The organism is uncultured Selenomonas sp. (assembly GCA_905372355.1).
Lineage (GTDB): Bacteria > Bacillota > Negativicutes > Selenomonadales > Selenomonadaceae > Selenomonas.
In genome coordinates this window covers 1-47421 of the sequence record CAJPOT010000012.1, presented here as the reverse complement: position 1 = coordinate 47421, position 47421 = coordinate 1, and the positions used below count along the sequence as shown (strand labels likewise).

Genomic DNA, 47421 nt, shown 5'->3' with positions numbered 1-47421 from the left:
GAAGCCTAGCCGATCAGTCTGCGCCTTCGGCTTGACTTCTCGGGGCTTCATGGTATAATACGGCAAAAGTCTTTCCAGAGTGATCCATGGAGGCATCCGATGAGCGACTACAGACCACCATTTCATATGACGGATCGAATGACCTCTCTGATTGCCGAAATCAGCGAACACGTCGGTCGTATTACTGTCCTCCAAGAAGGCACGATCAGCCCGCATCTGAGGCGTAAAAATAGGATCCGAACGATACACTCTTCTCTTGCCATTGAAAATAACTCCCTTTCCTTGGAACAAGTGACGGCTATCCTGAACGGCAAACGTATTCTTGGCAATCCAAACGAGATACGCGAAGTGCAGAACGCTTATGATGCATACGAGATGCTGCTGCTTCTGGATCCGCTGTCCGTACACGACCTATTGAAAGCACATGCACAAATGATGAACGGTCTGGTGCCGGAAAGCGGCCGATTCCGCTCCGGAGGCGTCGGCATATTCAAAGGGATATCGCTGATACACATGGCTCCGCCGGCGGCATTTGTAGCCGAGCACATGCACAACCTCGTTGCATGGTATCGGCATTCGGAACTTCATCCATTGGTGAAAAGCGCGATCTTCCACTACGAGTTTGAATTCATCCACCCCTTTTCCGATGGAAACGGTCGTATGGGCAGAATGTGGCACACTCTCCTGCTCGCCCAATGGAAGGAACTATTTTTCTGGCTGCCCGTTGAAGAATTGATCCAAGCTCGACAACAAGAATACTACGATGCGCTTGGTGCGGCAGACGCACAGGCAGATAGTGCAGGATTCGTAGAACTGATGCTGGAAATCATTCGGGATGCCTTGGGCAAAGTAACCGTTGTCGGTCGCGACAGCGACCAAGATAGCGACCAAGATAGCGACCAAGATAAACCTGCGATTCAGCGTCTTCTCTCCGCACTCGGCAACGACACGCTCTCCGCTGCGGAACTGATGAAGCGACTCCATCTTTCCCACCGACCAACCTTCCGCAAAAATTATCTTCACCCTGCTTTGGAGCAAAATCGAATCGAGCGCACGCTTCCTGATAAACCGAACAGCAAAAATCAAAAATATCGAAAGCACAGATAAACTCTGCACTTTCGATAAAATTCGACAGCAAAAAACGGAGTGCCGACAGCGACACTCCATTTTTTTGCTGTTGAGATGCACGATTCGATACAACGTGCCCAGCAAGGGGCTTGCCCATCAATCGAACCGAATCTCTTTCTTCTTCAACTCTTCCTGCTTCCTGCCTTCCTCATCAAGCAGCGCTTTCGCCTTTTCAAGCTGCCACGCGACCTGGCTGTACGAAGTGCCGCCGAGGGAATTGCGGTTCTTTACGCAGGTTTCGGGACGGATGGCATCTTTTATGTCCGCTTCGAAGAGGTCGGACAGGGCGCGGAATTCTTCCATGGTCATGTCTTCGAGCCACTTGCCCTGCTCGATGCAAAGATGCACGGCGTGTCCTGCGACGGCATGCGCTTTTCTGAACGGCATGCCTTTCTTCACGAGGTAGTCGGCAAGGTCGGTGGCGTTGGAGAAGTCTTCCGTGACGGCGCGTTTCATGACGTCGCCTTTGACCGTCATGCCGCGCAGGAGTGCTGTGTAGACGGCGAGGCTGAATTTCACCGTGTCGATGGCGTCGAACACGCCTTCCTTGTCCTCCTGCAGATCCTTGTTATAGGCAAGCGGCAGACCCTTGACGATCGTGAGCATCGCCATGAGGTGTCCGATGACGCGTCCCGTCTTGCCGCGCACAAGCTCGGAGACGTCGGGATTCTTCTTCTGCGGCATCATGGAGGAGCCTGTGCAGTGGGCATCGTCCAACTCGATGAAGGAGAATTCGCGCGAGCACCAGAGGATGATTTCCTCGGAGAGCCGCGAGAGATGCACCATGAGGATAGAGGCGGCGGAGAGGAATTCCATGATATAGTCGCGGTCGCTGACGGCATCGAGGCTGTTCGTGTAAATGGCATCGAAGTGAAGCTCCTCCGCCACGAATTCGCGGTCGATGGGGAACGTCGTGCCTGCGAGAGCACCCGCGCCGAGCGGCATGATGTCCGCACGCTCGTAAACGCCCAGGAAGCGTGAGAAGTCGCGTGCGAGCATGGAGAAGTAGGCGAGCATGTGGTGCGAGAAGAGGATCGGCTGCGCACGCTGCAAGTGCGTGTAGCCCGGCATGATCACGTCGGGATAGCGCTCCGCCGTCTCGACGAGCGCACGCTGCAGATTGGCAATGCAGCTGAGCACGGCGAGCGTCTGCCCGCGCACATAGAGGTGCGTGTCGAGCGCGACCTGGTCATTGCGGCTGCGTGCCGTGTGCAGCCTGCCACCCGCTTCGCCGATCGCGTCGGTCAGGCGCTTCTCGATGTTCATGTGGATGTCTTCGAGCGCGACGGAAAAGTCGAAGTCGCCGTGCTCGATTTTTTGCAGAATATCACGCAGCCCGGAGATGATGGCATCTTTATCCGCTTCCGCGATGATGCCGCACTTGGCAAGCATCTTCGCGTGCGCGATGCTACCCGCGATGTCCTCGCGGTACATGCGCTTGTCGAAGGAAATAGAGGCCTGGAAATCGTTGATCATCTCGTCCGTGCTCTTGGAGAAACGACCGCCCCAAAGCTGTTCGCTCATTTCTTCCCCGCCTTTTCCTGCATGAGGGCACGCACCTTCAATGGCAGGCCGAAGAGGTTGATGAAGCCCGTCGCGTCGGACTGGTCGTAGACCTCGTCGCGCTCAAAGGTCACGAACTCCTGACTGTAGAGCGAGTACGGCGACTTCGAGCCGGCGCTGATGATATTGCCCTTGTAGAGTTTGAGGCGCACCGTGCCCGTGACGCTCTCCTGCGTGCTGTCGACGAACGCCTGCAGCGCTTCCCTGAGCTGGCAGAACCACATGCCGTCGTAGACGAGCTCGCCGAAGCGGATGGCGACGCCTTCCTTGTAGTGGTACGTCGCGCGGTCAAGGCACAGGTACTCAAGCTCGCGATGCGCATAGTAGAGGATCGCGCCGCCCGGATTCTCGTAGACGCCGCGCGACTTCATGCCGACGAGGCGGTTCTCGCATATATCCGTGATGCCGACGCCGTTTCTCGCGCCGATCTCGTTGAGCTTCGTCAAAAGTTCGACCGCGCCGAGCTTCTCGCCGTTGACGGCGACGGGAATGCCCTTCTCGAAGTCGATCGTGACGTACTCGGGCTTGTCGGGCGCGTCCTCGGGAGCTTTCGAGATCAGGAACATCTCGTTCTTCGGCTCGTTCCACGGATCTTCGAGGTCGGAGCCTTCATGCGACAGGTGCCAGATGTTGCGATCCATGCTGTACGTCTTGTTTTCCTCGGCGACGGGAATGCCATGCTTCTTCGCGTACTCGATTTCCTCCGTGCGCGCGCCAAGTTCCCATTCGCGCCACGGAGCAATGATCGTGAGATTCGGCGCGAGAGCCTTGATCGTCAGCTCGAAGCGCACCTGGTCGTTGCCCTTGCCCGTCGCGCCGTGCGCGATGGCATCCGCGCCCTCCGCTTTCGCGATCTCGACGAGACGCTTGGCAATCAGAGGACGCGCGAACGACGTGCCCAAGAGGTACTTGCCTTCGTATACTGCCTGCGCCTTGAGCGTCGGCCAGACGTAGTCTTCGAGAAATTCCTGCGTGAGGTCTTCGACGTATGCCTTCGACGCGCCGGACTTCAGCGCCTTGTCATGCACGGGAGCGACCTCGTCGCCCTGCCCGATGTCGACGCACGCCGCGATGACCTCGCAGCCGTCATAGTTCTCCTTGAGCCACGGAATGATGACGGAGGTGTCCAGACCGCCCGAATATGCGAGTACGACTTTCTTCACTTTTGCCTTTGTCATGAAAAACAGCTCCTTAAAATATTTTATATCAAGGAAGCACTGATAAATTCAGCGTCTCCTTAAGAATACGCGCTTTCATAAATTTTTCCTGCCAGAGATTGCAGATAAGATGAAGTCAGTCCGCCATCAAAAGCGCCATGATTGCCTTCTGCGTATGCAGGCGGTTCTCCGCCTCGTCGAAGATGACGTTGGAGAATCTCTCTAAAACATCTTCCGTGATCTCCTCGCCGCGATAGGCGGGCAGGCAGTGCATGACGATGGCGCGTTTGTCGGCGACGGCGAGCAGGTCGCCGTTGATCTGGTACGGCGCGAAAATCTTCTTGCGCTCCTCGTGCTCCGCCTCCTGCCCCATGCTCGCCCATGTGTCCGTCACGAGGATGTCGGCGTCCTTCGCCGCTGCAAACGGGTCGGTCACGAGCGCGATGCTCGCGCCAGTCTCCTTCGCATCTTCCTGCGCCCTCTGCGTCACCCCTTCATCGGGCGCGTAGTCCGCAGGCGTTGCGGCAACAAAGTTCATGCCCGTCTTTGCCGCCGCATACATCAGAGAATGCGTCATGTTGTTGCCATCGCCGACGTACGCCATCTTCAGCCCTTTGAGATTCTTGCCCTTGTGCTCGCGAATCGTCAAGAGGTCGGTCAGCGCCTGGCACGGATGGAGGAGATCGGTCAAGGCATTGATGATAGGAATGTCGGCATACTTGGCGAACTCCTCCACCTTCTCATGCTCAAAGGTGCGGATCATCACGCCGTCGAGATAGCGCGAGAGGACGCGAGCCGTATCCTTGATCGGCTCGCCGCGCCCGATCTGCAGGTCGCGGTTCGAGAGGAAGAGCGCCTGTCCGCCGAGCTGAAACATGCCCGTCTCAAAGGAGACGCGCGTCCTCGTCGAGGATTTCTCGAAGATCATGCCGAGCGTCTTGCCCGCGAGAACGCGGTGCTCGATGCCCGCCTTCTGCATCGCCTTGAGTTCTTCGGCAAGCGCGAGAATCGCCTCGACCTCCTCAGAGGACAAATCGTGGATGGAAAGTAAATCCCTGCCTTTTAACATACGTTTTCCTCCCCTTCAACCCTTGGCGTACTTCGCCAGAATCGGCTCCAAGATCGCACAGAGTTCGTCGATATGCGCTTCCTTGACGATCAACGGCGGCACGAAGCGCAGGACATTTCCTGCCGTGCAGTTGATGATCGCGCCGTGCTCCAAACATTCGTTGACAATGCCGCGCCCCTCTATGGAAAGTTCCATGCCGAGAAGAAGCCCCATGCCGCGCACTTCCTTGATGAGTGCCGGATACTTCTTTTGAAAGCCTTCGAGCTTTTCACGGAAATACGCGCCAACCTTGTCGACGTGACCCAAGATGCCCTCTTTCTGCACCGTGTCGAGCACGACGTTCGCCGCCGCACACGCGAGAGGATTGCCGCCGAAGGTCGTGCCGTGATCGCCCGCATGGAGAGCAGCAGCCGCCGCGTCCGTCACGATGAACGCGCCGATGGGCACACCGCCCGCAAGACCCTTGGCAAGCGTCACGATGTCGGGCTGCACGTCGAAATGCTCGTAAGCGAACATCTTGCCCGTGCGCCCCATGCCGCATTGGATCTCATCGAAGATCAAGAGTGCGCCGTGCTCGTCGCAAAGCTCGCGCACGCGCTTCAAGTATTCTGCCGTCGGCACATGGACGCCGCCCTCGCCTTGAATCGTTTCGAGCATGACGGCGCACGTCTTCGCGCTCATCATCTTTTCCAGCTCTTCAATATTGCCGTAATGCACATAGTCGAATCCCGCAGGCAGCGGGCCAAAGCCTTCGTGATACTTCGGCTGCCCCGTCGCCGTCAATGTCGCGAGCGTGCGTCCGTGAAAACTATGCCACGCCGTGATGATCTGCGACTTTTCAGGATCTTTCGCGTGCGCATACTTGTGCGCGATCTTGATTGCGCCCTCGTTCGCTTCCGCGCCCGAGTTGGCGAAGAACGCCTTGCCCAACCCCGAAAGGCGCACGAGCCTTTCCGCTGCATCCGCCTGCGCCTGCGTGTAATAGAGATTCGAGCAGTGGATCATGCGCCCCGCCTGTTCGGCGATCGTCTTGACGAGCGGCGCATAGGCGTGACCAAGCACGTTGACCGCAATGCCCGCGAGGAAGTCGATGTACTTCCTGCCGTTGTTGTCGAAGACGTAGACGCCCTCGCCGTGGTCGAGCACAATCTTGTAGCGGTTGAACACGGGCAGATAGCCCGCCGCGTCCTTCGCGTAGATTGCTTCATCCGTTTCTTTCATAATTTCCCCCGCTTTTCCATGCGCCGTCACTTCACGACCTGCGTACCGATGCCCGCCGAGGTGAAGATTTCCAAGATGATGGAGTGGCCAAGCCTGCCGTCGATGATATGCGTCTTTGCCGCACCCGCATCGAGCGCCCTCAGGCACGCTTCTACCTTCGGGATCATGCCGCCCGTCAAGGTGCCGTCCTCGATATAGCGACGCGCCTCGGCTGCCGTGAGCGTCGAGATGAAGGATGATTTGTCCTCATAGTCCTTGTAGACGCCCTCGACGTCCGTCAAGAGCAGGAGCTTCTCCGCCCCAAGCGCACCCGCGATCTCCGCCGCCACGTAGTCGGCGTTGATGTTGTAGCTCTCGCCATCCGCACCGACGCCGATCGGCGCGATGACGGGGATGTAGTCGTGCGCGATGAGGTCTTGCAGGAGGCGCGTGTCGATTTTTTCGACCTGACCGACATAGCCGATGTCCACCTTCCTGCTCTCTTCCCCTTCGTAGACCGTCGCGAGCTTCTTTTGTGCGCGGATGAGGTTCGCATCCTTGCCCGACAGCCCGACAGCACTGACGCCGCGGCGATTGAGGAGCGTCACGATGTCGGAGTTGATCTTGCCATCGAGCACCATCTCGGCGATCTCGACCGTTTCTTCATCCGTCACGCGCAGGCCGCTGATGAACTCCGTCTCCTTGCCGACCTTGCCGAGAAATCCCGTGATCTCGGGGCCGCCGCCATGCACGATGACGGGCTGTATGCCGACGTACTTCATCAGCGCCACGTCCTGCATGACCTTTTCCTTGAGCTCTTCATTGATCATGGCGTTGCCGCCGTACTTGATGACGACGGTCTTGCCATAAAATTCCTGTATATAAGGCAGCGCCTCGACGAGGATCGCCGCCTTGTCGTTTGCCGCAAACATCGCTTCACCGCCTCAGGTATGGTACTCGCCGTTGATCTTCACATACTCATAGGAAAAGTCGCACGTCCAGACCGTTGCTTCGGCACTGCCCAAGCCCATCTCGACATCGATGACGATGTCATGCTGCCCCATGACCTTGCGCAAGGCGTCTGCATCGCAGGAAGCGCCCGTGCCGTTCGCATAGACGGGAATGCCGCCGAACTTCACGACGGTCTTTTCCGGCGTCATGGGCACGCCCGCATAGCCGACGGCGCAGATGACGCGCCCCCAGTTCGGATCTTCACCGAAGAACGCCGTCTTGACGAGCGGCGACTTCGCGACGCTCATCGCGACCTGCTTCGCCGCATCGAAGGACTCCGCGCCCGTCACATGCACGGTCAGGAACTTCGTCGCGCCCTCGCCGTCCGCCGCAATGCGCTCGGAAAGCCCCGTGCAGATCTCCTTGAGCGTCCGATAGAAAATTTCGTAGTCAGCGTTCTTCTCCGTGATCTTCGCATTTCCCGCCGCACCGTTCGCAAGCACCGTCACCATATCGTTCGTGCTCATGTCGCCGTCGACCGAGATCATATTGAACGTGACCTCGGTGATCTCGGAAAGCGCCTGCTGCAGGAGCTTGCTGTCGATTGCCGCGTCCGTCGTGATGAAAGAAAGCATCGTCGCCATATTCGGCTGGATCATGCCCGAGCCTTTGGCAATCGCGCCGAAACGCACCTTCCTGCCGCCGATCTCGACCTCCGTCGAACACGCCTTGGAATATGTGTCCGTCGTGATGATGGCATTGCCAGCATCGACGCTGCCTTCCGTGGAAAGGCTTGCCACAGCATCCTTGACGCCCTGCTCAAGCTTGTCCATCGGCAGATTCACGCCGATGACACCCGTCGAGGCGACGAGGACGTCATCCGCCGCACAGCCGAGCGCCTTCGCTGCAATCTCTGCCGTACGCTTTGCATCCTTCATGCCCTGCTCGCCCGTGCAGGCATTCGCACAGCCCGCATTGGCCACGATGGCGCGCGCCTTGCCGTCCTCGACCGCCGCTTTGGAAACGTAGACGGGTGCCGCCGCCACGGCGTTCTGCGTGAAGACGCCCGCGACGGACGCTTCCGTCTCCGAATAGATCACGGCGACGTCAAGGTTGCCGCTCTTCTTAATGCCGGCCTTGACGCCCGCCGCCTTGAATCCCTTGGGAAATGTCACGCCTTTTTTTGCTGCTGTATCAGAAAACATGTTGTATACCCTCCTGTATTACGGATAAACTGCGATATGATCAAGCCCGAGCTTCTCATCGAAACCGCAGGCGATGTTGAAGTTCTGCACGGCCTGTCCCGCCGCCCCCTTGACGAGGTTGTCGATGGCGGAAAGGACGACGACGCGATGCGTCCTTTCGTCGATGTGCCAGCCGATGTCGCAGAAGTTCGAGCCGCGCACCGCCTTCGTCGCCGGATAGCCGCCGCGTCCGAGAAGCCGCACGAAGTATTCCTCACCGTACATCGTTTCATACACTGCATCGACCATATTGGGTTCGACGCCTTCTTTCAGCCGCGCGTAGCATGTCGCGAGGATGCCGCGCGCCATGGGCACGAGGTGCGGCGTAAAAGACAGGATGCACGGCTCGCCCGAAAGCTCCGTCATCGCCTGCTCGATTTCAGGCGTATGGCGATGCGTGGCGACGCCGTACGCCTTGAAGCTGTCGTAAAGCTCGGGCAGAAGATTCGCCTGCTTCGCCGAGCGTCCCGCGCCCGATACGCCGGACTTCGCGTCGACGACGATGCTCGCCATGTCGACGAGGTGATTCTTGGCGAGAGGTGCGAGCGCGAGGATGCTCGCCGTCGTGTAGCAGCCCGCGTTGCCAATGATCTTCGCACCGCGAATCGCCTCGCGATTGAGTTCCGCCAGACCGTAGACGCGCTCGGCATCCTTGTGTGTATGCTTGACTTTGTACCACGCTTCATAGACCGCTGTGTCAGCGAAGCGATAGTCTGCGCCAAGGTCGATGATGCGCGTATTCTCGCCTTCGAGCGCCTTGCCTGCCGCCATCGCATGACCGTGCGGCAGGCCGATGAAAACGAAGTCGCTGTCCCTGCCGATGCGCTCGATGTCTTTCATGCTCTCAAGCTCTTCATCGTAAATGCCGCGAAGATGCGGATAGATGCTCGAAATTTTTTCCCCCGTATGGCTCTCCGACGTGATATGCACGACATCCGCCTGCGGGTGTTCGTAAAGAAGCCGCAGAAGCTCCGCCCCCGCGTAGCCCGTAGCTCCGATAATGCTCACTCTCATGTGCTCGACCGCCCCTTCCCGAATTCCTTTGTCGAACGATGTTTATAATTATACATTTTATTGCATAATTATGCAATAGGTTTGGGGGATTTATCTTCTAAAACAAATTGTATAATTGCTGTTTTTGCGAAATGTATTCCAAAAAAGGACGGTATAACTTATAATAAGATCTGCATACTATTACAAATCAAAGGAGGACGCTTCCGCCATCATGAAAAAAATCAAGCGGCTCTTGCGCTTTTCCCTCTTTCTCCTCACCGTTTTCTGTCTCGCCTTCCTCGTCACGGGCAGTGCGGCAATCTTTCGTCCCGCGTTCTTCGACTCCATGCCGAAGATGCAGGAAGCTCGCCGCCTCATCTTCCTTCGTGATGCGGTCGCTGAGCGCGTGCACCAACGCGAGCACTATGTGACGATCGACGAGATGCCCGACTCGCTCCTCGACGCCGTCGTTGCCGTCGAAGACAGCCGCTTCTACTCGCATCACGGCTTCGATCTCGAAGCGATCGCACGCGCGACGCTCGTCAATCTGCAATACGGACGCATCGAGGAAGGCGCGAGCACGATCACACAGCAGCTCGCCAAAAACCTCTTCCTGTCCGACGAGCAGTCCCTCGACCGCAAGTTGGAAGAAGCGCTGCTTTCACTCGATCTTGAGATGCACTACTCCAAGGATGAGATTCTGGAGCTGTATCTCAACACGATCTACTTTGGCTCAGGCTTTTACGGTATACACGAAGCTTCTGTCGGCTACTTCGGCAGAGAGCCGCACGAACTCGACCTGCCCGAGACGTCAATGCTCGCAGGAATCCCCAACGCGCCTTCCGTCTATTCGCCCTACGTTGACTTCATGCTTGCAAAGAAGCGGCAGATCGTCGTGCTCGACGCCATGGTACGGACGGGCTGCATCACGGAATCCGTCGCAGAATCCGCCAAGATCAAGCCGCTCTACTTCGCACACTGACCGACAGGAGGCTTCTCACACTTCCTCGTCTTGACGAAAAAGAGCATTGCGGCGCACTGAAGAAGCCATGCGCCACCAAGCATCATCAATCCCATGTGATTGTCCAAAAGGAAGTAGCCGCTGACGCTCATGACGCCCGTCACGAGCGCCATGGTTTTGAGCTTCGCCTGCCACGTCATGCCATTGCCGTCGTTGAACGGGACGACGTATTTCTGATACAATTTGGTGCCGGCAAACCAACGATGGAGACGCTCCGAACTCTTGGCAAAGCAGAACGCCGCCAGAAGATAGAACGGCACCGTCGGCAACAGCGGCAAAACGATGCCCGCCGTGCCCAAGGCGAGGGCGATCATGCCGACGCCGAGCCAAAGATAGCGCATCAAACGATTCGCTGAAATCATCCGATCATCCTTTCTACCAATATTGTCCATACAGGTTTTCCGCTGCATCCCACCGCATAAAGAAGGGGCTGCCGCACAAGTCCGATCGACTTATGCGCAGCCCCCTTTCCTTTTATTTCTTTGCCTGTTCGTTGGCGGAGCGCTCGAAGTTCTTGTAGAACTGCTCCGACAGAGCCTTGTACGTTTCCGTATTCGCCTTCTGGCTTCTGTTCGCTACAATCTGATAGGTGTAGAGAAGCTCGTTCGTGCCCGAGCGGTAGACATCGAAGAAAAAGACGATGCGACTGTTGTTCGCGACTGTCAAGACGACATAAGCATCGGCATCGGCGGCCACGTTTTCCTTGTAGACCTTTGCGGCCTGGCGGCGGTCGAGAGACTTGATGTCAACGCCTGTATTCTTCTGAATGTCGGCGGCAACCATATCATAGGAAAGCACATAGCTGCGCGCCACATTGCTTGCCTCATACATTGAAGCGAGCAATTCTTCTTTCGTCGGAGCGTCCTTCGTCGGCGTGTAGAGCGGCGCTGCGAGAGCAAGACGCTTGACGCTGACAATGTCGGCGCCCTCCGGGATCGTAACCTTGTCGGAGTTGGCGAAAGCGACCTGCATGCCGAACACGGTCAGGCAGACGAAAAGCATGACTTGGACAATCTTCTTCATTGAATCTTCCTCCTTGACTCTTTCTCAATCGGCATGAGGTCACTGCAAAAGGCTGTGACTCTTCAGCGCCTTTTTCAACGGTTCCAGATGCTCAGGCTCCAGCTCGGAAAGCGGCATGCGCAAGTGCCCCGTCTTGTAGCCCATGAGGCGCATCGCCGTCTTGACGGGAATCGGATTGACCTCGGAGAAGAGCGCTTCGATCAGATCCATGTAGTCAATCTGAATCTTCGCTGCTTCCTCAACCTTTCCCTCGAAGTACAGACGACACATATCGTGAGTCGCCTTCGGCGCGACGTTGGAAAGAACGGAGATGACGCCCTTGCCGCCGACGGAGAGGATCGGCACGATCTCATCGTCGTTGCCCGAATAGACGTTGAGCGAATCGCCGCAAGCCTTACGGATGCGCGCCACTGCCGCGAGGTTGCCGCTCGCTTCCTTCGTCGCGTTGATGCGCGGATGCTCGGCGAGACGGGCATACGTCGCGGGCAGAATGTTGACGCCCGTGCGCGACGGCACATTGTAGACGATGCTCGGGATATTGACATTGTCGGCAATCTTCGAGAAATGCTTGACAAGACCTCCCTGCGTACACTTGTTATAGTACGGTGTCACGAGCAGCAGCCCGTTCGCCCCCGCCTTCTCCGCATACTGCGAAAGTTGGATCGCGTAGTTCGTATCGTTCGATCCTGTGCCCGCGATGACGGGGATGCGTCCGCCGACTGTCTCAACGACAAACTTGATGGCTTCCTTGTGCTCGGCATCGCTCATGGCTGCCGCCTCGCCCGTCGTTCCTGTGACGACGATGGCGTCCGTGCCGCCCGCGATCTGATCTTCGATGATGCGGCCGAACTCCTCGAAGTTCACGCCATCTTCCGTAAAGGGAGTGATGATGGCGACGCCCGCACCAGTAAAGATTGGTTCTTTCATTCCGAAGTCCCCCTTGATATTATCTCATTTGGAGAGAAACGCCGACGTGTGCAGCGTTTCTCTTCATTATGGCATGACAAGGGAAGAAAGTCAATCAGCCGCACTGCCCAGAGCGTGCAGAAGCCCGCCGAAAAGGCCTGCATTTTCCTTCAGTTTTTCTTCATTGCCGAAGACGCACAGGACATTTTCCTGCATGCAGGCGTCGACGACATCCGCCAGCGCGCGAATGTCCGCCTGCCGCGTCGCAAGAATCTCATCGCGCGACTTCTGACGATCGGCTTCCGTCACATGACGCAGAAAGCCGTCCTGCGCGGCAAGTCCCTTGAGTTGCGGCGTCAGCGGCGCGTCGACCGTGCTGATCGTGCCGATGATGAACTTCACCATCTCGCGGTCGGACACGTCGAAGCCGCGTAAATAGTACGCCGTCTTGTCGAAGACGTCGAGCGTTTCCCTGAGGTTCGGATCGCGGTATGAGCCGAAGAACAGGAAGCCGACGCGGCTGAACTGCGTAAATGCGCCATAGGCGCCGCCCTGCACGCGGATTTTAGTCCAGAAGTAGTCGTAGCGCAGGATCGTCTCCAGAACGCTCATGCTGCCCGTGTAGGAAAAGCCGAGGCGCAGGAAGTTCGCCGCCTTGCCCACATACTGCACGCGGCTCGACGACAGAAGCCCCTCGTTCTTCGCACACACATCGAAATGGTACACCTGAGGCTCTGCCTTCGCCTGCGGCAGACGGCGGCAGAACTTTGCGGCCTCCTCGGCGAATGTGGCATATTCGGCTTCGGCGAGCGTCACACCGATGGTCAAATTGCCCTTTGTGAACACAAGCGGCAGGAGGCTTGCGAGTATCTGAGAAAGTCCCTCGAAGCGTTCCTCGAAGTGATCGGTGAGATCGGCGATGAAGCTATAGAAGGACAGCATCGCCTGCTCGTTGTAAGCGCCCGCTGGCGACAGATAAGACGCGATGCGTGCCGCCATACTGCGCTGCGAGGCGCTCATGACGCGAGCCTCCATGACGGCGCGGCACTGTCCGCAAAGCTCCTCGATGCGCTTCTTGTCCGTGAACTTGCTCTCGGTCAGAACCTCCGCGAGAAACGAGAACAGCTCGGGCAATTTGCGTACGAAGGCGCGTGCACGCACGCGGAACATCGGCATGCAGGAATCCGGCTCGCCGTTTCGGACGGCGGCGGAATTTTCGTACGATATGCCGCCCGTATGGAGGTTCGAGAGATTCGACAGCTCGGCGTACGTATGGCTCTCTGTGTCAACCGCATCAAGAAGCTCGGTCAGCAAAAAGAGATACGGGATGTGCTCCTGTGGTACGCCCTGCGCATCGAAATAGAGGTTAACGTAGGCGATCTTGTTCGTGAAAATATCGCTGTGGAGCACCTTGCAGCCCTCGATCTCGCGCTCGGTGAGCGGCAGTTTCTCCACTTCCCTGCGAATATCGGAGAGTTCAAGAAGAGGGATCGTCGCCAGGGCCTCCGCTGTCTCGGAGCTTTCCTGCCGTTCCTTCAGTCGTTTGTTCATCTCGATGATGCGCTCAATCTCCTCGTGCGTGAGCGCCTGCTTCTTCTTTTCCAGCGCTTCGGCAAGCGCCGCCTCGCGCTCAGAGGAAAGCGTCTTGCTAGGCTTGAGTACGACGAGAGAACGATGCGCATTCTTCACGAGGTACTTTTCCAAGACCTCTTCAAAGTAACGCCCTTTGAGTCCTTCGCGCATCTTCTGAAAAAGCTCCTCATAATAGAGGTAGAGCGCAGGGTCGGCATCGTAGAGCCAGCTGTTCATAATCTTGATGTTGTAGACAAGCCCCTTGGGGAACGTGCCGAAGTCCGCCTCACGCGCCTTGAATTCGAGGCGGTTGATCGACGCTTCGAGCAGCGTCTTGTCGATGCCGTTCTCGATGAGGCCGCGCATCGCCTCCTCCGTCAGGCGGCAAAACTCCTCGGCGCGCTCGGCCTCCGAACTCGTGACGATGATGCTCAGGTAAGGCTGGCGCAGCGCATCCTCGAAGGAAGCGCTGACGTCCTTGCCGATCTTCGCGTCCATCAGCGCTTTTTTGAGGGGCGCGGCTTCCGTCTGCAGGAGAGCATGCTGCAGGATTTCAAGAGCGAGCATCGCTTCGGCATTGTCCGCCTCTCCCACGAGCCAATTCAGCGCCAAGAAGGTTTTCTCCGACTCCTTCTCCCCCTCGCTAATGGAGTAAAAGTCCTCCTTGCGAGCCATATCACGGAAGGGCTGCTGCAAAGCGATCTCGGAATGCGGCTCAATTCGGTCGAACGCAGCGAGATATTCGCGGTCGAGATAGGCGAGCTTTTCTTCGATGTCCATCGCGCCGTAGAGGTAGATGTAGCTGTTCGACGGATGGTAGTAGCGGCTGTGAAAGGCGCAGAAATCCTCATACGTCAGCGTCGGAATCGCATCGGGATCGCCGCCCGACTCGAAGCCGTACGTCGTATCGGGATAAAGGGAGAGCATGATCTTGTTCTCAAGCACGTCATCGGGCGAGGACAAAGCGCCCTTCATCTCGTTGTAGACGACGCCGCTGTAGCGAAGCGGCTCTTCGGCATTGTCGATCTCGTAGTGCCAGCCCTCCTGCTGGAAGATTTCAGGCGTCTCCTTCATCGAAGGATAAAAGACCGCGTCGAGATAGACGTCCATGAGGTTCTGGAAGTCCTTGTCATTGCGGCTCGCCACAGGGTACATCGTCTTATCGGGAAAGGTCATGGCGTTGAGGAAGGTGTTCAAAGAGCCTTTGACAAGCTCGACGAACGGCTCCTTGAGCGGGTACTTCCTGGAGCCGCAGAGCACCGAATGCTCGACGATGTGCGCCACGCCCGTATCATCCGCCGGCGTCGTACGGAAGCTGATGGAAAAGACCTTGTTGTCGTCGTCGTTTTCCAAAAAGAAAAGGCGGGCGCCGCTCTTTTCATGCACGAACGCATAGGCCTTCGCATCGATCTCCGGCACCGTCTGCTGCTTGAGCAGACGGAAACCGTGGAGAATCTCATTTTCCTTGAGGTTCAACTTCATAGAGGTTCATTTCATCCTTTCCAATGCACGGTACGCGATGTCCTTACGGCAGAAGGCGTCCTTGAAATGTACGCACCCGACGCCGCGATATGCCTTCTCAACCGCCGCGCGGATGTCCGCTGCCTCAGCGACGATGTTCAGCACGCGGCCGCCCGCCGTGACGATCTTGCCGTCCTTCTCTGCCGTTCCCGCATGAAAGACGAGGCATCCTTCCGCCTCAGCATCGGCGAGACCCGTGATTTCCGCGCCCTTCTCGTAGGTCTTCGGATAGCCGCCCGCCGCGAGGACGACGGTCACCGCCGCGCCCGTGCTCCAAGGAATCTCGACATCAGCGAGATTGCCGTCGACGCACGACAGCATGATTTCGACGAGGTCGCCTTTGAGGAGCGGCAGCACAACCTCCGTCTCCGGATCGCCGAAGCGGCAGTTGAACTCAACGACCTTCGCGCCTTCCTCTGTGACCATGAGTCCTGCGTAGAGGCAGCCTTTGTAGAGCCGCCCTTCCTGCTCCATCGCGCGGATCGTCGGCTCCAGAATCGTCCGCTGCACCTCGGCGACGAGTGCGGGAGGCGCGACGGGAGCGGGCGCATAAGCGCCCATGCCGCCGGTGTTCGGCCCTTTGTCGCCGTCGTAGGCGCGCTTATGATCCTGCGACGGAATCATCGCGCGAATCGTCTTGCCGTCGGTGAACGCGAGGATGGAAACCTCCTCGCCCGCCATGAATTCCTCAATGACGACGCGGCTGCCCGCTGCGCCGAATGCTTCGCCCTCCATGATCTCGTCGACGGCGGCAAGCGCTTCCTCCTCGGTCATGGCGACGACGACGCCCTTGCCCGCCGCGAGTCCATCCGCCTTGATGACGATGGGCGCACCCTCGGCTTTGACGTAGGCGCGTGCGGCGGCGGCATCGGAAAACACTTCGTACTTCGCCGTCGGGATGCCGTACTTCTTCATGAGGTCTTTGGAAAATGCCTTCGAACCCTCAATCTCCGCCGCGAGCTTCGCGGGGCCGAATGCCTTGATTCCCTCCGCCGCCAGTGCGTCGACGAGGCCGCCCGCAAGCGGCGCCTCAGGGCCGACGACGACGAGATCGATGCCGTTCTCCTTGGTAAAAGCGACGACTGCCGCATTGTCCGTCGGAGAGATCTGCGGTACGCATTCGGCGATTGCCGCCATGCCCGGATTGCCCGGAATCGCATAAAGCTTCTCCGTCTGCGGACTATCCTTGAGCTTCCAGGCAAGTGCATGCTCGCGCCCGCCGCTGCCGATGACCAAAATCTTCATCTCGTTGCTCCTATTTCTCAATCTGCTCCGAAAGATATGCGGCGATGTGCTCATCGTAAACCGATGTATGACGGAAGGCCTCACGAGCGAGTTCCATGCGCTTCATGCCGCGCACGCAGCCGTCCTTTTGGATCATTTCCGCAACCTCATCGTAGTGCGAGGGATTCGTCACGACGGCAACGAACTTGAAGTTCTTCGCGGCGGCGCGGATCATCGCAGGGCCGCCGATGTCGATGTTCTCGATCGCCTCGGCGAGCGTCACGTTTGGTTTCGCCACGGTTGCATCGAACGGATAGAGGTTGACGACGACGAGATCGATCGGCGTGATCTTGTGCTCCTTCATCTGCTGTACATGCTTGGGATCGTCGCGCACGGCGAGAATGCCGCCGTGGATGTAGGGATTGAGCGTCTTGACCCTGCCGTCCATGATCTCAGGGAAGCCCGTGACATCACTGACGTAGAGCACGGGGATGCCCGCATCGCGGATCGCCTTCATCGTGCCGCCCGTCGAGACGATCTCAACACCGGCATCATGCAGCTTGCGTGCGAACTCGACGACGCCCGTCTTGTCCGATACACTGATGAGAGCACGCTTGATTTTCATGGTCAACCTCCACCTTTCGTCTACAACAAACAAATAGCTTATTCCAAAATCGTCACATGGCGGCCTTCCACCTTGAGCCGCCCATCCACATAGAGCGCGATAGCGCGCGGATAGAGGATATGTTCCTGCTCCAACACCCGCGCGGCGAGCGTATCTTCCGTATCGTCATCCATGACAGGCACAGCCGCCTGCAGGATGATCGGCCCTGAGTCCATACCCTCGTCGACGAAATGAATCGTGCAGCCTGAGACCTTGACGCCGTAGGCGAGCACATCGCGATGGGCGTGCGCCCCGCCAAACGACGGCAGGAGCGACGGATGAATGTTCAATATGCGCCCGCAGAACTTGCGCACGAAGTACGGACTCAAGATGCGCATGAAACCTGCGAGCACAACGAGCGTCACACCTGCCTCTTCAAGCGCCGCAACGAGCTTTTCCTCGAACTCCTCGCGCGTCGCACACGCTTTGCGATCGACGCAATGATGCGCTATACCCGCCTGTGCCGCGCGTTCCAAGGCCTTCGCTTCGGGTTTGTCCGTCAGCACGACGGCGATCTCAGCGCGAATCTCTCCCTGCTTCTGCGCCTTGATGATGGATTCGAGATTCGTGCCGCGCCCCGAGCACAGGATGCCGAGAACTTCCTTACGCATCGAGAACCCCGCCTTTGATCGTCACATCGTGCGCACCCTTCTTGACGCAGCCGATCTCGTAGACCTCCTCGCCCGCCGCCTCAAGATGTGCGCGAATCTTCGCGGCCTCCTCGGGCGCGGCGATGATGACCATGCCGACGCCCATGTTGAACGTGCGGTACATCTCATGCCCATCGACATTACCCCACTCTTGCAGCAGGCGGAAGATCGGCGGCGTCTGCCAGGCGGAAGCATCGACTTCTGCGGCAAGATGCTCGGGCAGGGCGCGCGGGATATTTTCATAGAAGCCGCCACCCGTGATGTGCACCATGCCATGAATGTCGAACTTTTCGATGAGCGGCAGACACACGCGCGGATAGAGCCGCGTCGGTGTCAGAAGCTCCTCGCCGAGCGTCTTTTGAAGCTCAGGGAAGGTTTCAACTCCCGTGAAGCCCTTGTGCTCGAAGCAAATCTTGCGCACGAGCGAGAAGCCGTTCGAGTGAACGCCTGAGGACGGCAGCGCGAGCAGCACGTCGCCCTCCTGGACACGCTCGCTCGTGATGATCTTCGACTTCTCGACGACGCCGACAGCAAAGCCTGCGATGTCGTACTCGCCATCAGCATAGAAGCCCGCCATCTCCGCCGTCTCGCCGCCGATGAGCGCACATCCCGACTCCTTGCAGGCGGCGGCAACGCCCTTGACGACGGCGGCCACCTGCTCGGGGACGAGCTTGCCGACGGCGAGGTAGTCGAGAAAGAAAAGCGGCTCTGCACCCTGCACGAGGATGTCGTTGACGCACATGGCGACGGCATCCTGCCCCACGGTATCGTGCTTGCCGAGCATGAAGGCAAGCCGCAGCTTCGTGCCCACGCCGTCCGTGCCTGAGACGAGCACCGGCTCCTTGTACTTCGCCGCCTGCAGCGCGAAGAGCCCGCCGAAACCGCCGAGGTCGCCGAGCACTTCGGGGCGGTACGTCGCACGCACGCTGTCCTTGATGAGCTTGACGGATTCATTGCCCGCGTCGATATCGACGCCCGCATCGCGATAGGTAAGTTTCTTTTCCATTCTGCCTCCTCCAACACAATCGAAAACGAAAAAATGTAAAGAAATACACAAACCCACCGCCATCCAACAGAATGGCGGCGGGCTGCGGGCTATTATCTCTCCTCGCCTGTCAGGCGGCGCAGAATCTCCTTGTAGGCGTCCTCCACGTTGCCGAGGTCACGGCGAAATCTGTCCTTATCGAGCTTCTCGTTCGTATCGCTGTCCCAGAAGCGGCAGTTGTCCGGCGAGATCTCGTCGGCAAGAATGATCGTACCGTTCTTGTCCCTGCCAAATTCCAGCTTGAAATCGACGAGCGTGATCTTTTTCGTCTTCAAATAATCGCGCATGATCTCGTTGACCTTCAAGGCCTGGCGCTCAATCTCACGGATCTCCTCATCCGTCGCCATTGCCATCGCCTTGACATGGTAGTGGTTGATCATCGGATCGCCGAGTTCATCGCTCTTGTAGTAAAGTTCCACGATGGGAATCGCCATCTTCGTGCCTTCTTCAAGGCCGAGGCGCTCGGCAAGGCTGCCCGCCGCAATATTGCGCACGACGACCTCAAGCGGAATGATCTCAAGCTTCTTGACGATCATCTCACGGTCGCTCGGCATGCTAATGCAGTGATGGTCGATGCCGTTCTTCTTCAGGAGGTCAAAGAAAAAAGCCGTGATCTTGTTGTTCATGACGCCCTTGTCGACGATCGTGCCCTTCTTCGCGCCGTTGCCTGCCGTCGCATCGTCCTTGTAATAGACGAGCAGTTCGTCGAGATTTTCCGTCTCATACATGATCTTTGCTTTGCCTTCGTACAGAACCTTCTTGCTCATGATTTCCTGTCCTCCGTTAAACTTCTACTGATTGACCTGGGACGCTACACGCGCCGCCTTCTTCGCCACGCCTTCCCTGAGCTTCTCGCGATACCCTTCGAGCTGCTTTGCGACGGCAGCGTCTCTCGCACCGAAGATCTCAAGGGCAAATACCGCCGCATTCTTCGCGCCGTTGACCGCCATCGTCGCGACGGGGATGCCCGACGGCATCTGCACCGTGCTCAAGAGCGCGTCGAGGCCGTTCAAAGGCGTCGCGTTGATCGGCACGCCGATGACGGGAAGCGTCGTGTAGCTCGCGATGACGCCCGCCAGGTGCGCTGCCGCGCCCGCCGCTGCAATGATGACGCCAACGCCGTTTTCACGCGCATTTTCGGCATACTCATGCACCTTCGCGGGCGTGCGGTGCGCCGAGGCCACGATGACATCGACCTCGACGCCGAACTCCTTGAGAAGCTCCACCGCCGGCTTCATGATCGGCCAGTCCGAATCACTTCCCATAAAAAGAGCTGCTTTCATGAAAGTTCCATCTCCTTTTCTTTCTAGCACATTTTATGATAGCAGATGAAAGGAAACGCTGTCAACCATTTCGCCCGTCGAGCGTGCTTTCGAGCGCTTTCTTAAGCCTGCTTTCCAGCTCGACAAGCTCGGCTTCCGCCGCGCGCCTTTTCGCCCTGCCATCCTGCTGGATCTTCAGCGTCTCCTCGATCGTCGTCACGAGATCGTCGTTCACCTTGCGCACCGTCTCGATGTCCACGATGCTACGCTCGTTCTCCTTCGCCGTCTCGATCGTGCCGATCTTGAGCATTTCCGCATTCTTCTTTAGAAGATCGTTCGTCATCTCATTGACCGAGTGCTGCATCTCAAGAACCTTCTTCTGGTTCGCGAGGCCGAGCGCTATGACCATCTGATTCTTCCACAGCGGAATCGAGTTGTAGATCGCGCTCTGCACACGGTCGATGAGGACCTTGTCGTTGTTCTGTATGAGGCGGATCTGCGGCGCCGTCTGGATAGAAATCGTCTTGCTGATCTTGAGGTCATGCACCTTCTTCTCGAAGCGCTCGACGGAACTCTCAAAATCGCTGACGACCTGCGCCGCCATCGGGTCGCTCGACGCAGCAGCCTGCGCACGCAGCTTGGGCAGCGTGACTTCACGCATCTCCTGCATCTTCTCCTCGCCCGCGCGAATGTAAAGTTCCAGCGTCTTGAAGTACTCAAGATTCTTCGCAAAGAGAGTGTCGAGCATCGTGACGTCCTTCATCATGAGCATGCGCGCCTTCTGCAGCGACGTCTTAACCTTCTCGACCTGCACGGAAACCTTCTCGTAGCCCTGCATCATCGTCTCCGCCTTGCCGACGAGGGAGCTGACGAGCGGCAGCTTCTTCAAAAAGCCGCCGTCCGACGACTTCGGCTCGAAACTCTTGACATTCGTCAGAAGCTCGCCCAGAAGCTCGCCAACGTAGCCGCTGTCCTTCGCACGCACGTTGCAAAGAATGCTGTCCGAAAAGTCGGCGATGTTCTTCTGCGCCGCCGTGCCGAAGTCGATGATCGCCGCCGAGTCCGTGAGGTCAAGCCCCTCCTTGATCTTCTCCACCTCGGCACGCTCCGCAGGCGTCAGTTCCTCGACCGCCTGCGCGATGCGCTCAAGCTCCTTTTCAGGCGCAAGTTCCAGCGCCTTTTCCTGCGGCTGCTGCGCACGCTTGCTCAAGAGATCGTCCAGATTGATTTCCGCCATTTCTCCCTCTCCTTTATCTGCTCTGCCTAATCCTCATCACAGTAATCGAAGTAAAAATCATCGACGGGCATGAAGAGCCAACGCACGCCCTCGATGAAGCCGACGAAGATCGGCAGTCCCGTCCAGAGGAACAGGATGTAGCCAACGCCCTGAAAATTCTTGCCCAGAAAAAACTTGTGCGCACCGAAGCCGCCGAGGAATATGCCGAGCAGCGACGCCTTGATCTTGCGCCGCACGACTTGCCAGTAAAGCTCCTGCGGTATGGCGCTCGTGCCTCGCGCGAGACTCGAAACCTTCTGCAGGAAAACCGGCATCGCGTTCGCCGCCTTCATCGGATGCTGCGCACCTCGCCTTACGAAGGGCTGCTCCGTCGCTTCGGGCACAGTGCACGCTTCCCCCATCGCCTGCCCCTTCATCGAGTGCTGCAGCACCTCGATCTCAGCGTTGAGATCCATGAGCTGATAGTTTATGACGCGCTTGAACTCCTCCTCATACGTCGTGCGCAGGGAAGAAAGCATCTCCTTGACACGCCGCTTCGCCTGCACCACCTCTTCGGAAGCGAGCTGCGTTTCCTCAAGCTCGACATACTGGCGCAGCATGACGGCCGCCTTCTCTTGATATATCTCGATGAAATCCTCCGCTGCCACGATGCGTTCGGGATTGCGCTCCAGATAGCGCAGCATATTGCCCGCAACATGCTGCAGGGCAACAAGTTCCTGCGACATCTCACGATCTTTTACCTTTTGCCGCAAATCCTGCAGAACATCGTAGTCGCCCACCGCCTTGGCAAAACTCGCTTCCAGAAGCTCCGCTCGCGCATCGGGCAGCCTCTGCAGTTGCGCCCTCTTGAGCTTCAGCCTCTGCTTTCCGCCACGCAGTCCTCTCACCTGAAAAATTGTAAAGCCGCCGAGAAAAACCATCACGCTGGCCTTCCACCATTCCCCCTCATAACCGAGCCAAGCGCCGCCGCCCAAGGCAGCGATTGCGAAAATCAGCCACAGATAGCGCATACGCTCGCTCCCTCCTATGACAACTGTCGATTGCGAAAAAGAACTTCTTATGTGCTCCATTATATCATTGAAGCAAACTCATATCCATAGCATATTTCTCAAGAAATCATGGATAACATGATGCCCATTCTGTCTGTACCTTTGGCTTGACCTCATTTTATCAGCGCTTCCTTAAAACTCGTAATGCGTCCACATGCTGATGATCTTAACGGTCTTCTCTTCCCCCAAAACTTCGTATACCAAACGATGCTGAATATTCAGCCGCCTGGAATATGCACCTTGCAGACTGCCTCGCAGCTTCTCATAAGACGGTGGGTTCTGAAATGGATTCTCCCCCAGAATCTTGATAAGCGCCTGCGCTTTTTCCGCCAAATGCGCTGCTTTGAGTTTCGGCACATCCGCCGCCGCTGCCTTCGTATAGACGATTCGCCAGCTCACCACGTCACCTTATCCGCAGGCAGGCATTCTTCCATCGATGTATTCAGCCCATCGACGATTTTCTTCTGCATACCGGGAACGGCACAAAGCTCGATCGTCGCCATCAAATCGTTGTAATCCGCGGCACTCATGAGCACCGCTGCCCCTTCCTTTCCTGTGATATGGACAGGCTCATTATAGCGTACAGTCTGCTCAAGCGTTTGAAACAAATTCTGTCGAAATGTCGTCGCATTCATCACCTGCATGATAGCCATCCTCCTTTACGTACATTATAACGTACACTATTGTGAAGCGCAATCTTTTCCATGCCAAAATGAACCTCATTGCACCTATATCAGCGAAACGTCTCTACCCGCAGCGTCTTCCCATCCGTCCTGCATACGACCGCACCATCCTCATCGGTGCGGTAGATTTTCATGCCGTTTTTCTGTAGCCGCTCGATGACCTCCGGGGCGGGATGTCCGAAGTTGTTGTCCCTGCCGACGCTGATGACGGCGAGGCGCGGCTGTGCGGCAGCGAGGAACTCCTCCGTCGTCGAGGTTTTCGAGCCGTGGTGTGCGACCTTCAGGACGGTGCATCGAGGATTTCTCCCCTCTGCGAGCATGGCCTTTTCCTGCTCCGCGACAAGATCGCCCGTGAAGAGGAACGAAGCCGCGCCGTATCGCACGCGGATGACGTTCGAATACTCGTTGCCCGTCGCGCCCTCTGCTGCACCGCCCTCCACCTGCGGCGCGTAGAGGATGTCGACCGCCACTCCGTCGAGGTCGATGTGCTCGCCCGCCTCCGCAGGGGCTAGGTGCTGCATCTCAGGCGCATCGAGGGAGCAGCCAAGCACGCGTGCATACTCGGTACGCGGCTCGTGCGCCGTCAAGATCATACCGACGGGCATGTGCCGCACGATGCCACCCGCGCCGCCCGCATGATCCTCGTGCACATGCGTGAGGATGATGTAGTCGATCCTTCGCACGCCGTAATGCGAAAGGTACGGCACATCGACGCGCGAGCCGATGTCGTAGCCGCCGTCGCGCGTGCCGCCTGTATCGATCATCAAGGCTCTGCCGTGCGGCGTCACGACGAGAGCCGCATCTCCCTGCCCCACGTCGATGAAGTGCACCGCCATCTCCTGCGGACGTGAAATCTGCCATAAGGCGACGGCGGCAGTGACGAGTAAAAGTGCGGCAAAGAGCGCCTTGCGACGCTCTCTGCACCAAGAAAAGACAGCCTCTCGCCGCTCCTCGGGCTGCGCGAAAACGACGAGCACGGCGAAATAGACGAGCGTAAGCGGCACGGAAAGCGTCGGCAGATATACCTCACCGCCCGGCATATTCGCCAGAAGGCGCGTGCACTCATAAACAACCCCCAAGAGCAGACTGTCCGCAAGAAAGACGGCCTTCGCCAAGAACGGCAGCACGAAGGATGCAAGCCCCGCGAAAAGCCCCGCGACGATGACGAGTTCCACGACGGGCACGACAAGGATATTGGCGATGAGAGACGAAAACGACAACCGGTGGAAGTACCATGCGAGGAGCGGCAAGGTCGCGAGCTGCGCCCCGAGCGTGACGGCAAGGCTCAGCACGATGAAGCGCGGCAGAAAACGCAAGGTCGAAAGGCGATCGGCAAAAGGCGGTGCAAGATAGAGAAGTCCCGCCGTCGCCGCGAACGACAGTTGGAAGCTGACATCAAACGCCAAAAGCGGCTCGAAGAAGAGCAGCGCCATGCCGACGAGAGCCAGAAGCCGCCGCGCGTCGTTCTCGCGCTCCAATGCGAGCGCAAAAAACGCGAGCAATCCCATTGCGCCCGCACGAACGGCCGGCGGCACGCAGCCCGCAAGCACGCAGTAGATGGCAACGACGACCGTGACGAAAGCAGCCGTCACGACGGAACGCAGGCGCAGGAGCGCACCGAGCCAAGCCATGACTGCCGCCAACAGCGTGATATGTGAGCCGGACACCGAAAGGATGTGCACAATGCCCGTCGCCGTGAACGCTTCGACAAGCTCGGGCTTTATGCCCTCGTAGCCGCCGAAGAGCATGGCGAAGATCGCCGCCGCATCTTCCTTGGGCATCACACTCTCCATCGAAGCGCGGTATGCCGAGCGCACCCGCTCGCTCCAACGCAGCACGGGATGCGACTCTCCCGCTTCCCATGCCACGCCCGGCTTCTTCGCCGATAGACGCGCGCGCACGCCCTTGACCGCCGCCGCGCGCTCCACATCAATGCGCCCGGGATTGCCGTAGCCATAGATGCCCTTGAACTTTCCAAACGCCGTGATTTCTGCGCCGATCTCAGGCAAATCGCTGACATCTTCGCGCATCTCCGAGACGTAGAGTGCTCCCGACGCCGCCTGCTCCTCACCGGAGATGCGCACATGCTTCGCCTCCACTGTATAGCGCACGAACGTCCCCTGCGCCGTCCGCCGCACATACGGCGCCTCGACGAGCACACCCTTGACCGCCGCCTCATGGCCAATTAAATGCGAAACATCATCGGCAGGCAGAGCCTCGCCCCAAGCGAAGCGCCACGCGCCGAAAAAAAGAAAGAGCAGCAAGAACGCCAGCCACGTCCTGCTGCTCTCGCGCACGAGCAGAAAAAGCGACAAAAAGAAGAACCCCGCCATGCCAAGGGCAAGAGTGCCAAGCGAGACATGCAGCAAATCCTCGCCGTAGATGCCGAGCAAAAGCACGAGGAAAAGACCGTTGAGAAAAACAAGCTGCTGCTGTCCATACCGCATGGCTACGCCTCGCCTCTCAGCTTCCTTGTTGTCGTCCCATTACTCTGCAACTCTCCCGCTAATGTACGAGACCGTACCATTTTTCATCGCAAAGCGCAATAGACAGTTTCTTCCATTCGCAGAGATGAATTTATATTCATAGAGAAGATAGCCATCATACTCCATAATCATATCCGCCTTACCATAGGCCGCCAATACGTCTTGAACACTATTTCCCTCGCCAATCCCGCGTCCCGTTTTGACCATTGCATTTTTAGAAACAAATGCCGTGACAATATTTCCAGACATGACCACTTCCATATTCGGATATTGGTAACGAGGATCGCTATAGCTGCCTTCATAAGAAATCCTTGATTCTCTTCCCAACATAGAATAAACCCTGTTTTTTGTATCGCCAATAGCGATTCCGCCCAGAGACATTTCTACAGATGAACTTTGTGGGCTATTTTTCTTGTTTGGCATAGTATCCATTGTTGCATTATACGAGTTCTGATTAGAATAATCCCAAATCACATAATTCGTCATATCGGCCATGATATTATGAGGGTCATCTCTTCGAACCGATGAATCAGAGTCGGTACTGATATCTTTGGCGACGGCAAAGAATATTACCCCTTTCCCTCCCGTTCCTTGAAGTTTATAGGAAATATTGTTTCGAGAAGTCGTTTTGTTTACCGTTCTATAGTCTGTATGTTTTCCATCAAATATCCCTAGTTTGGGCAACAGTTCTCTCACTCCACCATCAGGCAAATCCGGATTTAGCGTTGCCGTAACATGTACAATAGCAGAAATGAACCGAACTAACTCAGGATCAGTTGCAGGAGTTCCCGATATAAAGATGCCTCGTACGAAGCCTGTCTTTGGCTCATAAGATATCGCTATTGAGGACACAGTATCGAGCGGCGTTTGATAGACATTCGCATAAGTTCCCTCATAGACATATTTTTTCGTTAACCGTAAATCAAATTCGTATTCATCTGCAATTTTATTAAATCTTTGGCGAAACTCCTCTTCAGTGATCCCGATATTATAAATATTCTCAACTTTCTTTTCCGTTTTTTCTTCATGCGTTTTGACTTTAGCGGGTTCTTCACGGACATCAGACGACATCGCATCTCTTCCCACATGCGATGCAAAATAAGCCACTCCCGCCCCTATAAGAACACCAATAAAAACAGCAAGCAGTATCGCATATTTCGTCTGTTTATTCATATCTGCCTCGCCCCATCTTGAATGTCCGCCCTCTCATAAGCGCTGCTTCTCCCCTCACAATGCAATCTTGTCCTTCATCTTCTCATACTTCGCATCGCCGATACCCTTGACACGTTTGATTTCCTCAGGGGCTTGGAACGCGCCGTTCTCCGTGCGGTACTCGACGATACGCTTCGCCATGGCAGGGCCAACACCCGGCAGTTTGTCAAGCTCCTTCTCGTCCGCCGTGTTGATGTTCACCATGCCTTCGGGCAGGGGCTTCGCCGTCCCTGCCTGCGCTCCTGCCGCCGCGCCTTGCACCGCCGTGCCTTGCGGAGACTTCTCTGGCACGGTGACCTGCATGCCGTCCTTGAGCTTCTGCGCGAGGTTCACGCCGTTCGTGTCCGCCGTCGGCAAAAAGCCGCCGCAGGCGTCGACAGCGTCCTTCGCGCGTGCGCCCTCAGCGAGCTGCACGACGCCCGGATGATTGACCGCGCCCGCAACATAAACAACGATCTCTTTCGCCTGTGCTTCTTGCACGGGCGCCGTGCCCGCGTCCAGCTCGACAACTTCCTCCTGCCCATGAATCCCTGCATAGAACGCGCCGCCCGCCGCAAGGGCAACGACAGCCAAAAGAACAAGCATCGACTTCTTGAACATCGGCATGGTTTCAGCCTCCTAAGCAGAACTGCACCTCTAGCAAGACGATTTCGCATTCATTCTTCCATATATGGAATATTCTATGAATTTCATATTTCTCCTGCTATTTCAACAAATATAGGATTATGATTCCCAATGTTTGACAGCATCCAACCACCATGCTAGAATAAGAACCGTCAAATGTACAATGCGGACGTGGCGGAACTGGCAGACGCGCTGGACTTAGGATCCAGTGCCGCAAGGCATGGAGGTTCGAACCCTCTCGTCCGCACCAACGATGATGAACAAAAGCCCGGAAAATCCGGGCTTTTTCTATTGATACGACGCACTTGAAGTCTGCCGTCCTCAAACAAAGGCGAAATTCCCCTCGCGGAACACAGGGACGCGCGTGCCGTCCGCCTCGATTCCGTCGATGGTGAGATCTCTTGAGCCTACCATGAAGTCCTCATGCACGAGCGAATCGTTGACGCCGCGCTGCAGAAGCTCGACGCTGGTCATCGCCTCGCCGCCCTCGATGCACGTTGGGTAGGCTTTGCCGAAGGCAAGGTGGCACGCGGCATTCTCGTCGAAAAGTGTATTGAAGAAGAGCACGCCGCTCTTCGAGATCGGCGAATCGTAGGGTACGAGCGCGACTTCACCGAGATAGCTCGCACCTTCGTCGGTCGAGAAAAGCTCCTTGAGAATTTCTGCACCGCGCTCCGCCTTGTAGTCGACGACCTTGCCATCTTTGAAGGTCAGCGAAAATCCCTCGACGAGATTGCCGTTGACGTTCAGGGGGCGTGTCGCTTTGACCGTGCCGTTTACGCCGTCACGCTTGGGCAGCGTATAGATTTCCTCCGTCGGCATATTGGCAACGAAGGTCACGCCGTCCTGTGTCTTTTCCGCACCGCCCATCCATATATGCCCCTCGGGCAGTTCGATGGAGAGGTTCGTGCCGAGACCGTTCTTGTACTCCAAGCGCGAAAAAGCATGGTCGTTCATGAAATTCGCCGCACGCGCCAAAAACTCGATGTGCTTCTGCCAGCGCACAGCCGCATCCTCGCCGGGCGCAAGGCGCACGGCAGCGAAAATCGCCTGCCAGAGATTTTCAACGGCAGCGTCAGGCGCATCCTCGGGAAAGACCTTGCTCGCCCAGCTTTCCGTCGGAATCGAGACGACGCACCAGGCATTCTTGTTGCTCATCAGGCGCTGGCGATACTCAAGGAGCGCCGCACCTGCCGCCTGCTGCGCGAGCGTCAGGCGCTCTGGCTCGACGCCGCTGAAGATCTCTGGGTCGGAAGCATGAATCGTGACGAAGGCTGCCCCCTCTGCCGCACTGTCCTCGTAGAGACGGCGGCGCCACTCGGGAAACTCCGAAAAAACGCTCTTCTTCGCCTTGTCGTAGCGCAGACGCGCGAGCCGTTCGTCGTTCCACGCGACCGTCACATCGTGCGCACCCGCATCGTACGCCGCGCCCGCGACGCGGCGCGCGAAATCAGCGCACGCGAGCGGCGCGTTGATGACGAGCGGCTGATCCGCTTGCAGATTGACGCCCATGCGCACGATCAGCCGCGCATATTCTTCGAGAAGTTCCTCTCGGCTCTTTTCGTCCATACCTTGCTCCTTTTCCCAAAACCATAGATTTTCCGCTATCCCCGCGCGACGCTGCGCAGGGGCGTTCTTCAACATCAGCGTCAACGATAGCGCAGACGGTACGTCTTTCCTTCGGGCAGGGCGACACTGCCGTCGCCCGACGCGCCAACCGCCTTCAAGGCTTCCTTGTACTCCATCGGCACGGAAAGCGCCTCCGTCTTGAAGGTTGCCGTGCCATCGCCGTCCAAGTCGAGCGTGAAGCCTGAGCGCATCCTTTGACCGCTGCGCTCAAGGTAGTCGAAGTCGCCCTCGCCATCGTCGTCGATCTCGCCGCGAATCTTCAGCGTCATGCCGATGAAAGCGATGTCCGAAAGCCTCGTCGCCGCACTTTCGGGCATCAGGGAGATATTTCCCTCCTTGACCTCGAGCGAATTGCGTGTCGCCACGGCCGAGAGAATCTGCACCTCGACATGACCATCGTCGCTTCTAAGACTCCTCGACGTGCGCATGAGTTCGCTCCAGCGCGGCACCGTGACTTTGTAGGAGTCGATGACGGCGACATAGCCCGCCCTGTCGTCTTCCGCCACCTTGCCATAGAGCCGCACATAGTCGCCGCGCGACGGGCGCGGCTCGGCGGCGCTGACGCCCTTGCCCTCGACGAGGAGGCGCGGTCCGCCCTCGTGCATCTCCGCCTGCATCGCCGCGCCGTCGATATCAACGACACGCGCGACGAACTGCACTTCCTTGCCCTTGAATTTCGCAGGATTCTCCGAGAACTTCGCGCCCTCAACGAACTCGGGATGGTGCGGCGGCTCGCGGTAGACGGCGCTCCTTCCGCCGCAGCCAGCAGAGAGCGCGAGCAGGAAGAACAGCGCAAAGAGGAAGACGAAGCGCATCCTGCGCCCTTTCCCTGGCCTCAAAGTTCCAACGCTCCTATCAAATCCCGCACATGTTCAATGCCCTGGCGCTCCAAATACGCATCGAGTCCTTCGGCCGCCTCAACGACGGCACGCGGATTCGCGAAATTCTCCGCGCCGATCTCGACGGCGCTCGCACCGACCAGAAGGAACGCTGCCACATCCTCGCCCGTCTGTATGCCGCCCATGCCGATGACGGGAATCGAAACCGCCTGCGCCGCCTGATAGACCATGCGCAGGGCGATGGGCTTGACGGCAGGGCCGGAAAGGCCGCCCGTGATATTGCCGAGGAGCGGCTGGCGCTTTTCGACATCGATCGCCATGCCCGTCAACGTGTTGATGAGCGATACGGCGTCCGCGCCTGCTTCCTCGACGGCGCGCGCCATCTGCGGGATGTCAGTGACGTTCGGCGAAAGTTTTACGATCACGGGCTTCTTCGTATGCTTTTTGACCTCCTGTGTCACACGCGCCGCCTGCCTGGGGTCAGTGCCGAAGACGATCCCGCCTTCCTTGACGTTCGGGCATGAGATATTGACCTCGATGCCATCGACGCCCTCGACGTCGAGCATTTGCGCCATCTCACCGTATTCCTCCGCCGTGCCCGCGCTGATGTTGACGATGAACGAAGTCGGCAGTTTTGCCGCCTCGGGCAGGATGTCATGGCAGAACGCCTCGATGCCGGGATTCTCCAAACCGATGGAATTGAGCATGCCGGCGGGCGTCTCGGCGATGCGCACGCCGCCGTTTCCCGCACGCGGCTTCGGCGTGATGCCCTTCGAGACGACAGCACCGACGTCCGCGAGGTCGAGGAAATCTTCATACTCCATGCCGAAGCCGAACGTACCCGACGCGCCCATGATCGGCGTCGCCATGCGGATGCCCGCAACCTCGACGGCAAGCCTTTCTCTGTTCATTCAAAAACCTCCTCCGCCGCAAAGACCGGCCCTTCCGTGCAAACTTTGCGCCTCCTGCCCGTCGCCTTCCCCTCGAAGGTGCAGCCCAGACAGACGCCGAAGCCGCACGCCATGCGCTTTTCCAACGATACCTCGCAGGAAATCCCTGCGCTCCGCGCCAGACGCGCGATGCCGTCCATCATCGGGTCAGGGCCGCAGACTTTAACGGAATGCACTTCATTCTCGCAGAGGACGAGCGGCATCAAGTGAAGCGGATAGCCATGGAAGCCACTTGAGCCATCGTCTGTCGCGATGTAGACCGCCTTCGCATGCGGCGTGAAAAACCGCGTCCAGAACGTTTCCGCCTCCGTGCGGGCGGCGACGATGACGACGGGCTTTTCGCGCAGGCGACGCGCGAGCAAAAGAAGCGGCGCCAGTCCCAAGCCGCCGCCGACGAGAAGCGCAGGCTCGTCTGTGAGCGTAAAGCCCGTACCGAGTGCGCCCTCGACGCTCAGAGTTTCGCCTGGTCGCAGCGTGGAAAGCTCCGCTGTCCCCTCGCCCAAGATGCGATAAAAGAGCGTGATCGTCCCCTTCTCGTCGTCGATGTCCGCCACGCCGAACGGGCGGCGCAGAAGATGCGCGCTCTTCGGCTTCTTCACCATGACGAACTGCCCCGGCTCTGCCCCCGCCGCAATCTTCGGCGAGAGAAGCTCCATCTGCCAGATGTCGGGCAATATAGCGCGGTTCAAAACGACAACGGCATCCTCCAAAGTTTTTTTCAAGGAATCGTCCTCCTGTCTTGATTCTTATGTCTTTCTGTATTATAGCACACTATTGGATGAAATCCCCTTCTTCGCCATAAAAATACCCCGCCTGCAGATCAATATATACACTTTTGCAACCATAGGCGCATATAACAGAAAAGCGGTTTTACTCCATACGAAATATGGAGCAAAACCGCATAAATCAGCGTGATTCTACGACATTGGCTTATTTTCTTGTCCGCTTAGCAGAGAGCAATCCAAGTTGGGCGGGGATTCTCTCACTCCGTATCAAAAAACAGCGTCACAGGCCCGTCATTGACCGATGCGACCTGCATATCTGCGCCGAAACTGCCGTGCTCAACGCGAAAGCCCAGAGCGCGGCAATGTGCCATGAAACTCTCGTAGAGCGGCTCGGCAATCGCGGGCTTCGCGGCCTTGGAAAAGCCCGGGCGGCGGCTCGAAAGGTCGGCGTAGAGCGTGAACTGCGAGACGACGAGGAGCGCGCCGCCGACATCTTCGAGCGCGAGATTCATCTTTCCCGCTACGTCGGAAAAGACGCGCGTACGGCAGATTTTCTCTGCGAGGCGCTTCGCCTCTTCTTCCCTGTCTGTCGGCCCCACGCCCAGAAGGACGAGAAAGCCCTGTCCGATCTCGCCCGTCACTGCGCCGTCAATGGAGACGGCGGCCTCCTTCACCCTCGTCACGACTGCCCGCATAAACTCATTCCTTCCTACAGCAAAAACCGCGCCAACAGCAAAACACCCGCAAAGCCGAAAGTCTAAGCAGCGTCCGCCGCCCAAGTCTCAGTTCGTCCAGCGATCAGCAAAGGCGAAGACGTGGCGGTAGTAATTCTCCGGATCCTTCGCCTTCGCCGCCGCGTGCCACGCGCCCTCGACCGTCAGCAATTCCTTCTGCGGCGCACTCGACGCCGCCGCCAATTCCTGCATCATACCGTAGGGCACGAGCAGGTCGGACGTGCCATGGATGAAGAGCGTTGGTGTCTTCGTGCGGCGCACGGCATCGAGCGCCGAAGCGTCGGAGAGCGCGACGCCCGTCTTCTCACGGCTCATGTAGTCCACGCCGCGCATGATGACGGAGGCCGGCAGATTGAAGCCCTCCATCTTGCGCACGAACATATCCTCTGCGCTCGTATAGCCCGAGTCCTCGACGACAGCAGCAAGGTTCAGCGGCACATCGTCCCGCCCTGCCGCGAGAAGCGCCGTCGCCCCTCCCATGGAAACGCCGTGCAGCACAACACGCGCTGCAGGGTCAACCTCGGCGATGCGCGAAACCCATGCGACAACATCACGGCTTTCAAACGTTCCCATCGTCACATATTTGCCCTCGCTCTTGCCCGAAGCGCGCAAATCCGGCGTCAGGACATGATAGCCGTGCTCGATGTACGCTTCGGCATAATCCCACGCATCTGCCTGACTGCGCCCGTAGCCGTGCAGCAGCACGACCCAGCGATGACTCGGTGCAGCGGGCGAAAAGTGTGTCGCCGCAAGATGCAGTCCGTCAAAGGAGCGAAGCGTCCAATCCTCACTCTTCGCCTCAGGCTTTTCTGGCAGATGGACATTGGGGTCGGAAAGACTCGCGGCGATGACGGGCGGCGCCAGCGGATCGCCGCCACTGCCGCGCTCCAAGGCGAGGTCGACGAAGTAACCGTCGACAACATAGATAAAAGCACCTGCAGAGAGCGCCGCGAGCAAAAGCGTCGTCACGATACTCGTGAGGACGATGGTCACCAGCGTCCTCATTTGCCCGCTTTCATGCGGTTGATGGCGCTGACGAGCGCCATTGCCGATGCCGTGATGATGTCCGTATCCATTCCTGCCCCCCATGTGACCTTGCCATTCTCCGCCGTAATGCCGATGTATGCCATAGCGCGCGAAGTTGAGCCGATTTCAAGCGCGTGCTCGTTGTACGTCAGATTTTTATAGGAGATGCCGAGATTCTCCTGCAAAGCGTTGCTGATGGCATCGAGGCGGCCGTTGCCGCGCGCCTGGTACGTCACGGGCTTGCCCTCGATTTCCATGTGCACCTCGCCCGCGCGTACGCCGTCCGGCGCCTTGCGCAGTAGGAAATCGACGAGCCGCACAGGCGCATCGACATTGACGTACTCCTTCTGGAAAAGCTCATGCACCTCTTCGGGCAGAAGCTCCTTATGTCCACGATCGGAAACGCCCTTGACGAAGTAGCTGAGATCTTCGCGCATCTTCTTCGGCAAATCAAGCCCGAATTTCTGCTCCAAGAGATAGCCGACGCCGCCCTTGCCCGACTGGCTGTTGATGCGGATGACGTCGCCGTCGTACTCGCGCCCGACATCTTTCGGATCGATATAAAGGTACGGCACATTCCAGAACTTCGGATGCTTCTCCTCGCGCCACTTCATGCCCTTGGCGATCGCGTCCTGATGCGAGCCAGAGAACGCGGCGAAGACCAGCTCGCCCGCATACGGCTGACGCGCGTGGACACTCATGCGCGTCACGCGCTCGTAAAGCTCGACAAGCTCGGGCATATTGGAAAAGTCCAGCTCGGGATCGACGCCGAGCGCGAAGAGGTTCATGGCAAGCGTCACGATGTCCGCATTGCCCGTGCGCTCACCGTTACCGAAGAGCGTGCCCTCGATGCGCTCCGCGCCCGCCAAGATGCCGAGCTCCGAATCTGCCACGCCGCAGCCGCGGTCGTTGTGCGGATGCAGGGACAGTCGGACGGCATCGCGGTACTTGAGATTCTGCGAAATATAGGCGACCTGCATGCCATAGACATGCGGCATCGAAAGCTGCACGGTCACAGGGATGTTGATGATTGCAGGACGCTCCGGCTTCGGCTGCCAGACGTCGAGCACGGCGTTGCAGACTTCCAGAGCATACTCCGGCTCCGTGCCCGTGAAGCTCTCGGGCGAATACTCGAAGCGATAGTCGGCGCCCGCCTTCGCCGTAAGCTCGGCGAGGAGGTTCGCTCCCTCGACGGCAATCTTTTTGATCTCTTCTTTTGACTTGTGGAACACCTGCTCGCGCTGCGGCACCGACGTCGAATTGTAGACGTGGACGATGGCGTTCTTCACACCGTCAAGCGCCTCGAACGTCTTCTTGATGATATGCTCACGCGCCTGCGTCAAGACCTGCACCGTCACGTCGTCGGGGATCAGATCGTCCTCTACGAGGCGGCGCAGGAACGCGAACTCCGTATCGGATGCGGCAGGAAATCCCACCTCGATCTCCTTGAAGCCGATCTTCACGAGCATCTTGTAAAATTCCAGCTTCTCCTCCAAACTCATCGGGATGATCAGCGCCTGATTGCCGTCGCGCAGATCGACGCTGCACCACGTTGGCGCCTTCGTCGGATGCTCCTTCTTGAGCCAGCTCAAATCTATCTCAGGCGGCAGAAAATACTGCTTCTCGTACTTTGTGAAATTCTTCATAAATAACGCCTCCTACATGCCTCTTCATAAAAAAAGCCTTTCATCCCCAAAGAGACGAAAGGCAATGCTTACGTGTTACCACTCAATTTCGCGCCGAAGCGCGCACTTTAACGGATACCATCATATCCTCCTGCTCTAACGGTCAGGCACCGGCTCCGCCTACTCCATGTCGGTTTCAGCGAGCTGCTTCAAGGCGAGTTCGACGGCGCTTCCTCTCCGCTTTCCACCAGCCAGCGGCTCTCTATCCATTCCACGACGCCTACTATTCCTCTGCAACGCATTTGCAATTTGAAGTTATGCTCTATAGGATAGCATATATGTTGTCACTGTGCAAGAAGAAATTTCCTAAAACAAAAGCCGCCCATTTCTGAGCGGCAACCGAGCCAAGAAAACATCCGGCAGGCGTGCCATGCCCCTGCATCTCTCGGGTTTCCCCTGTCATGCCATCGGCGTGTGGTCGACACGAAATTTACCACCTCAGATGTTCTCTTCTCTACTTTCATCTTATATGATACTCGCCTTTCTGTAAAGGATTTTTTTATTTCGCAAATATTTCTCCCATTTCTTGCCACTTAATACATGATAAGTAATAATTGAGTTCTTCCTCTTCGAATTATCGCTCACCACGGCTAATCGCAAAATGAGATTCAAACGTTTTCCATCGCTATGAAATTCCTTCAAAATCATTGCCGTATGTGGAAAAGCAGATGCCAATATATAGTCTGGATTCATAATCGCTTCTGCCAAGCGCTCCTTGAATAGGAAAAAATCATTCCCATGCTGAATCCGAACATGTGCCATCCGCTCTTCAGTAAATACCACTTCATCTGACTGTATATTCGCCTCAACGAGAGAAAACAGAGATTTATCCAGATTGCAAACGTGATGGATCATCAAGCAGCCCCTACGCCTCGCTCGTAAACCGCTTTACCTGCTCAGCGATCAATTCCTCGTCTTGGAAATAATTGATCTTCATCGCCGCCTTCATCGCTTCGAGCGTTGCGGCGGCTTTTTTGCGCGCTTTTTCGCTGCCTTCGGCGAGCACAGCATAGACAGCGCGGATGTCTTTTTCAAGCTCCTTGCGGCGTGCGCGGATCGGTGCCAGCTCATCCTCCAATACCGCGATGAGGAACTTCTTGACCTTGACGTCGCCGAGGCCGCCGCGGCTGTAGTGCGCCTTCAAGGCATCGAGATTCTCGTACTCGGGCAGGAACTTCTCGAAATGCTCGGGACGCGAGAAGACATCGAGATAGGTGAAGACCGTATTGCCCTCGATCTTGCCGGGATCTTCGACGCGGATATGGTCGGGGTCGGTGTACATCGACATGACCTTCTTCTTCACCTCCGCCGCCGAATCGGAGATGTAGATACCGTTGCCAAGGGACTTTGACATCTTCGCCTTGCCGTCTGTGCCGGGAAGACGCATCGCCGCCTTCTGCGAGGCGAGCAGGCTCTGCGGCTCGACGAGGGTTTCGCCATAGACCTCGTTGAACTTGCGCACGATTTCGCGCGTTTGCTCCAACATCGGCTCCTGATCCTCGCCCACAGGGACGGTCGTCGCCTGAAACGCCGTGATGTCTGCCGCCTGGCTGATCGGATAGGTGAAGAATCCCACGGGGATGCTCGTCTCAAAGTTGCGCATCTGAATCTCCGCCTTGACCGTCGGATTGCGCTGCAGACGCGAAACCGTCACGAGATTCATATAGTAAGCCGTCATCTCGAAGAGCTGCGGCACCTCAGACTGCACGAACATCACGGTCTTTGCCGGATCAAGCCCGCATGCCATGTAGTCGAGCGCGACTTCGATGATATTCTGACGGATCTTCTCAGGATTGTCCATATTGTCGGTCAATGCCTGCGCATCGGCTATCATGATGTATATTTCATCGTACTCTCCCGAATTCTGCAGTTCCACGCGCCGCTTGAGCGAGCCGACGTAATGTCCGAGATGAAGCCGCCCCGTAGGACGGTCACCTGTCAATATGATTTTCTTCACGATAAAGCCTCTTTTCCTTTGATTTGCAAGGAAGTGTCGAATGTATACACACTTCCAAACCTACTCCTTATTCTACACGATGAACGTCATTTCCTCAACCGATGAAAATTCGACCATAAGCGCACATAAAAAATTCGAGCAGACGCGCACCGTATCAACGCGACTGCCCGAATCATTTTCAAACTTTCAGGCCTTATTCTCTGCTGCCGAAACTGTAATTGCGCTTGACAATCAGATAGACAAAGACCGGCGCACCAATCAGAGCAATAATCAACCCGACGGGGATTTCCGTACGCGGAATCAGACTGCGTGCAAGTGCGTCAGCACCGACCATGAGGATGGAGCCAGTGACGCTCGCCAAAGGCAAGAGAGCACGATGTCCTGCCCCTGTAAAGAAGCGCACGGCATGCGGCACAATGAGGCCAACGAAGCCAATCATGCCTGCCGCATAGACGAGAAATCCTATGACGAGCGAACTGAGCACAAGATAAACTTCGCGGTATCGCTTGAGATTCCTGCCGAGCGTCACCGCTTCGGCATCCCCAAGAAGCATGAGGTCGAGAACCGAGCTCTGCGTCCAAAAGAACACCACGCCGAGCAACGTAACGAGCATGATTGCCGCCATCATCTCCCAGCGTGCACCCGCAAAACTGCCCATGAGCCAAAAAATCACAGACTGAACACCGCTCTTATCGTTGGCAAAGTAGATGATGAAGCTCGAAATCGCCGAGCACGCCGTAGAAAGCGCCATGCCCGCGAGCAAGAGTCGCACGGGGTCAGCTGTACCGCGGATATTCGCCACAATAAGCACAAGCAGCGAGACACCGAAAGCACCGAAAAAGGCCGCGACACCGACGAAATTCGTGCCAAGCCACGTGCCTAGTCCCAGAAGGATTGCCGCCGCAGCGCCAAGGGACGCACCCGACGATACGCCTAGGATATACGGATCGGCCAGCGGATTTTTGACAATCGCCTGCATGACGACGCCGCACGCCGCAAGTCCTGCCCCCGTGCATGCCGCAAGTAGGAGACGCGGCATGCGCAGCATCCATATGATGTCATGCACAGGGCCCTGCTTGGGCGCCGTCACGGGAAGAGGCCCGAATATTCCCTCCTTGACAGCTGCATAAATCGCATCATAGCTTAGATGCACCGAACCGATGCCCAGACAAAGGAAAAGCTCCGCGACGAGCACCGTGAGCAACAGAAAAAACAAGGTTCGTCCTTTCCATTCCTTATTCACTTCCCCACCTCCTCGTAAAGCTCCGGATGTAGCCCGTGCGCCATGGCATGAATACCATCATACGTGCGCGTCGCGCTCGCATAGACCATATAAAGCGGCAAGACATAGACTCTGTTGTTCTGCACGGCTTGAATATCTTGGAAAGCAGGATCGTCCATGAACTCCGCCTTGATTGTCTCCGCTTCCCTGTAGCGATCCTCACTCACGATGAGGAAAATCACCTCGGGATTCGCATCGACGACCTGTTCAAAGCCGATGTAGCGCTCATAAGACAGAGGATCGCCATTCACATGCCGCAGAATGTCAGCAGCCAGCGTATCCTTGCCATAACTCATGAACTGGTTGCCCATGCGCTCTATAATGAGCGTGCGCGGTCGTTCTTTCCCTCGCGTATTTTCCTGCACATAGCGAATCTCCTCCTGCATCTGACAAACGAGTTCTTCCGCGCGTTCCTCGCGGTCAAAGATGCGCCCGAGGTCGCGGATGTATTCACATTCGCCCTCGACGGTATTGCCGCTCGGCCTCCCCATGGAAGATGCCGGCATGTAGGTATGGATGCCACGCTCGTGCCAAAATGCAGTTGATTTCGTCACGCGATCAGAAAACGTAGAATACCATCCTATGATAAGATCAGGCTTCAGCATCAAAATTTCTTCCACGCTTGGCATCACCATCTGACGCAAAGGAATTTTTTCATACGCCTCACGATATTCGGGCAGCAAACATTCGACATATGGCACACCGACAGCAGCGACAAGCGTATTTCCCGCGCCCAGTGCAATAATGGTTTCTACATCATTTTGCCAAATGGCAACAACGCGTTCCGGTGGATGTGCGAAGACTTCTGTAATCTCACTGCCCGTCGAATCGTAATTCACGATAGAAACGCCTCCTTCCTCAATGGAAGGAGGCATTTCGCCGCCAAAAAGGCAGCCCGAGGAAACGAGGCAGACGAGAGTGACTACTCCTAGAAAAGCGCATTTTCTCATCAAACCCGTCTCCATCAGAACGTATACTTCGCACCGAGCATGAAACTCCGTCCCGCTTCCGGCAAAGCGCCGGGTCCATAGACTGCCAAAGCCCGAGTCTCATATGTCGTATTCAAGATATTGTAGACGTTCAGATACAACTGCCAATCTTCGGCCACTCGATAATTCACGGAAAGATCAAGCAGATCGAAATGTGAGTCTGAGAAGAATCGCGTATCGTTGCCCGAATAAACAGTATAGGAAAGATCGGCAAACCAACGATCCCGATCGTACATCAAATGCGTGCGATAAATGTTGCGCGGACGGTAAGCGTTGATGAAATCATCCGGATTCGTCCCATCTGGATTACGGCGCACATTTTTCGTCGAAAACGTCTCATTGACCCAGCTATAAGACAAACCAAGCGACCACGCATTGTCAAAGCGATGCGTATACGCCAAGTTCAAAGCCTGTTTCTTACGCTTGGCATTAACCGAATAACGTACCCAATCCGAACCATCATGGATGCTGTAGCGGCCAATGGCATTGCTCATGTCGGTAACGCCGTAGTTGATTTCCGCTGTATCACGCTCCGTAAAGTGACGGCTCGCCCCCAGCGTATAGCTCCACCCCTTTTCGTCTTGTAAGACATCGCCAGCGAACTGACGCGAGCGATCCAGTCCTGTCACAGGCTTAAAAATCTGTACAGCAGAAAAATATGCATTGGACTGCTTGTCGAAATCGTAACTGCCGTAAAGGGAAAAACTCAACTTTTGCGAAGACTCGAAATTCGTCTTCTTATATTTCCCACTTCCGTAATGCGTGTAAATAAGTCCCGGCGTCAAGGCAAACTTGTCGCTGAGACGTATCTTGTCCTGCAAATAAAGATCCCAAAGCGTGCGGCTCGTATCGCTTGTCCCTCGTGAAGTCCAGCCCTCATATTCGCTTTTGCGATAGTCGATGCCCCCCGTTAGGCTATGTCGGTCAATATGCTTTGCCAACTGCACAGATGCGCCTGTCGATTGCTCGACGTCCTTGTGGATTCCAGGGTTCGCTTTCGCATTCTCCCAGAACTCCGAAATATACGGATAAGGAACATTCCACATGCCCGCATAATCCGCCATGTTGTAGCGAGTGTAGTTGCGGAACACGCGCACGAAGCTTTCCGCCCCTTCATCCGTTTTATCGAAGACATACTTAAGCGACACGTTGTTTGTCAACGTCTCATCGTGCGAACCCAGCCATGCATCATAGAGGAAGATGTTGCGATAGCCGGGAATCCTACTGTTCAGCCCGATGTAGCGATGCTTCACTGGATCAACAGGCGCCATCGTGCCATTGTAAAAAGATTCCATATTTCGATAATCCGGCGCCGTGATGGGATAGTGCGCCCTTTCGTTAGCATAGTAATAATTGAGTGACAAACTGTGCGTTGCATCAAAATCTTTTCTGAGATTGAAAGCAGCGTTGTCGCTCTTATAATGCGTATTATTGAAGCGCTCCGACTTTCCCGTATAGACATCCTTGTATTTCGTGTCACCGCTCATCTCACGGCTGACAGAAAGGGCATACTTGATCGTACCATCATCTTCCGAACCCGTATGCGTGAGTGCGTAGCGATGATGCCCCCAAGAACCTGTCGAAAGATTCAGTGTCGTGCGCGGCTTCGACGTGCCGTGGCGTGTCGTGATGGAAATAACGCCTCCTGCAGCATCCGCGCCATAGATGGCAGCACCACTGCCTTTGATAACTTCGATCTGCTCTACATTGTCGATGCCGGGCAGTGTGCTGAGATTGACGCGCGATTTATTTCCCGCAAAAGCATTCGCGTCATTGTCGATGCGACTGCCATCAACGAGAACGACGATGCTTCCCTCACCATTGATGGTAAACTCCGTATTGAAGGCCTCGTAGCCATATTCACCACCGCGATAGCCTGGTGTAGAAATACGCACGCCGGGAATATTTTTCAAGGCATCCTGTATCGTCGAATAATTGTGCTTCTCAATATCCGTGCGCGTGATGACGTTGACATCGCCGCCCGTCGTGTAGGGATTCTTGATTTTACGGCGATCCGCCGAGATAATTGTGCCACCGAGGTCGTAATCCTTTGCCGAGGCCGCTTCTTGCGAATCCTTCGATACAGTCACATTTTCCTCAGCCTCAGATATACCCCCCCCCGTATTTTCCGCTGCAAATGCCTGCGGCATGCCGAGTACCATACAGGAAACGGCAAATGCCAAAAACTTCTCCTTGTTCTTTCTAATCCTTTTGTACATCTTGATTTTGATTCCTTCCCTTGTAATATGATTTCACCGTATACGCATCGCATCAGAACTCTTGCGACATCACCTCCTCATTACAAGCGGCACATCTCTCATTCCGCTTTGGCAATTCCACTTCACGAAACCTCATCGTCAGCGCGTCGTAAATCAGCAATCGCCCAACAAGAAGATCCCCGATGCCCAGAATATACTTAACAGCCTCAACCGCCTGCAAAGATCCCATGACGCCTACCGCTGCGCCCAGAACGCCGATTTCGCGACTCGTCGGCACTGTCCCCTCTTTGGGCACATCCTCGAAGATGCAGCGATAGCACGGGCTTTCTCCTGGCAGGACGGTCATGATCTGCCCGCTGAATCCCGTGATTCCCGCATGAGAAAAAGGCTTATGCAGACGCACGCAGGCATCATTGATGAGAAACTTCGCGGGGAAATTGTCCGTGCAGTCGAGAACGAAGTCATAGCTGCGGTCACAGAGAATATCCTCGGCATTGTCCTCAGAAAGTCTCTCCCGATAGACGTTAACGCGCACAGCGGGATTAAGCGCGGCGAGCGCCCTCGCCATCGAATCCGCCTTCTTCCTGCCAACATCCACCGACCGATGCGCTATCTGGCGCTGCAAATTGGAGATGTCGACGTCATCATCGTCGACAACGCCGATCTCGCCGACGCCCGATGCCACGAGATACATCGCCGCAGGCGAGCCAAGCCCGCCCGCGCCTACAATTAAAAGCTTCGAGGCGAGAAGCTTCCGCTGCCCCGCCTCGCCAACACCCGCAAGCAGCATCTGGCGCGAATACCGCTCACACTCTTCCTGCGTCAACTGCTGCGTGTGCATTTCCTCATCGCCCATATCAGACGGCAACGACCTTGACGACGTTTGCACCGAAGGCTTCCTTCAAAGCGGGCAGGCACTCCTTCACGAGCATCGTGCGCTCACGCGCTGTGCGTACCGTGACGAGGAGTGTCGTGCCGCTCTTCGCGAGATTCTGCAGCGGCGCAAGGTACTTCTTGTAGCCCTCTTCCCCAAGGATGCCCTTCGCACGCGAAAGTCCTTCATGCACCTCCGCGCGAGCCGCAGGGATGCGCTCCTCAATCGGGCTCATCTTTTCCGCTGTCAGATGTGGATTGTTCAGCAGCCATTCCTTTTCCATCATAGTGGATTCCTCCCCTTACAAACGATACGAAATAACGACGGCATCGTCATCAAGTTCTACGACGCGCGCATGAACCTCGTAAAGCTCATAGATAAACTCTTCCGTCAGCAACTCCCTCGGCGTCCCCTCCCGAATGATATGACCGCGCCGCATGGCGATCAGACGATCGCAGTAAGCGGCGGCAATATTGAGGTCGTGAATGGCGGCGATGACCGTGAGATTCATCTGCCGTACATTTTCCATGACCTGCAGCTGATAGCGGATGTCCAAATGGTTCGTCGGTTCATCGAGGATGAGACACGGCGTCGACTGCGTGAGCGCACGCGCGAGCATCACGCGCTGCTGTTCGCCGCCCGAAAGCGTCGCAAACGAGCTCTTGGCGAACCTTTCCATGCCCGTGAATGCGAGATACTTATGAGCGAGCGCGAAATCATCCTCGTTGTATCGCTCTAATATGCCCTTGTAGGGGCTTCTGCCCATAAGCACGACTTCGAGCACCGTGAAGTCAAATCCCGTGCTGTGATGCTGCGCGAGTACGGCCTGACGCATCGCCGATTCGCGCACCGAGAGATCACGCAGTTCATCGCCACCGAGAAAGACCTTGCCCAATTCCGGCTCCAGCACGCGGTAGATGCACTTCAAGAGCGTGCTCTTGCCGCTGCCGTTCGGTCCGATGATGCCAACAGTTTCTTTGTCCTTGACTGCGAGATTGATGCGCTCGATGATCTTGCGACCATCAAGCGATTTTTCGAGATCTTCTACACGGATTTCCATATCTTATTTCTGCATCAAACCGACCTTGATGAAGGCGATCTTGCCGTTCTTGACACCGAAGGTCAGATAGTGAAACGGATTGTCTGTCTGCCAATACGTGTAATAGTCGTAGCCTGGCATACGGTGTTTCTTATGCTTCGTCGAGTCGACTGCACCCGTGCCATAGATTTTTTGCAAGATCGAAGCATCCATGCCGACAGTCACACCTGCAGGCGTCGCCCAGCCGTTGTTTCCCTTGACGAGGACGGACTTCACACTCATACCATCCGCCGATGGCACGATCTTCACGGTGTCGCCGTAGCCGAAGAGATGCTCGACGTAATGCGACTGCACATCTTTCATCGGTCCGTAAATGCTCTCCACATAGTCAAGTGACATTCCCGGCTCCACGCCGCCAAGCGACATATCCTGCGGCGTGATCCAATCAAGCCCTTCCGCACCGCATACGGCACTTCCAGCGGCGAGAGTTGCGCCCAGCAGCAAGCTTACAGCAATTTTCTTCAACTTCATAAAAATACACTCCTTCTCCTAGATAAACAACAAACTTACATCTCTCTTTATTCCGATGCATCACCTCCCCAAAGACTGTTTTTCTGCTTCTTCACCTTCTTCTGCCACTCCTCCCACGAGGAAATCAGAAACTCATGCACGAGGAACTCGGGCGCGACCGCCTCGATCAGGCGACGCACAGCTGCAGTCTCGAATGGCTCGTGGCGATCGACTGCCGAGACGTAACGATACCCCTCCTCAAAGGACAGTGTCCGCATCTCCTCCTTCTGCGCCTCAACCATGCTCCTTTGCACGAAATCGCCCGAAAGTGATCGGTGCAGATGCATGGCAAAGATCCTTTCTCGCAAAGAGCCGAGATTTTCCACCTTTTGCAGAATATATCGGACAGCTTCCTCCTCATTCGTCAGACTCGTATTCGTATTCATCATGTGGCCCGTGTCGAGCACGAATCCTGTGCGTTCATGATGCGTTTTTTCGAGCAGACGCGTGGCGAGCTTCGGCTCGGTCAGCGTCAATCCCGGCCACCAGAGGTTTTCATAGAGCAGCAAACACTCCTCAGGAAGAACATCCGAGATGGCGTTCACCACTTCCGCCGTAGCGTCAATGACCTGCACCGATCCATAGGCGAAATGGCGGCACTTCATCTCCCAGCTGCGCGCATTCGCTACATGAAAGACGACATAGCGTGCCCCGACACGCGCCGCCGTGCGCATGTTCTCGCGCCAAAGCGCGAGCCACTCTGCGCGATTCTCCCCGAAGACGGCAGCGACGTTCTCTCTGCTGCCAAACTCCTTTTGCAGTTCCTCTTCGTTGCCCAGCCAGAAATCGAGCCAGTTCGGCCAGAAGCGCAGATGCACGCCTTGAATCGCTTCCGTCGGAAAGAAAGCCGGATCGCCATAGCCCGTGACCATCAGCTCGATGCCGGAAAGGCCGCCCTGCTGCAAAAGTGCAGCAAGGCGCGACGGATCACCGTCGAGGACACCCAGCGTATCGCACGCATGATCTGAGATGTTCAAAAGCTCCTGCACATCTCTCCCCCCTGTCCGAAAGCGTCGAAGAATGCAGATGCTCCATGCCGCCCTCTCATCGATAATTTCTCAAAACGTATAGTTGCAGCTCAACATGAAGTTCGTCGGCGCAACGCGGTAGTTCGCGCCCGTATGCGACGTCACATCCGCACGGTCGAGCACGTTTTCCACGGTCAGGCGAATCTCGCTTCTTTCGTCGGGATGGTAGGCCGTACTCCAACTCGTGAGGAAGTACGGCTTGCACGCATAGGCGGGCTCGCTCGACGGCGACTGCACGCGGCCTGCAAGGTAGGAGCCTGTAAGCGACGAGCTCCACTTGCCCTTCTTGTAGAGAACGCCGCCCGTAAGCTGCAGCTTGCCGAAGGTGCGCTCCCAGTCCGTGCCCTTGCTGCCCTTCGTCTCGGGATTCTGCCATGTGACTCCCCAGTTCCACGAAAAGCCGTGCTTTCCTTGCGTCTCACACGAAAGTTCCAGTCCCGTGTTGCGAAAATCTTCGTTCGTGTACTGGTACCTGTCCTCCCGCGGTTTCCAAGTCGCCGTGATGTTGTCCTTCACGTCCATGTGAAAGAGCGCCGCCTTCCACGTATGTCCTGCATGCTTCGCCTTCCAGCCAATCTCATAGGTAACGCCCGTCTGAGGCTTCAAATCCGGTGCAGGCACGAGGCGGCTGCTCGCACCGTACATCTGGGCGAACTTCGGCATGATGAAGGACTGGCTGACGGAAAGATAGAGGCTGTTTTCGTGGTCGAGCTTGTGCAGCCACTGACCCGAGGCGCTGAAATTATGATAGTTCTCATCGCGCATCGCCGCTGTCGTCCACGTCTCGCGCACGCCAAAGACGCCCGTATCGCGCTCGGTGAACTTCTGCTCCCATTGACCGAACACGCCCCAGTTGTTGCGCATGTAGCTCGTGGGATTCGCCGTCGAGCGAGCAGGCAGAGCTTCGTAGAGTTCATGCTCCAAGCTGAAGCCGAGTACGGCGGTCGCCTTCGGATCGATCTTCCATGTGCGCTGCAGATCGACGCCGTACGTCGTATTGCGCTCACGCGTGTTGTACCAATCGCCAGGCGTCTTCGCACCCGTGCGCGAAATCTCTGTCGGCCCCTTCGCTTCCACCGTTCCCGTATTGAAGTAGAAGCTGCCTTTCCACGCATGATCGTGGTAGTTGAGCTGGCTCACGTACTGCTCCGTCGTGTAGGTGCGTGCATGGAACGGATCGCCGAGGCGCACGCCCGAGGACGTGCGATCCACACGGTCGACGAAGCGCAGGTAGGTCGCCTCCGTCTTGTAGTAGCCGAAGAGGAAATCCAGCTGCGGATTGATATGGTATGTCAGCCCCGCGCTCGTCTTCTCCACATCGCGCAAGTCGGTGCGCGTCGAGCCTTTGAACTTCGTAGATATGACGTCCGTCTCGGCAAGGCCGTTCAGATGCCCCCACTTGTCGTAATTGTAGTAGACGCCGAAGCGATCGTCGCCTGCACTCACGCCGTACTGGCGCTGTCCGAAGTTGCCGAAGCCAACATGCGCCGCGTTGCTCGCGCCTTTCTTCGTGATGATATTCACGATGCCGCTCATCGCCTCGCTGCCGTAGAGGACGGATCCCGAGCCTTTGACGACCTCGATGCGCTCGATTTGATCGGCAGGGATCTGGTCGAGGTTGTACTTGCCGCGCCATGAGATAGGATTGCCGTTCATGAGCACGAGGGTGCCGCTCTTGAAGCCGCGCACGTTCAGCTCGTTGTTCATCGTTCCCATCGAGGCTCCGGAAGGGCCGAAGGATTTGTAGGCGAAGCCGTTGACCTTGGCGAGCGCGTCCGCTGCATCGGCGGCGCCGCTCTCCTTGATGGCCTCACCTGTGATGACCATGGTCGCCGCCGGCACGTCGATGTCGCGCTTCTCGCGGCGCGTCGCTGTCACGACGGTATCTTCAAGCGCATGATCGTCTTCTGCCGCTGCCACAGGCACAGCAGAAGACTCTTCCTTTGCTGCCTTCCCCGTCTGCTCTGGCATTTGCGCCGCCCAAGCGGGGACGGATGTCGCCATAAATGCAGTCGCGATGGCGAGAGTGAGCATCTTCTTTTTCTTGCTTTGCAAAATATATCCTTCTTCCATAAATTCAGTTCAGGCGGAAGTGAAACGTCTTTGTCCAGACGCCGCGTGCACCGCCGTCGCCGGGGTTGAACGTGAAGCGATAGCCTGCAGCCACCGCCGCACTGTCCATCGCGGCGTAGCCCGAGGACGAGATGACGGCGACATCTTCGATCGAGCCATCGGACGCAACGAAGATCTTGATCGTGACGCTGCCCTCGACGTCTTCCTCAATGAGGTCAGGCGGATAGTCAGGGCGCGCTTCCGAGCGAAGGCTCGCCTCAATGCGCTCCTTGGGCGGCGCAAATGCCAGAGCAGACGGGGAAGGCAGCAAAGGAAGAG

45 protein-coding genes, 1 tRNA gene and 1 other annotated feature are annotated in these 47421 nt (G+C 56.9%); of the genes, 3 read left to right on the top strand and 43 right to left on the bottom strand.

Annotated features, from left to right (window positions below; all coding sequences use genetic code 11):
- Positions 1-99 precede the first annotated feature (99 nt).
- A complete protein-coding gene (locus QZ177_RS08155) occupies positions 100-1107 on the top strand; it encodes a Fic family protein (RefSeq protein ID WP_294176704.1) in 1008 nt (335 codons plus the stop codon).
- A 117-nt stretch (positions 1108-1224) separates the two neighbouring features.
- Here QZ177_RS08155 and argH read toward each other — a convergent pair whose 3' ends face one another.
- The 7 genes from argH to argC all read right to left on the bottom strand — a co-directional run bounded on the left by argH (position 1225) and on the right by argC (position 9326).
- Positions 1225-2652: an argininosuccinate lyase gene (gene argH / locus QZ177_RS08150; protein WP_294176702.1), complete on the bottom strand. Its 1428-nt coding sequence runs from the start codon at positions 2650-2652 to the stop codon at positions 1225-1227.
- The gene (locus QZ177_RS08145) at positions 2649-3869 is read right to left on the bottom strand and encodes an argininosuccinate synthase (protein WP_294176700.1); all 1221 of its coding nucleotides are present in this window, start codon (positions 3867-3869) and stop codon (positions 2649-2651) included. The genes argH and QZ177_RS08145 overlap by 4 nt, the downstream gene beginning before the upstream one ends.
- A gap of 115 nt (positions 3870-3984) precedes the next feature.
- Positions 3985-4917 (bottom strand): ornithine carbamoyltransferase, encoded by a 933-nt coding sequence (gene argF, locus QZ177_RS08140; RefSeq protein ID WP_294176698.1) that lies wholly within the window; start codon positions 4915-4917, stop codon positions 3985-3987.
- A gap of 15 nt (positions 4918-4932) precedes the next feature.
- Entirely contained in the window at positions 4933-6138 is a 1206-nt protein-coding gene (locus tag QZ177_RS08135) for an aspartate aminotransferase family protein (RefSeq protein ID WP_294176696.1), read from the bottom strand.
- A 26-nt stretch (positions 6139-6164) separates the two neighbouring features.
- Positions 6165-7049 carry an acetylglutamate kinase gene (gene argB, locus QZ177_RS08130; protein ID WP_009646467.1) on the bottom strand — a complete coding sequence of 295 codons (885 nt, stop codon included), beginning with the start codon at positions 7047-7049 and terminating at the stop codon, positions 6165-6167.
- 12 nt (positions 7050-7061) lie between these two features.
- Positions 7062-8273 (bottom strand): bifunctional glutamate N-acetyltransferase/amino-acid acetyltransferase ArgJ, encoded by a 1212-nt coding sequence (argJ, locus tag QZ177_RS08125; protein WP_294176692.1) that lies wholly within the window; start codon positions 8271-8273, stop codon positions 7062-7064.
- Positions 8274-8291: 18 nt separating this feature from the next.
- Positions 8292-9326, bottom strand: a complete 1035-nt coding sequence (gene argC, locus QZ177_RS08120; protein WP_294176690.1) for an N-acetyl-gamma-glutamyl-phosphate reductase — start codon at positions 9324-9326, stop codon at positions 8292-8294.
- A 211-nt stretch (positions 9327-9537) separates the two neighbouring features.
- Between argC and QZ177_RS08115 the strand changes: the two genes are divergently transcribed.
- Positions 9538-10287: a transglycosylase domain-containing protein gene (locus tag QZ177_RS08115; protein WP_294176689.1), complete on the top strand. Its 750-nt coding sequence runs from the start codon at positions 9538-9540 to the stop codon at positions 10285-10287.
- Here the strand turns inward: QZ177_RS08115 and QZ177_RS08110 are convergent.
- The 17 genes from QZ177_RS08110 to QZ177_RS08030 all read right to left on the bottom strand — a co-directional run bounded on the left by QZ177_RS08110 (position 10272) and on the right by QZ177_RS08030 (position 27466).
- Positions 10272-10688 carry a YbaN family protein gene (locus QZ177_RS08110; protein WP_294176687.1) on the bottom strand — a complete coding sequence of 139 codons (417 nt, stop codon included), beginning with the start codon at positions 10686-10688 and terminating at the stop codon, positions 10272-10274. The two genes, QZ177_RS08115 and QZ177_RS08110, sit on opposite strands and share 16 nt — an antisense overlap.
- A 112-nt stretch (positions 10689-10800) precedes the next feature.
- Positions 10801-11349, bottom strand: coding sequence for a coenzyme F(420) biosynthesis enzyme (locus QZ177_RS08105; protein ID WP_265071244.1), 549 nt, complete (start codon positions 11347-11349; stop codon positions 10801-10803).
- A gap of 39 nt (positions 11350-11388) precedes the next feature.
- Positions 11389-12276, bottom strand: coding sequence for a 4-hydroxy-tetrahydrodipicolinate synthase (dapA, locus tag QZ177_RS08100; protein ID WP_265071243.1), 888 nt, complete (start codon positions 12274-12276; stop codon positions 11389-11391).
- Positions 12277-12366: 90 nt separating this feature from the next.
- Positions 12367-15309, bottom strand: coding sequence for an insulinase family protein (locus QZ177_RS08095; protein WP_294176684.1), 2943 nt, complete (start codon positions 15307-15309; stop codon positions 12367-12369).
- 6 nt (positions 15310-15315) lie between these two features.
- Positions 15316-16593 (bottom strand): phosphoribosylamine--glycine ligase, encoded by a 1278-nt coding sequence (gene purD / locus QZ177_RS08090; protein ID WP_294176683.1) that lies wholly within the window; start codon positions 16591-16593, stop codon positions 15316-15318.
- A gap of 10 nt (positions 16594-16603) precedes the next feature.
- Positions 16604-17197, bottom strand: a complete 594-nt coding sequence (locus QZ177_RS08085) for an IMP cyclohydrolase (protein WP_009646364.1) — start codon at positions 17195-17197, stop codon at positions 16604-16606.
- A 38-nt stretch (positions 17198-17235) separates the two neighbouring features.
- Positions 17236-17847, bottom strand: a complete 612-nt coding sequence (purN, locus tag QZ177_RS08080; protein ID WP_009646488.1) for a phosphoribosylglycinamide formyltransferase — start codon at positions 17845-17847, stop codon at positions 17236-17238.
- On the bottom strand, positions 17840-18892 hold the full coding sequence (gene purM / locus QZ177_RS08075; protein WP_294176679.1) for a phosphoribosylformylglycinamidine cyclo-ligase: 1053 nt from the start codon (positions 18890-18892) through the stop codon (positions 17840-17842). Before purM ends, purN begins: the two co-directional genes overlap by 8 nt.
- Before the next feature lie 92 nt (positions 18893-18984).
- Positions 18985-19698, bottom strand: coding sequence for a phosphoribosylaminoimidazolesuccinocarboxamide synthase (gene purC, locus QZ177_RS08070; protein ID WP_294176677.1), 714 nt, complete (start codon positions 19696-19698; stop codon positions 18985-18987).
- A gap of 24 nt (positions 19699-19722) precedes the next feature.
- Positions 19723-20214, bottom strand: coding sequence for a 5-(carboxyamino)imidazole ribonucleotide mutase (gene purE / locus QZ177_RS08065; RefSeq protein WP_294176672.1), 492 nt, complete (start codon positions 20212-20214; stop codon positions 19723-19725).
- A gap of 61 nt (positions 20215-20275) precedes the next feature.
- Positions 20276-21430, bottom strand: coding sequence for a toxic anion resistance protein (locus tag QZ177_RS08060; protein WP_294176670.1), 1155 nt, complete (start codon positions 21428-21430; stop codon positions 20276-20278).
- 26 nt (positions 21431-21456) lie between these two features.
- Positions 21457-22440 (bottom strand): 5-bromo-4-chloroindolyl phosphate hydrolysis family protein, encoded by a 984-nt coding sequence (locus QZ177_RS08055; protein WP_294176668.1) that lies wholly within the window; start codon positions 22438-22440, stop codon positions 21457-21459.
- 171 nt (positions 22441-22611) lie between these two features.
- A complete protein-coding gene (locus tag QZ177_RS08050) occupies positions 22612-22878 on the bottom strand; it encodes a Txe/YoeB family addiction module toxin (protein WP_294176666.1) in 267 nt (88 codons plus the stop codon).
- Positions 22875-23123 carry a type II toxin-antitoxin system prevent-host-death family antitoxin gene (locus QZ177_RS08045; RefSeq protein WP_294176664.1) on the bottom strand — a complete coding sequence of 83 codons (249 nt, stop codon included), beginning with the start codon at positions 23121-23123 and terminating at the stop codon, positions 22875-22877. Before QZ177_RS08045 ends, QZ177_RS08050 begins: the two co-directional genes overlap by 4 nt.
- 89 nt (positions 23124-23212) lie before the next feature.
- Positions 23213-25609 carry a DNA internalization-related competence protein ComEC/Rec2 gene (locus tag QZ177_RS08040; protein WP_294176661.1) on the bottom strand — a complete coding sequence of 799 codons (2397 nt, stop codon included), beginning with the start codon at positions 25607-25609 and terminating at the stop codon, positions 23213-23215.
- 39 nt (positions 25610-25648) lie between these two features.
- A complete protein-coding gene (locus tag QZ177_RS08035) occupies positions 25649-26821 on the bottom strand; it encodes a hypothetical protein (protein ID WP_294176659.1) in 1173 nt (390 codons plus the stop codon).
- Positions 26822-26875: 54 nt separating this feature from the next.
- Entirely contained in the window at positions 26876-27466 is a 591-nt protein-coding gene (locus tag QZ177_RS08030; RefSeq protein ID WP_294176656.1) for a ComEA family DNA-binding protein, read from the bottom strand.
- Between the two features lie 183 nt (positions 27467-27649).
- Between QZ177_RS08030 and QZ177_RS08025 the strand changes: the two genes are divergently transcribed.
- Positions 27650-27734: transfer RNA gene (locus tag QZ177_RS08025), tRNA-Leu, on the top strand.
- Positions 27735-27805: 71 nt separating this feature from the next.
- Here the strand turns inward: QZ177_RS08025 and QZ177_RS08020 are convergent.
- The 19 genes from QZ177_RS08020 to QZ177_RS07930 all read right to left on the bottom strand — a co-directional run.
- Complete coding sequence (locus tag QZ177_RS08020) at positions 27806-29053, bottom strand: aminopeptidase (protein ID WP_294176654.1); 1248 nt, start codon at positions 29051-29053, stop codon at positions 27806-27808.
- 80 nt (positions 29054-29133) lie between these two features.
- On the bottom strand, positions 29134-29952 hold the full coding sequence (locus QZ177_RS08015) for a hypothetical protein (RefSeq protein WP_294176653.1): 819 nt from the start codon (positions 29950-29952) through the stop codon (positions 29134-29136).
- Positions 29949-30863 (bottom strand): dihydroorotate dehydrogenase, encoded by a 915-nt coding sequence (locus QZ177_RS08010; protein ID WP_294176650.1) that lies wholly within the window; start codon positions 30861-30863, stop codon positions 29949-29951. The genes QZ177_RS08015 and QZ177_RS08010 overlap by 4 nt, the downstream gene beginning before the upstream one ends.
- The gene (locus QZ177_RS08005; RefSeq protein ID WP_294176648.1) at positions 30860-31624 is read right to left on the bottom strand and encodes a dihydroorotate dehydrogenase electron transfer subunit; all 765 of its coding nucleotides are present in this window, start codon (positions 31622-31624) and stop codon (positions 30860-30862) included. Before QZ177_RS08005 ends, QZ177_RS08010 begins: the two co-directional genes overlap by 4 nt.
- Positions 31625-31884: 260 nt before the next feature.
- Positions 31885-32322, bottom strand: a complete 438-nt coding sequence (gene dtd / locus QZ177_RS08000; protein ID WP_294176646.1) for a D-aminoacyl-tRNA deacylase — start codon at positions 32320-32322, stop codon at positions 31885-31887.
- 87 nt (positions 32323-32409) lie between these two features.
- Complete coding sequence (locus QZ177_RS07995) at positions 32410-33366, bottom strand: alpha/beta fold hydrolase (RefSeq protein ID WP_294176644.1); 957 nt, start codon at positions 33364-33366, stop codon at positions 32410-32412.
- On the bottom strand, positions 33363-35033 hold the full coding sequence (locus QZ177_RS07990) for a 2-isopropylmalate synthase (protein WP_294176642.1): 1671 nt from the start codon (positions 35031-35033) through the stop codon (positions 33363-33365). The genes QZ177_RS07995 and QZ177_RS07990 overlap by 4 nt, the downstream gene beginning before the upstream one ends.
- Positions 35034-35080: 47 nt before the next feature.
- Positions 35081-35318, bottom strand: a binding site (T-box leader).
- Positions 35319-35537: 219 nt separating this feature from the next.
- On the bottom strand, positions 35538-35927 hold the full coding sequence (locus QZ177_RS07985) for a PBECR2 nuclease fold domain-containing protein (RefSeq protein WP_294176640.1): 390 nt from the start codon (positions 35925-35927) through the stop codon (positions 35538-35540).
- Between the two features lie 10 nt (positions 35928-35937).
- Positions 35938-37029: a tryptophan--tRNA ligase gene (gene trpS, locus QZ177_RS07980; protein WP_265071226.1), complete on the bottom strand. Its 1092-nt coding sequence runs from the start codon at positions 37027-37029 to the stop codon at positions 35938-35940.
- Positions 37030-37222: 193 nt separating this feature from the next.
- On the bottom strand, positions 37223-38272 hold the full coding sequence (locus QZ177_RS07975; protein ID WP_294176638.1) for an iron ABC transporter permease: 1050 nt from the start codon (positions 38270-38272) through the stop codon (positions 37223-37225).
- Positions 38269-39150, bottom strand: coding sequence for an ABC transporter substrate-binding protein (locus QZ177_RS07970; protein ID WP_294176636.1), 882 nt, complete (start codon positions 39148-39150; stop codon positions 38269-38271). The genes QZ177_RS07975 and QZ177_RS07970 overlap by 4 nt, the downstream gene beginning before the upstream one ends.
- Positions 39151-39275: 125 nt before the next feature.
- Positions 39276-41483 carry a TonB-dependent receptor gene (locus tag QZ177_RS07965; RefSeq protein ID WP_294176634.1) on the bottom strand — a complete coding sequence of 736 codons (2208 nt, stop codon included), beginning with the start codon at positions 41481-41483 and terminating at the stop codon, positions 39276-39278.
- 88 nt (positions 41484-41571) lie between these two features.
- Positions 41572-42360, bottom strand: a complete 789-nt coding sequence (locus QZ177_RS07960) for a HesA/MoeB/ThiF family protein (protein ID WP_294176633.1) — start codon at positions 42358-42360, stop codon at positions 41572-41574.
- Between the two features lie 16 nt (positions 42361-42376).
- Positions 42377-42679 (bottom strand): hypothetical protein, encoded by a 303-nt coding sequence (locus tag QZ177_RS07955; protein WP_006191998.1) that lies wholly within the window; start codon positions 42677-42679, stop codon positions 42377-42379.
- Between the two features lie 15 nt (positions 42680-42694).
- The gene (locus QZ177_RS07950) at positions 42695-43453 is read right to left on the bottom strand and encodes an ABC transporter ATP-binding protein (RefSeq protein WP_294176626.1); all 759 of its coding nucleotides are present in this window, start codon (positions 43451-43453) and stop codon (positions 42695-42697) included.
- Between the two features lie 3 nt (positions 43454-43456).
- Entirely contained in the window at positions 43457-43963 is a 507-nt protein-coding gene (locus QZ177_RS07945; RefSeq protein WP_294176624.1) for a hypothetical protein, read from the bottom strand.
- A 47-nt stretch (positions 43964-44010) separates the two neighbouring features.
- Positions 44011-44991: a TIM barrel protein gene (locus QZ177_RS07940; protein WP_294176622.1), complete on the bottom strand. Its 981-nt coding sequence runs from the start codon at positions 44989-44991 to the stop codon at positions 44011-44013.
- Between the two features lie 69 nt (positions 44992-45060).
- Positions 45061-47103 (bottom strand): TonB-dependent receptor, encoded by a 2043-nt coding sequence (locus QZ177_RS07935; RefSeq protein WP_294176618.1) that lies wholly within the window; start codon positions 47101-47103, stop codon positions 45061-45063.
- Between the two features lie 4 nt (positions 47104-47107).
- Positions 47108-47421, bottom strand: a 314-nt coding sequence (locus QZ177_RS07930) for a TonB family protein (RefSeq protein WP_294176614.1), incomplete at its 5' end; no start/stop codon positions are given.

Bases quoted from the DNA above. Each gene is read 5' to 3' on its own strand.
- QZ177_RS08035 (WP_294176659.1), bottom strand. From the start codon at position 26,821: ATGAATAAACAGACGAAATATGCGATACTGCTTGCTGTTTTTATTGGT.
- QZ177_RS08045 (WP_294176664.1), bottom strand. From the start codon at position 23,123: ATGCAGGTGATGAATGCGACGACATTTCGACAGAATTTGTTTCAAACG.
- argF (WP_294176698.1), bottom strand. From the start codon at position 4,917: ATGTTAAAAGGCAGGGATTTACTTTCCATCCACGATTTGTCCTCTGAG.
- QZ177_RS07990 (WP_294176642.1), bottom strand. From the start codon at position 35,033: ATGAAGAATTTCACAAAGTACGAGAAGCAGTATTTTCTGCCGCCTGAG.
- QZ177_RS07935 (WP_294176618.1), bottom strand. From the start codon at position 47,103: ATGGAAGAAGGATATATTTTGCAAAGCAAGAAAAAGAAGATGCTCACT.
- dapA (WP_265071243.1), bottom strand. From the start codon at position 12,276: ATGAAAGAACCAATCTTTACTGGTGCGGGCGTCGCCATCATCACTCCC.
- QZ177_RS08085 (WP_009646364.1), bottom strand. From the start codon at position 17,197: ATGAAAATCAAGCGTGCTCTCATCAGTGTATCGGACAAGACGGGCGTC.
- QZ177_RS07960 (WP_294176633.1), bottom strand. From the start codon at position 42,360: ATGCACACGCAGCAGTTGACGCAGGAAGAGTGTGAGCGGTATTCGCGC.
- purE (WP_294176672.1), bottom strand. From the start codon at position 20,214: ATGAAAGCAGCTCTTTTTATGGGAAGTGATTCGGACTGGCCGATCATG.
- purM (WP_294176679.1), bottom strand. From the start codon at position 18,892: ATGGAAAAGAAACTTACCTATCGCGATGCGGGCGTCGATATCGACGCG.
- QZ177_RS08105 (WP_265071244.1), bottom strand. From the start codon at position 11,349: ATGAAGAAGATTGTCCAAGTCATGCTTTTCGTCTGCCTGACCGTGTTC.
- argJ (WP_294176692.1), bottom strand. From the start codon at position 8,273: ATGTTTTCTGATACAGCAGCAAAAAAAGGCGTGACATTTCCCAAGGGA.
- QZ177_RS08095 (WP_294176684.1), bottom strand. From the start codon at position 15,309: ATGAAGTTGAACCTCAAGGAAAATGAGATTCTCCACGGTTTCCGTCTG.
- QZ177_RS08110 (WP_294176687.1), bottom strand. From the start codon at position 10,688: ATGATTTCAGCGAATCGTTTGATGCGCTATCTTTGGCTCGGCGTCGGC.
- argH (WP_294176702.1), bottom strand. From the start codon at position 2,652: ATGAGCGAACAGCTTTGGGGCGGTCGTTTCTCCAAGAGCACGGACGAG.
- purD (WP_294176683.1), bottom strand. From the start codon at position 16,593: ATGAAGATTTTGGTCATCGGCAGCGGCGGGCGCGAGCATGCACTTGCC.
- QZ177_RS08020 (WP_294176654.1), bottom strand. From the start codon at position 29,053: ATGGACGAAAAGAGCCGAGAGGAACTTCTCGAAGAATATGCGCGGCTG.
- QZ177_RS08155 (WP_294176704.1), top strand. From the start codon at position 100: ATGAGCGACTACAGACCACCATTTCATATGACGGATCGAATGACCTCT.
- QZ177_RS08055 (WP_294176668.1), bottom strand. From the start codon at position 22,440: ATGCGCTATCTGTGGCTGATTTTCGCAATCGCTGCCTTGGGCGGCGGC.
- purC (WP_294176677.1), bottom strand. From the start codon at position 19,698: ATGAGCAAGAAGGTTCTGTACGAAGGCAAAGCAAAGATCATGTATGAG.
- QZ177_RS07995 (WP_294176644.1), bottom strand. From the start codon at position 33,366: ATGAGGACGCTGGTGACCATCGTCCTCACGAGTATCGTGACGACGCTT.
- QZ177_RS07955 (WP_006191998.1), bottom strand. From the start codon at position 42,679: ATGATGGAAAAGGAATGGCTGCTGAACAATCCACATCTGACAGCGGAA.
- QZ177_RS08115 (WP_294176689.1), top strand. From the start codon at position 9,538: ATGAAAAAAATCAAGCGGCTCTTGCGCTTTTCCCTCTTTCTCCTCACC.
- QZ177_RS08040 (WP_294176661.1), bottom strand. From the start codon at position 25,609: ATGCGGTATGGACAGCAGCAGCTTGTTTTTCTCAACGGTCTTTTCCTC.
- QZ177_RS07945 (WP_294176624.1), bottom strand. From the start codon at position 43,963: ATGAAGTTGAAGAAAATTGCTGTAAGCTTGCTGCTGGGCGCAACTCTC.
- purN (WP_009646488.1), bottom strand. From the start codon at position 17,847: ATGCGTAAGGAAGTTCTCGGCATCCTGTGCTCGGGGCGCGGCACGAAT.
- QZ177_RS08135 (WP_294176696.1), bottom strand. From the start codon at position 6,138: ATGAAAGAAACGGATGAAGCAATCTACGCGAAGGACGCGGCGGGCTAT.
- QZ177_RS07985 (WP_294176640.1), bottom strand. From the start codon at position 35,927: ATGATCCATCACGTTTGCAATCTGGATAAATCTCTGTTTTCTCTCGTT.
- dtd (WP_294176646.1), bottom strand. From the start codon at position 32,322: ATGCGGGCAGTCGTGACGAGGGTGAAGGAGGCCGCCGTCTCCATTGAC.
- QZ177_RS08145 (WP_294176700.1), bottom strand. From the start codon at position 3,869: ATGACAAAGGCAAAAGTGAAGAAAGTCGTACTCGCATATTCGGGCGGT.
- QZ177_RS08060 (WP_294176670.1), bottom strand. From the start codon at position 21,430: ATGGCGGAAATCAATCTGGACGATCTCTTGAGCAAGCGTGCGCAGCAG.
- argB (WP_009646467.1), bottom strand. From the start codon at position 7,049: ATGTTTGCGGCAAACGACAAGGCGGCGATCCTCGTCGAGGCGCTGCCT.
- QZ177_RS08030 (WP_294176656.1), bottom strand. From the start codon at position 27,466: ATGCCGATGTTCAAGAAGTCGATGCTTGTTCTTTTGGCTGTCGTTGCC.
- QZ177_RS07950 (WP_294176626.1), bottom strand. From the start codon at position 43,453: ATGGAAATCCGTGTAGAAGATCTCGAAAAATCGCTTGATGGTCGCAAG.
- argC (WP_294176690.1), bottom strand. From the start codon at position 9,326: ATGAGAGTGAGCATTATCGGAGCTACGGGCTACGCGGGGGCGGAGCTT.
- QZ177_RS08010 (WP_294176650.1), bottom strand. From the start codon at position 30,863: ATGAACAGAGAAAGGCTTGCCGTCGAGGTTGCGGGCATCCGCATGGCG.